General features: G+C 64.2%; 50 protein-coding genes and 2 riboswitches (2 of these 52 cut by a window edge). Of the genes, 26 read left to right on the forward strand and 24 right to left on the reverse strand.

Features of this window, described 5'->3' with window-relative positions; translation table 11 throughout:
- The 5 genes from WCJ41_RS00300 to WCJ41_RS00320 form a co-directional block, all read left to right on the forward strand.
- Window positions 1-2532 carry the 3' portion of an AAA family ATPase gene (locus WCJ41_RS00300; protein WP_336903810.1) on the forward strand. It extends 933 nt beyond the left edge of the window, so only the last 2532 of its 3465 coding nucleotides appear in the window; its start codon lies beyond the left edge, outside the window; it ends in the stop codon at window positions 2530-2532.
- A 9-nt stretch (window positions 2533-2541) separates the two neighbouring features.
- Window positions 2542-3138 (forward strand): HAD family phosphatase, encoded by a 597-nt coding sequence (locus WCJ41_RS00305; RefSeq protein WP_336903811.1) that lies wholly within the window; start codon window positions 2542-2544, stop codon window positions 3136-3138.
- A 233-nt stretch (window positions 3139-3371) separates the two neighbouring features.
- Entirely contained in the window at window positions 3372-4193 is an 822-nt protein-coding gene (locus tag WCJ41_RS00310; protein ID WP_336903812.1) for a hypothetical protein, read from the forward strand.
- Window positions 4193-5170 (forward strand): TAXI family TRAP transporter solute-binding subunit, encoded by a 978-nt coding sequence (locus WCJ41_RS00315; protein WP_336903813.1) that lies wholly within the window; start codon window positions 4193-4195, stop codon window positions 5168-5170. Before WCJ41_RS00310 ends, WCJ41_RS00315 begins: the two co-directional genes overlap by 1 nt.
- A 13-nt stretch (window positions 5171-5183) precedes the next feature.
- A complete protein-coding gene (locus tag WCJ41_RS00320; RefSeq protein ID WP_336903814.1) occupies window positions 5184-5993 on the forward strand; it encodes an AIM24 family protein in 810 nt (269 codons plus the stop codon).
- 8 nt (window positions 5994-6001) lie between these two features.
- Here the strand turns inward: WCJ41_RS00320 and WCJ41_RS00325 are convergent, their stop codons facing one another.
- A complete protein-coding gene (locus tag WCJ41_RS00325) occupies window positions 6002-6520 on the reverse strand; it encodes a tetratricopeptide repeat protein (RefSeq protein WP_336903815.1) in 519 nt (172 codons plus the stop codon).
- A 375-nt stretch (window positions 6521-6895) separates the two neighbouring features.
- On the opposite strand from WCJ41_RS00325, the gene WCJ41_RS00330 reads away from it, so the two are divergent.
- The 5 genes from WCJ41_RS00330 to WCJ41_RS00350 all read left to right on the forward strand — a co-directional run bounded on the left by WCJ41_RS00330 (window position 6896) and on the right by WCJ41_RS00350 (window position 9522).
- Entirely contained in the window at window positions 6896-7306 is a 411-nt protein-coding gene (locus tag WCJ41_RS00330; RefSeq protein WP_336903816.1) for an AtpZ/AtpI family protein, read from the forward strand.
- A 2-nt stretch (window positions 7307-7308) separates the two neighbouring features.
- Entirely contained in the window at window positions 7309-8067 is a 759-nt protein-coding gene (locus WCJ41_RS00335; RefSeq protein ID WP_336903817.1) for a F0F1 ATP synthase subunit A, read from the forward strand.
- A gap of 42 nt (window positions 8068-8109) precedes the next feature.
- Window positions 8110-8337: a F0F1 ATP synthase subunit C gene (locus WCJ41_RS00340; protein ID WP_336903818.1), complete on the forward strand. Its 228-nt coding sequence runs from the start codon at window positions 8110-8112 to the stop codon at window positions 8335-8337.
- Window positions 8338-8412: 75 nt separating this feature from the next.
- The gene (locus WCJ41_RS00345) at window positions 8413-9024 is read left to right on the forward strand and encodes a F0F1 ATP synthase subunit B (RefSeq protein ID WP_336903819.1); all 612 of its coding nucleotides are present in this window, start codon (window positions 8413-8415) and stop codon (window positions 9022-9024) included.
- Window positions 9025-9036: 12 nt separating this feature from the next.
- Entirely contained in the window at window positions 9037-9522 is a 486-nt protein-coding gene (locus WCJ41_RS00350) for an ATP F0F1 synthase subunit B (RefSeq protein WP_336903820.1), read from the forward strand.
- A 193-nt stretch (window positions 9523-9715) separates the two neighbouring features.
- Here WCJ41_RS00350 and WCJ41_RS00355 read toward each other — a convergent pair whose 3' ends face one another.
- The 6 genes from WCJ41_RS00355 to WCJ41_RS00380 form a co-directional block, all read right to left on the reverse strand.
- Entirely contained in the window at window positions 9716-10618 is a 903-nt protein-coding gene (locus WCJ41_RS00355; RefSeq protein WP_336903821.1) for a DUF1186 domain-containing protein, read from the reverse strand.
- Window positions 10619-10794: 176 nt separating this feature from the next.
- A complete protein-coding gene (gcvP, locus tag WCJ41_RS00360) occupies window positions 10795-13698 on the reverse strand; it encodes an aminomethyl-transferring glycine dehydrogenase (protein ID WP_336903822.1) in 2904 nt (967 codons plus the stop codon).
- Window positions 13699-13702: 4 nt separating this feature from the next.
- Window positions 13703-14071 (reverse strand): glycine cleavage system protein GcvH, encoded by a 369-nt coding sequence (gene gcvH / locus WCJ41_RS00365; protein ID WP_336903823.1) that lies wholly within the window; start codon window positions 14069-14071, stop codon window positions 13703-13705.
- Window positions 14072-14083: 12 nt separating this feature from the next.
- Window positions 14084-15202, reverse strand: coding sequence for a glycine cleavage system aminomethyltransferase GcvT (gene gcvT / locus WCJ41_RS00370; RefSeq protein ID WP_336903824.1), 1119 nt, complete (start codon window positions 15200-15202; stop codon window positions 14084-14086).
- 48 nt (window positions 15203-15250) lie between these two features.
- A riboswitch (glycine riboswitch) is annotated at window positions 15251-15359 on the reverse strand.
- Window positions 15360-15448, reverse strand: a riboswitch (glycine riboswitch).
- A 55-nt stretch (window positions 15449-15503) separates the two neighbouring features.
- On the reverse strand, window positions 15504-16616 hold the full coding sequence (locus WCJ41_RS00375) for a cupin domain-containing protein (protein ID WP_336903825.1): 1113 nt from the start codon (window positions 16614-16616) through the stop codon (window positions 15504-15506).
- Window positions 16616-17251, reverse strand: a complete 636-nt coding sequence (locus tag WCJ41_RS00380) for a GPP34 family phosphoprotein (protein ID WP_336903826.1) — start codon at window positions 17249-17251, stop codon at window positions 16616-16618. The genes WCJ41_RS00375 and WCJ41_RS00380 overlap by 1 nt, the downstream gene beginning before the upstream one ends.
- 131 nt (window positions 17252-17382) lie before the next feature.
- On the opposite strand from WCJ41_RS00380, the gene ispH reads away from it, so the two are divergent.
- Complete coding sequence (gene ispH, locus WCJ41_RS00385; protein ID WP_336903827.1) at window positions 17383-18345, forward strand: 4-hydroxy-3-methylbut-2-enyl diphosphate reductase; 963 nt, start codon at window positions 17383-17385, stop codon at window positions 18343-18345.
- 2 nt (window positions 18346-18347) lie between these two features.
- Window positions 18348-18788, forward strand: a complete 441-nt coding sequence (gene rnhA, locus WCJ41_RS00390; protein WP_336903908.1) for a ribonuclease HI — start codon at window positions 18348-18350, stop codon at window positions 18786-18788.
- 169 nt (window positions 18789-18957) lie between these two features.
- Here the strand turns inward: rnhA and speB are convergent, their stop codons facing one another.
- Window positions 18958-19920, reverse strand: coding sequence for an agmatinase (gene speB, locus WCJ41_RS00395; protein WP_336903828.1), 963 nt, complete (start codon window positions 19918-19920; stop codon window positions 18958-18960).
- 105 nt (window positions 19921-20025) lie between these two features.
- On the opposite strand from speB, the gene WCJ41_RS00400 reads away from it, so the two are divergent.
- Window positions 20026-21120 (forward strand): FAD-binding oxidoreductase, encoded by a 1095-nt coding sequence (locus WCJ41_RS00400; protein WP_336903829.1) that lies wholly within the window; start codon window positions 20026-20028, stop codon window positions 21118-21120.
- 91 nt (window positions 21121-21211) lie between these two features.
- On the opposite strand, the gene WCJ41_RS00405 is transcribed toward WCJ41_RS00400, so the two are convergent.
- Window positions 21212-22012, reverse strand: a complete 801-nt coding sequence (locus WCJ41_RS00405; RefSeq protein ID WP_336903830.1) for a phytanoyl-CoA dioxygenase family protein — start codon at window positions 22010-22012, stop codon at window positions 21212-21214.
- A 152-nt stretch (window positions 22013-22164) separates the two neighbouring features.
- Here WCJ41_RS00405 and WCJ41_RS00410 point away from each other — a divergent pair, with 152 nt between their 5' ends.
- The 6 genes from WCJ41_RS00410 (at window position 22165) to WCJ41_RS00435 (ending at window position 29331) form a co-directional block, all read left to right on the forward strand.
- A complete protein-coding gene (locus tag WCJ41_RS00410; protein WP_336903831.1) occupies window positions 22165-23769 on the forward strand; it encodes an ABC transporter substrate-binding protein in 1605 nt (534 codons plus the stop codon).
- Window positions 23770-23853: 84 nt separating this feature from the next.
- Window positions 23854-24867: an ABC transporter permease subunit gene (locus WCJ41_RS00415; protein WP_336903832.1), complete on the forward strand. Its 1014-nt coding sequence runs from the start codon at window positions 23854-23856 to the stop codon at window positions 24865-24867.
- Window positions 24857-25765, forward strand: coding sequence for an ABC transporter permease subunit (locus WCJ41_RS00420; RefSeq protein WP_336903833.1), 909 nt, complete (start codon window positions 24857-24859; stop codon window positions 25763-25765). Before WCJ41_RS00415 ends, WCJ41_RS00420 begins: the two co-directional genes overlap by 11 nt.
- A 2-nt stretch (window positions 25766-25767) precedes the next feature.
- Window positions 25768-26769, forward strand: a complete 1002-nt coding sequence (locus WCJ41_RS00425; protein ID WP_336903834.1) for an ABC transporter ATP-binding protein — start codon at window positions 25768-25770, stop codon at window positions 26767-26769.
- On the forward strand, window positions 26766-27752 hold the full coding sequence (locus tag WCJ41_RS00430) for a peptide ABC transporter ATP-binding protein (protein ID WP_336903835.1): 987 nt from the start codon (window positions 26766-26768) through the stop codon (window positions 27750-27752). Before WCJ41_RS00425 ends, WCJ41_RS00430 begins: the two co-directional genes overlap by 4 nt.
- A gap of 1 nt (window position 27753) precedes the next feature.
- Window positions 27754-29331: a 5-guanidino-2-oxopentanoate decarboxylase gene (locus WCJ41_RS00435; protein WP_336903836.1), complete on the forward strand. Its 1578-nt coding sequence runs from the start codon at window positions 27754-27756 to the stop codon at window positions 29329-29331.
- A gap of 359 nt (window positions 29332-29690) precedes the next feature.
- Here WCJ41_RS00435 and WCJ41_RS00440 read toward each other — a convergent pair whose 3' ends face one another.
- Window positions 29691-30179, reverse strand: coding sequence for a fasciclin domain-containing protein (locus WCJ41_RS00440; protein WP_336903837.1), 489 nt, complete (start codon window positions 30177-30179; stop codon window positions 29691-29693).
- Window positions 30180-30341: 162 nt separating this feature from the next.
- Here WCJ41_RS00440 and WCJ41_RS00445 point away from each other — a divergent pair, with 162 nt between their 5' ends.
- Genes WCJ41_RS00445 through WCJ41_RS00455 form a run of 3 tightly spaced genes read left to right on the forward strand, consistent with a single transcriptional unit; the run spans window position 30342 to window position 35457 of the window.
- Complete coding sequence (locus tag WCJ41_RS00445) at window positions 30342-33788, forward strand: acyl-[ACP]--phospholipid O-acyltransferase (protein ID WP_336903838.1); 3447 nt, start codon at window positions 30342-30344, stop codon at window positions 33786-33788.
- An 8-nt stretch (window positions 33789-33796) separates the two neighbouring features.
- A complete protein-coding gene (locus WCJ41_RS00450; protein ID WP_336903909.1) occupies window positions 33797-35050 on the forward strand; it encodes an aconitase X catalytic domain-containing protein in 1254 nt (417 codons plus the stop codon).
- Window positions 35047-35457, forward strand: a complete 411-nt coding sequence (locus WCJ41_RS00455; RefSeq protein WP_336903839.1) for a DUF126 domain-containing protein — start codon at window positions 35047-35049, stop codon at window positions 35455-35457. Before WCJ41_RS00450 ends, WCJ41_RS00455 begins: the two co-directional genes overlap by 4 nt.
- A 166-nt stretch (window positions 35458-35623) precedes the next feature.
- Here the strand turns inward: WCJ41_RS00455 and mdoH are convergent, their stop codons facing one another.
- Window positions 35624-37504, reverse strand: coding sequence for a glucans biosynthesis glucosyltransferase MdoH (gene mdoH / locus WCJ41_RS00460; RefSeq protein WP_336903840.1), 1881 nt, complete (start codon window positions 37502-37504; stop codon window positions 35624-35626).
- Window positions 37477-39042, reverse strand: coding sequence for a glucan biosynthesis protein G (locus WCJ41_RS00465; protein ID WP_336903841.1), 1566 nt, complete (start codon window positions 39040-39042; stop codon window positions 37477-37479). Before WCJ41_RS00465 ends, mdoH begins: the two co-directional genes overlap by 28 nt.
- Before the next feature lie 139 nt (window positions 39043-39181).
- On the opposite strand from WCJ41_RS00465, the gene WCJ41_RS00470 reads away from it, so the two are divergent.
- Window positions 39182-40354, forward strand: coding sequence for a pyridoxal phosphate-dependent aminotransferase (locus WCJ41_RS00470; protein ID WP_336903842.1), 1173 nt, complete (start codon window positions 39182-39184; stop codon window positions 40352-40354).
- A gap of 138 nt (window positions 40355-40492) precedes the next feature.
- On the opposite strand, the gene WCJ41_RS00475 is transcribed toward WCJ41_RS00470, so the two are convergent.
- Genes WCJ41_RS00475 through WCJ41_RS00490 form a run of 4 tightly spaced genes read right to left on the reverse strand, consistent with a single transcriptional unit; the run spans window position 40493 to window position 45517 of the window.
- Window positions 40493-41044 carry a sarcosine oxidase subunit gamma family protein gene (locus WCJ41_RS00475; RefSeq protein ID WP_336903843.1) on the reverse strand — a complete coding sequence of 184 codons (552 nt, stop codon included), beginning with the start codon at window positions 41042-41044 and terminating at the stop codon, window positions 40493-40495.
- Between the two features lie 10 nt (window positions 41045-41054).
- Window positions 41055-43973, reverse strand: a complete 2919-nt coding sequence (locus WCJ41_RS00480; protein ID WP_336903844.1) for a sarcosine oxidase subunit alpha family protein — start codon at window positions 43971-43973, stop codon at window positions 41055-41057.
- The gene (locus WCJ41_RS00485) at window positions 43970-44254 is read right to left on the reverse strand and encodes a sarcosine oxidase subunit delta (protein ID WP_336903845.1); all 285 of its coding nucleotides are present in this window, start codon (window positions 44252-44254) and stop codon (window positions 43970-43972) included. Before WCJ41_RS00485 ends, WCJ41_RS00480 begins: the two co-directional genes overlap by 4 nt.
- Window positions 44255-44266: 12 nt before the next feature.
- The gene (locus WCJ41_RS00490) at window positions 44267-45517 is read right to left on the reverse strand and encodes a sarcosine oxidase subunit beta family protein (RefSeq protein WP_336903846.1); all 1251 of its coding nucleotides are present in this window, start codon (window positions 45515-45517) and stop codon (window positions 44267-44269) included.
- 90 nt (window positions 45518-45607) lie between these two features.
- Here WCJ41_RS00490 and WCJ41_RS00495 point away from each other — a divergent pair, with 90 nt between their 5' ends.
- Entirely contained in the window at window positions 45608-46588 is a 981-nt protein-coding gene (locus WCJ41_RS00495) for a GlxA family transcriptional regulator (protein WP_336903847.1), read from the forward strand.
- A 35-nt stretch (window positions 46589-46623) separates the two neighbouring features.
- Here the strand turns inward: WCJ41_RS00495 and glnT are convergent, their stop codons facing one another.
- From glnT to WCJ41_RS00525, 6 genes are all read right to left on the reverse strand, one after another.
- A complete protein-coding gene (gene glnT, locus WCJ41_RS00500; RefSeq protein WP_336903848.1) occupies window positions 46624-47928 on the reverse strand; it encodes a type III glutamate--ammonia ligase in 1305 nt (434 codons plus the stop codon).
- A gap of 94 nt (window positions 47929-48022) precedes the next feature.
- A complete protein-coding gene (locus tag WCJ41_RS00505) occupies window positions 48023-49351 on the reverse strand; it encodes an FMN-binding glutamate synthase family protein (RefSeq protein ID WP_336903849.1) in 1329 nt (442 codons plus the stop codon).
- Between the two features lie 13 nt (window positions 49352-49364).
- Complete coding sequence (locus WCJ41_RS00510; RefSeq protein ID WP_336903850.1) at window positions 49365-50048, reverse strand: protein GlxC; 684 nt, start codon at window positions 50046-50048, stop codon at window positions 49365-49367.
- Window positions 50049-50170: 122 nt separating this feature from the next.
- Complete coding sequence (locus WCJ41_RS00515) at window positions 50171-51073, reverse strand: glutamine amidotransferase family protein (protein ID WP_336903851.1); 903 nt, start codon at window positions 51071-51073, stop codon at window positions 50171-50173.
- A gap of 107 nt (window positions 51074-51180) precedes the next feature.
- Window positions 51181-52176: a ribonuclease gene (locus tag WCJ41_RS00520; RefSeq protein WP_336903852.1), complete on the reverse strand. Its 996-nt coding sequence runs from the start codon at window positions 52174-52176 to the stop codon at window positions 51181-51183.
- Window positions 52177-52178: 2 nt separating this feature from the next.
- Window positions 52179-52790 (reverse strand): XRE family transcriptional regulator, encoded by a 612-nt coding sequence (locus WCJ41_RS00525; RefSeq protein WP_336903853.1) that lies wholly within the window; start codon window positions 52788-52790, stop codon window positions 52179-52181.
- Between the two features lie 405 nt (window positions 52791-53195).
- Between WCJ41_RS00525 and cysD the strand changes: the two genes are divergently transcribed.
- Both cysD and cysN read left to right on the forward strand, forming a co-directional pair.
- Entirely contained in the window at window positions 53196-54152 is a 957-nt protein-coding gene (cysD, locus tag WCJ41_RS00530; protein WP_336903910.1) for a sulfate adenylyltransferase subunit CysD, read from the forward strand.
- Window positions 54152-56056 (forward strand): sulfate adenylyltransferase subunit CysN, encoded by a 1905-nt coding sequence (gene cysN, locus WCJ41_RS00535; protein WP_336903854.1) that lies wholly within the window; start codon window positions 54152-54154, stop codon window positions 56054-56056. Before cysD ends, cysN begins: the two co-directional genes overlap by 1 nt.
- A 122-nt stretch (window positions 56057-56178) precedes the next feature.
- Here cysN and WCJ41_RS00540 read toward each other — a convergent pair whose 3' ends face one another.
- Together WCJ41_RS00540 and WCJ41_RS00545 are read right to left on the reverse strand one after the other, a co-directional pair.
- Entirely contained in the window at window positions 56179-57270 is a 1092-nt protein-coding gene (locus WCJ41_RS00540) for an HPP family protein (protein ID WP_336903855.1), read from the reverse strand.
- A 6-nt stretch (window positions 57271-57276) separates the two neighbouring features.
- Window positions 57277-57419, reverse strand: partial view of a 2-hydroxychromene-2-carboxylate isomerase gene (locus tag WCJ41_RS00545; RefSeq protein ID WP_336903856.1) — the 3' portion only. It continues 463 nt past the right edge of the window; 143 of the gene's 606 nt are visible here — the last part of the coding sequence; its start codon lies beyond the right edge, outside the window; its stop codon occupies window positions 57277-57279.

Here is a 57419-nt window from a genome sequence, read left to right on the forward strand (position 1 = left end):
GAGCGCCGCAAGGAGTTGGACCAGCGCATTGCGCAGATCAATTCGGATTTGCAGCGCGAACAGGAACTGCTGAACGACACCGACCGCGTGCTGGGCCGCCTTGCCGAGGAAGGCGAGACGCTGAAGGCTGGCCAGGGCTCGGATGACGACATCCGCGCCGAGGCCGCCGTGGCGCTGCAGACCGCAGCGGATGCGCTGGCGCGCGCGCAGGAAGCCGCCGATGAAGCCGCCGCCCGCCTGTCCGAGCTTTCTGCCCGCCGTAACGCCATCCTGCGCGCCATCGACGAGCACAAGAACAGGGTTGCCCGCCTCGATCGCGAACTCGCCGAAACCACCGCCAAGCGCAATGACTTGCTGGCCCGCTACAACGTTGAAGGCGATGGCGACAAGCTGACCGGTGCCGTCGAGCACGCGGTCGAGCAGGCAGCCGGGTTCGAGGCGCATGTGTCGGAGGCCGAGGCCGCCGTGCGCGCCGCCCGCGGTGCCGAAAGCGATGCCCGCGCCACCCATGACGATGCCCGCCGCAAGGCCGACCGGCTGCAGACGGAAGTCCGCACGCTGACGAATTTGCTGAAAGCCGGCGGCGGCGACCTGTGGCCGTCGCTCATCGACCAGATCAGCGTCGAGACCGGATTTGAAACGGCGCTGGGTGCGGCGCTGGGCGACGACCTCGACGCTTCCGGAGACGAAGGTGCGCCGGTTCACTGGCGCGGGCTTCCGCCGCTCGCCGACACCGCGACCCTGCCCGATGGTGCCGAGCCGCTGATCAATTTCGTGCTGGCTCCGCCGGCGCTGCAGCGCCGCCTCAGCCACATCGGCGTTGTTTCGAAGGCCCTTGGCCAGGCGCTGCAGCCGCAACTGAAGCCCGGCCAGCGTCTCGTCAGCCGCGAGGGCGACGTGTGGCGCTGGGACGGCTTCACCGCCGCCGCCGATGCGCCGAGTGCTGCTGCCAAGCGTCTTGCCGAAAAGAACCGCCTTGCCTCGCTCGAGGTCGAGATGGAACAGGCCATTGCCGCTTCGGAAGAAGCACAGGGCCATTTCGAGGCGGCCCGCGCCGCCATCGAGACCGCCACGCGCTTCGAGCGCGAGAAGCGCGAAGGCCACCGCGCCGCCGTGTCCGCCGTCGACTTCGCGCGCCGCGCCCTGACCCAGCATGAGCGCCAGGTATCGGAACGCCTTGCCCAGACGAGTGCGCTCGACGAGGCCCAGCGCCGCATCGAGGAAGCCCTCGAGGAAGCGCGCGCCCGGCTCGAGGAAGCCACCGCCGAGGCCGAAGAGCTGCCCGTGCTCGACGACCTTCAGGTTGCGCTCAACGCGCTGCGCAACACGGTCAACGCCGAGCGCGCCGCCTATGCCGAGGCCCGGGCCACCCATGACGGCCTGGAGCGCGAAGCCCGCGCCCGCACCGACCGCATTCGCGCCATCGAGGCGGAAATCGCCCAGTGGACCTCGCGTGCGTCGCGCGCCAACGAACAGATCGAGCAGCTGACCGCGCGCGCAGAGGAAACCCGCGCCGCCATCCTCGAGCTTTCCGAGCTGCCGCAGCTTCTGGCGGACCGTCGCCTGAAGCTGATGAACACGCTGGCCGAAGCCGAGCAGGAGAAGAAGGTCGCCTCCGACTCTCTGCAGACGGCAGAGAACGACGTGCGCCAGGCCGACCAGGACCTGCGTGCCGTGCAGGAGCTGCTGTCCGCCGCGCGCGAGGAGCACGCCCGCCTCGGCGCGCGCCTCGAAAGCAGCACGGAACGGCTTGCCGAATGCGAGCTGCGCATCACGGAAGCGCTCAACTGCGCGCCTGACGAGGTGATCTCCACCACCGGCCTCGACCTTGAGCAGCTGATGGAGTGGCATGACATCGAGCGCAAGCTGCAGGGCCTGCGCGAGGACCGCGAGCGCCTTGGCGGCGTCAACCTGCGCGCCGACGAAGAGGCCGAGGAAGTTGCCAAGCAGCTCGACGGCCTCGTCAAGGAACGCGATGACCTGATCCAGGCGATCAACAAGCTGCGTGGCGGCATTTCGAGCCTCAACCGCGAAGGCCGCCAGCGCCTGCTCGACGCCTTCGGTATCGTGAACCAGAAGTTCGGCGAGCTCTTCACCACGCTGTTCGGCGGTGGCAAGGCCGAGCTGCAGCTGATTGAGTCGGATGACCCGCTGGAAGCCGGCCTCGAGCTGATCGCCAATCCGCCCGGAAAGAAGCCGACCACGCTGTCGCTGCTGTCGGGCGGCGAGCAGACGCTCACGGCCATGGCGCTGATCTTCGCGGTGTTCCTCACCAATCCCTCGCCGATCTGCGTGCTCGACGAAGTCGATGCACCGCTCGACGACCACAACGTGGAACGCTTCTGCAACCTGCTCGACGCGATGCTGGAGCGCACCGAGACGCGCTTCCTGATCATCACCCACCACGCGCTCACCATGGCTCGCATGCACCGCCTGTTCGGCGTGACCATGCTGGAACGCGGCGTCTCTCAGCTGGTGTCGGTGAACCTCGCGGAGGCCGAAACGCTGGTGGACGAGAAGTCGGCGGCCTGAGTGCCGCAGATGAACGTCGTCTTCGACATAGGCAATGTGCTGGTCCACTGGGAACCGCGCGCCCTCTATCGCAAGATATTTGCGACGGAAGGCGAGGTCGAGTGGTTCATTGGCAATGTCTGCACCCAAGACTGGAACCTCGAGCAGGACCTCGGGCGCAGCTTCGCCGATGGCGTGAAGGCGCTGAGCGCGCGCTACCCCGAGCATGCCGAGGCCATTACCGCCTATGACCTGCGCTGGCATGAGACGGTGCTGGGCGCGATCGATGGCAGCGTGCAGATACTCGAGGAACTCAGCGCGCGTGGCACGCCGCTTTACGCCATCACCAACTTCAACCAGGACAAGTTCAAGGAAACGCTGAAACGTTTTCCATTCCTGAACGTGTTCCGTGACACCGTGGTTTCAGGCGACGAACGCGTGATCAAGCCGGACCCGGCGATCTACCGCCTGCTGCTGCAGCGCAACGGCCTCGCCGCCGTGTCCTGCGTGTTCATCGACGACAGCCTGAAAAACGTCAAGGGCGCGGAAGCTGTGGGGATGAAGGCCATCCACTTCACCGGACCTGAGGCGCTCAGGGTGCAGTTGACCGGAATGGGGCTGCTTTAGGGGCGTTTTCTGCCCGCCTCGTCTTCACCTTCGCCCGGCTTGACCGGGCGATGCTTTGCTTGGTCTCGAAGATGGTGCCCGGTCAGGCCGGGCAAGGTTGATCTGCATTTGGCGGATTGCATTCTCGGGTACAATTTCGACGAGAGGTTCCGTCTATGGCTTGCTCTGACGTGGCGGACGCGCGAAAATGGTGCGCGGAGGCATGGCGCATGCAAAGGGGAGACCGGAGCTCGTTGTATCAGGGGTTTGATCCGCAAGGTTTCCTCGGTTGGGTGGACACGCTGTCGCCCACGCGGCTTGCCTTATTTTGCTCGCTGGCCATGGTGGGGGTCACCTGGTTCGGCATCATCTTCTTCAAGCCGTTCATCCGCCGCTGGCTGCGCAAGCAGCCAGGGTCGAATGACCTCGTCAATTATGCCAGCGCCGGCTTCAGCCTGTTCTATGGCCTGCTGCTCGGCCTGCTGTCAGTCACCGCCTTCAGCAATGCCTCCAGCGTGGAGGCCAGCGTCTACCGCGAGGCTTCCAGCATCGCCTCGCTCTACCGCACGGTTGCCGCCTACCCAGAACCGCTGCGTGGCGAGGTGCAATATCTGCTGCGCGACTACACCCAATATGTGATCAAGAAGGACTGGCCCGCCCACAACAGGGGCGAAGTGTGGAACGGCGGTAACCTGCGCCTTCAGGTGATCCAGCAGAAGCTCATTTCGCTGCAACCCATCGATCACACGCAGAGCCTGCTGCAGGAACAGAGCATGAAATATTTCGGCGAGTTGAACGATGCGCGCCAGCAGCGGCTGACCGGCGTCAGCACCGCAATCCCCGGGGTGCTCTGGTACGTGATGATCATCGGCGCGCTGATCAACATCCTGCTGATCTGGCTGCTCGACATGCGGCTTACGCTGCACATGATCCTGGGTGGCATCATCTCGTTCTTCCTCGGCGTGATGATCTTCCTGATCGCGGCAATGGACCGGCCGCTGCAGGGCACGGTGAGCGTCGCCCCCGATGCCTACAAGCAGATGTATGACCACGTCATGCAATGGGATGAATCGTGATGGCGCGCGCTGACATCTCCATCCGCTGCGCCCTCATCGTGACGGCATTCCTCGCCGCTCTCTCCTGGCCGGTGGCAGCGCTGGCGGAACAGCAGTATGTTTCGCTCGGCACCGGCCCGGTATCAGGCATCTACTACCCAACCGGCCAGACGATCTGTGATGTGCTGAACAAGGAGGGCAGCTCAGCCCCCCTGCGCTGCTCGATCGAGGCAACGCCGGGTTCCGTCTACAACATCGAGTCGGTGCGTTCTGGCGAGGAGGAATTCGCGCTGGTGCAGTCCGACGTGCAATTCTTCGCCAGCGCGGGCGAAGGCCGCTGGAAGGGCCAGCCGGTCAAAAAGCTGCGCGCGGTGATGTCGCTCTACCCAGAGCTGCTGACACTGATTGCCCGCCCTGACGCGCGCATTGCCTCGGCGGAGGACCTGGCCGGCAAGCGGGTCAACATTGGCGCACCCGGATCAGGAACACGCGCCACATGGGATGTGCTGAAGGAAGCACTCGGCATCACCGAGAAGGACCTCGCCGAATCATCCGAGAAGAAGCCTGAAGCCGCCGCCGGGCGCATGTGCGCCAACACGCTCGACGCCAGCCTGCTGATCCTCGGCCACCCGTCGAAACTCGTCGATTCCGAGATCAAGTCCTGCCGACTGACATTGGTGCCGATCGGCGGCGCGAAGATTGACGCACTGGTGGCCGCCAAGCCCTATTACGTGAAGGGCGTGATCCAAGGTGCGGACTACGGTCTTCCTGCCGATACGCCGACATTTGGCGGCCTGACCACGCTTGTGACATCCGCTGATGTGCCGGACGATATTGTCTATGCGCTCACCATGGCGATCATGAAGAATCTTGACAAGCTGCGCCAACAGCCGGCGCTTGCCGGGCTCGACCCGCAGAAGATGGCGACGCAGTCGCTCACAGCACCCCTGCACCCCGGAGCCGAGCGCGCCTTCCGCGAACTCGGCCTGCTGAAGTAGAGGGCCGCGGGCGATGGCAACATTCGAAATCCAGACGAGCCAGATGCAGCGCTGGGTGAAGATCACCATCGCCGGCGAGGCGGTGCGGGCCGAGGCGGGTGCGCTCAGCTACATGCGCGGCGACGTGCAGGTGGATACGCCGCTCCCATCAATCGGCAGCATGATCAAGTGCTCGATTTCCGACGAGCCGCTGATCCGGCCGCGCTATGTTGGCACCGGCGAGATCTACCTTGCCTCGAGCTTCGGCGGCTACCACAGCTTCGAGCTCGATGGCGTGCCGTGGATCCTCGAAAACGGCGCCTACTGGGCATCCGACAATTCCGTGAGGCTGGGGCTGCACCGCGAGCGCATGATGACGTCCTACTGGGCGGGCGAGGGCTTCATCGACTTCCAGACCAAGGTGAGTGGCGAGGGCCGCGTGGTCGTCAATGCCGACGGACCTGTCGAGGAGATCGACCTTGGCCGCGAGACGATTTCTGTCGAAGGCAAACTGGTGATCGCACGATCGGCGGACGTCAGCTACAGGGTGGTCCGGCCCACCCGCTCACTCGTGAGCCACTGGCTGTCCGGCGAGGACTATCTCCGCCAGTACCGTGGACCGGGCAAGGTGTTGCTGGTGTCGACGCCCTATGCGAAACGCCCGGACCCGAGCGACCTCGCTTACGCGATGCCGCTGCCGGACGGCAGAACACGCCCCGAGGACACGGCTCCGCCGGAACAGGCACCGTTGGCCGACGCGGCACAAAAGGCCGGCACCGACCTGGCGGAGGCAGTTCAGTCAGTGGCCGGTGATGTGGCGGATGAGGCCATCCATAAGCTTTGAGCGAGGGGCTACTGCCCCAGCTTCTGCTTCACTTCGGCGATCTTCTTCTGCACCGACTTGTTGTTGGGGGCGAGCTTGGCGGCTTCCTCGTAGCCGGCGAGCGCCTGCTTGAGGTCGCCCTTGGCTTCAAAAACGCGGGCGCGACCGTAATAGGCCTTGGCATAGTCAGGGGTCAGCGCGATGACGCGCGTGTAGTCCGCGATGGCGCTGTCATAATCCTTTATGCCCTCATAGGAGAAGGCGCGGTTGAAGTAGCTGTCGGCATAATCCGGCTTCAGCTTGATCGATGCGGTGTAATCCTCGACCGCGCGATCATGGTCGCCATGGTCGTCATAGGCATTGCCGCGGTTGAAGTAGGCAATGGCCAGCGCGTCGCTGTTCGTCTTGCCGCCGTCGATGAGCTGGCTGCAGCCCTTGATGATGATCATCGGCTCGTCGCTGTTGCAGTCGGCGACGGGGTCGGCAAAGCCCTGCGCGGGAAGGACCAGGAGGCTGGCGAGGGCAAGGGCAAGCGTGGTGACGCGCATCAATTCGAATCCTTTGTCGTGGGGCCGGTCAAGTCCGGCGGCTTATATCGCTTTCGCGGGAATGCCTTGCAATAATTCCAAGACCGGAAAATGGCAAAATACGGATTCGCGGCACTTGATCCCTGATCGCCCTGCCCGGAGGGCTCCCTGCCGCAGTGCGGAATTGGGCCCGCCAACGTGCGTTTCCACGGCGTTTGCGGGCCACTTGCGGCGCAAATCGACGCAGTCCGGTCCAGGGACAAATTTCTTATTTTTATCAATCACTTAAAAGCAAAATCCATTTCTTGACACATTTTGGGCCCGCAACTATGGTGCGCCCGCTTTGGAAGGGTAGAATTTCCGAGCGCGCCTGCCGTTTGTCTGGAGGTCTGTCACATGACGAAATCTGGCAAAAAGGGGCCGCAACAGGGTTCTTCCGATCCCGAGCTGGGCGACCTCTCGGCGCGACTCAAGGAGCTTTCCGGCCGCATCGCGGCAGAACGTTCGGAGCGGGCCGAAAGCGCGAAGCCGCCGACGAGCATGCAGAGCACCTCGGACTATGCGAGGGGCTACAAGCTGGTCAGCGAATTCGCCGCCGGAACACTGGTCGGCGGCCTGATCGGCTATGGCATCGACTGGTTGTTCGGCACGTTGCCCTTCGGCCTGATCATTTTCCTGCTCCTGGGATTTGGAGCCGGCTTCCTGAACCTGGCCCGCGCGGCCAACAGGGTGCCCCCTCCCCAGGAACGGCTGAATACGAACCCGCCGCCCAAAGCGGCCTTTGATGACGACGACGAAGAGGACTGACCTTGGCCAACCCCATCGATCCGATCCATCAGTTCCAGCTGCATGACCTTGCCGGTCCTTGGAACATTGCGGGCCATGAGATCAGCTTCACCAATTCGGCGCTGTTCATGGGCATCATCGTCGCATTCATCACGCTGTTCCTGCTGATCTCGGCCGCCCGCGGCGCGTTGGTGCCGGGCCGCCTCCAGTCGATCGGCGAGCTGTGGTACGAGTTCATCCACAACATGGTGAAGAGCGTGCTGGGGAACGAGGGCAAGGCCTTCTTCCCGCTGGTCTTCAGCCTGTTCTCCTTCGTGCTCGTGGCCAACATGCTCGGCATGTTCCCGTATTTCTTCACCGTGACGAGCCACGTGGTGGTGACAGCCACGCTCGCCGTGTTCGTGATCCTGCTGGTGATCGTCGTCGGCATCGCCAAGCACGGGCTCGGCTGGTTCAAGCTCTTCGTGCCGTCGGGCGTTCCCATGGTGATCCTGCCCTTCATCTCGGTGATCGAGGTGATCTCGTTCCTGTCGCGCCCGGTCAGCCTTGGCCTTCGTCTGTTCGGCAACATGCTGGCGGGCCACATCGTGCTGAAGGTGTTCGCGGGCTTCGTGGTGCTGCTGGCATCGATGGGCATCGGCGGCATCATCGGGTCCATCGCACCGCTCGGCATGGCGGTGGCGCTCACCGCTCTCGAATTCCTTGTCGCGTTCCTGCAGGCCTTCGTGTTTGCGATCCTGACCTGCGTCTACCTCAACGACGCACTGCATACCCATCACTAAGCCTTCACCATCAACATCCATACAAAACTCAAGGAGAGACCAATGGATCCGATCGCAGCTAAGTACATCGGCGCCGGCATTGCCTGCATCGGCATGGGTGGCGCCGGCATCGGCGTGGGCCACATCTTCGGCAACTTCCTGTCGGGTGCGCTCCGCAACCCCGCCGCTGCCGCTGCCCAGTTCACCAACGCGCTGATCGGCGCCGCTCTGGCCGAAGGCCTCGGCATCTTCTCGCTCGTCGTGGCGCTTCTCCTCCTGTTCGCCGTCTAATCACTTCACGGCTAACGATCGGAAGCCTAGCGGGCCTCAACATCCGCACAGGCTTCCCCTATTGAGGCTCAAGACATGTCGCAATCGACACTCGTCATCGCCCAGGCCACCACCACCGAAGCCCCTGCCCCGGCAGCGGCGGAGGAAGGTGCGGCCACGGCCACCACAGAGGGCACGGGGGCTGAAGGCGGCCACCACGGCGGCTTCCCGCCGATGGACGCGCATTCCTTCCCCTCCCAGATCTTCTGGCTGGTGATCTTCTTCGCGCTGCTCTACCTGCTGATGAGCAAGGTGGCGCTGCCGCGCATGGAAGCGGTGCTGAAGAACCGCCACAAGGCCATCGAGAGCGACCTCTCCAAGGCCTCGGCGCTGAAGCACGAGACCGAGGCGGCGATCCAGCACTACGAAAAGTCGCTGGCCGATGCCCGCGCCAATGCGCAGGGCATCGCCACCGAGACGCGCGCGAAGATCGCGGCCGAAATCGAGACCGAACGTTCGGCCCTCGAAAAGACCCTGTCGGTGAAGCTCGCCGAGGCTGACTCCCGCATCTCCGCCACCAAGGCGAAGGCGATGCAGGACGTGCATGAGGTTGCCGCCGAAACCGCCGCAGAGATCGTCTCGGCGCTGACGGGTGCACCCGTGAGCAAAGAACAGGCCGCCAAGGCCATTGCCGGTCTCAAGGGCTAAGGGAGAAGAACGATGCACTTTGACGCAACATTCTTCGCCCTGGTGGCGCTGATCATCTTCCTCGCGATCGCTGCCTATGCCGGCGCGTTCAAGAAGCTGGGTGCGGGTCTCGACAGCCGTGCGGACAGGATCCGCAAGGAACTCGAGCTCGCAACGCAGCTCCGCAAGGATGCTGAAGCGCTTCTCGCCGAATACAAGCAGAAGCGCCTCGACGCCGAGAAGGAGGCTGCCTCCATCATCTCCGCCGCCAAGTCGGATGCCGAGGAGTTCGCCACCGAGACGCGCCGCAAGCTGACCGAGTCGCTGGAGCGCCGCTCCCGCCAAGCCGAGCAGAAGATCGCCCAGGCCGAAGCCGCCGCGATCAAGGACGTGCGCAACGTCGCAACCGACCTCGCCATCGCCGCATCCCACCACCTTGCCGCGGAAGCGGCCAGGGGCTCCAAAGGCGCGGAGCTCATCTCGCAGTCGATCGGCGCGGTGAAGAACCGGCTGAATTGAGGGTTTCTCAGAACGGATCGAAGAGCCCGGCCGAGAGCCCGGGCTTTTTTATTTGTCGTCCGCCCCCACTCTCACCCGTCACCCCGGCGAAAGCCGGGGCCCAGTTTTGGGCATCGGCCACGCGGACAGCTGGTTCCCGGCCTTCGCCGGGAGGACGGCAATGCGGGGTGGGAAAGCGGCGGCGGAACTCACCTCAGGCGAGGCAGCACTTCTTGAATTTCTTGCCGGAACCGCAGGGGCACGGATCGTTTCGTCCCACGTGGCGGTTGGGGTTATAGGCGATGTCCGCCAAGTCCCACGGAAAGGCTGAGCCGCCGGCGCCGGACGCTTTGGCGCTGTTCTCTCTGATGTAGGCTTCCGAATAGCGATACCAGCGCGAGACGTCTTCGATGGCGTCGATCCGATGCGGATGGATGAAGCACCTGCCATACCAGCCGTCATCCGAGAGATCTCTTGGCCGGCCCTGATCGATGGCGTCGAAATCGTCCAGCGCGTAAATCGCTTCACGGCGCGGGACCGCGGCAATCACCGCGCGGGCTTCCGGCAGCCAATCGCCAACGCCCAGCATGGCGACGGCGGCGGCCCACTCGTTCGTCACCACCATGTGTGCGCCGGGTTCGAGCTGCGGCTTAATGCTGCCAATGAGGGCGATGGCGTCCTGCCGCTGTTCCGGCCGGTCAATGCCGATGCGCACGACGGCGGAGATCGCCTGGCTGCGCGCGAAGCTATAGGCTTTGGGATCGAGAATGATGTCGCGCAGCGGCGTCAGGTCGCTGTCCGCCACGTTTGTCAGCACGCGGTTTCCGATCTCCGTCAGGCAATCGCCCAGCAGCCCTTCCAAAACCTCCTCATCGAGGCGCAGAAATGCCGCGATCGGGCGGTAGCTGCGCGAGTCGCCCCACTGACCGAGAATCTCTAGCATCAGGCCATAGGCGTCGCGATAGGGCAGGCCCTCATAAGGCGTCTGCGCGGCCTGTTTGAATGCCTGCAGAAACACCGGCAACATCGCTTCCCGGTCGGCAAGCGCCGCCTGAATGGCTGCAAGCGGCGCGGTCCTGCTTGTTTGAAGGTCTTCCAGGACTTGGTTCGGCGTCATGGCCCCCGAATCCTTATCGGAGAAAGAGATTAGCGCAAACACTTCCGCGCAGAAACGGGTTTGCGTTCGGCGTCAACACCTCCTTCTGTCACCCCCGTGAAGGCTCGGCCCCGCTTCAGGCCTCCGCCAATCGGAAAGCGGGGTCCCGGCTTTCGCCGGGATGCCGGGCCTTTGCGCTACTCCGCCGCCTCCATGTAATTCGCCATGGGCGGGCAGGTGCAGACGAGGTTGCGGTCGCCGAACACGTTGTCGACGCGGGCCACCGGCGGCCAGTACTTGTCGTTGGGATAGCCCTTCAGCGGGAAGAAGGCCTTCTCCTTCGAGTAGGGGTGCTTCCAATCGCCCAGCAGCAGGCGGTGGGTGTGGGGCGCGTTCTTCAGCACGTTGTCGAGCCTGTCGGCTCTTCCCTCCTCCACCTCGGCGATCTCCTTCCTGATCTCGATCATCGCGTCGCAGAACCGGTCGAGCTCACGCTTGGATTCCGATTCCGTCGGCTCGATCATCAACGTGTCGGGGACGGGGAAGGACATGGTGGGCGCGTGGAAGCCATAGTCGACGAGGCGCTTGGCCACGTCTTCAACCGAAAGCCCCGTGCGCTCCTTCAGCCAGCGCAGGTCGATGATGCACTCATGCGCCACGAAGCCGCCGGGCCCCTTGTAGAGCACCGGGAAATGTGGATCGAGGCGCTTGGCCATGTAGTTGGCGTTGAGGATGGCCATCATCGTCGCCTTCTTCAGTCCCTCGCCGCCCATCATGGCGATATAGGTCCATGAGATCGGCAGGATCGAGGCCGAGCCCCAGGGGGCGGCCGAGACGGCACCCTGGCTCTGGTCCTTGCCCGCTGCGGGGTTCACACCCGTGACGACGCCATGGCCCGGCAGGAAGGGCGCCAGATGCGCCTTGACGCCGATCGGGCCAACGCCCGGCCCGCCGCCGCCATGCGGGATGCAGAAGGTCTTGTGCAGGTTCATGTGGCAGACGTCCGCGCCCAATTCAGCTGGCCTGACGAGGCCCACCTGCGCATTGAGGTTGGCGCCGTCGAGATAGACCTGCCCGCCATTGGCGTGCACCGTGTCGCAGATCTCCTTGATCGCCGTCTCGAACACGCCATGCGTGGACGGATAGGTGATCATGAGGGCCGCCAGATGGTCCTTGTGCTCGGTCGCCTTCTTCTTGAGGTCAGCCACGTCGACGTTGCCATGCTCGTCGCAGGCCACGACCACCACCTTCATGCCCGCCATGACGGCGGAAGCCGGATTGGTGCCATGCGCCGAGACGGGGATCAGGCACACGTCGCGCTGCGTATCACCCGCTGAGTCATGATAGCCGCGAATGGCGAGGAGGCCCGCATATTCGCCCTGGCTGCCGGCATTGGGCTGCAGCGACACGGCATCGAAGCCGGTGATCTCCGCCAGCATCTCCTCCAGCTCCTCGAAGAGCTGCTGGTAGCCCTGCGCCTGTTCCAGCGGTGCAAAGGGATGCAGCATCGAGAAGCTGCGCCAGGTGACGGGGATCATCTCCGTCGTGGCGTTGAGCTTCATGGTGCAGGAGCCGAGCGGAATCATCGCCTGGTCCAGCGCCACGTCCTTCACCTGCAGATGCCGCAGATAGCGCAGCATTTCGGTTTCCGAATGATACATCGAGAAAACGGGATGCGTGAGATAGCTCGAGGTGCGGCGCAGCGCCTCCGGGATCGTCTCCTTCACCCTGGCGTCGACCTCGTCGATCGAGATGCGCTCAAGCGCGTCGGTCTTGAATACGGTCAGGAGGCGTTCGAGTTCCTGCCGGCGGATCGACTGGTCGAACGAGATGCCGAGATGATCGGCATCGACGAAGCGCAGGTTGATGCGCTGTTCCTTGGCCTTGGCCCACAGCGCGTGGGCGCGGCCCGGCGCGTGGATCGTCACCGTGTCGAAGAAGCTCTTCGTCGTCACCTCATAGCCGAAGCCCGTCACCGCGGCGGCGAAAATCTCCGCCATGCGGTGGGTGCGTTCGGCCATTTTCCTTATGCCCTTGGGCCCGTTATAGACGGCGAACATGGCGGCGATGACCGCCAGCAGCACCTGCGCGGTGCAGATGTTGCTGGTCGCCTTCTCGCGGCGGATATGCTGCTCGCGCGTCTGCAGCGCCATGCGCAGCGCGCGGTGGCCCTCGGCATCGACCGAGACGCCGATGACGCGGCCCGGCATGGCGCGCTTGTATTCATCCTTGGTGGCGAAGAAGGCGGCATGTGGGCCGCCATAGCCCATGGGCACGCCGAAGCGCTGGGCGGAGCCGATGGCGATGTCCGCCCCAAGCTCGCCCGGCGGCGTGAGCAGCGCCAGCGCCAGCAGGTCGGTGGCCATGATGGCCAGCGCGCCGGCACCATGGAGCTTCGAGATCACGCCGCGCCAGTCGCGCACCTCGCCGGAGGAACCCGGATAGGAGAGCAGTGCCGCGAAGACTGTCTCCGGCTTCAGGTCCTTCATCGGGTCACCGATGATGACGTCATAGCCGAAGGCGCGCGCGCGGGTCTCGATCACGCCGATGGTCTGCGGGTGCGTGTCATGATCTATGAAGAAGGCATTGGCGGTGGTCTTCACCGCGCGCTTGGCCATGCTCATGGCCTCTGCCGCGGCGGTGCTCTCATCCAAGAGCGAGGCATTGGCGATCTCGAGGCCGGTCATGTCGATGATCATCTGCTGGAAGTTCAACAGTGCTTCGAGGCGGCCCTGGCTCACCTCCGCCTGGTAGGGCGTATAGGCGGTGTACCAGCCGGGGTTCTCCAGCACGTTGCGCAGGATGACCTTGGGCGTGACGGTGCCGTAGTAGCCCATGCCGATCATCGAGACGAAGACGTCGTTCCGCTCCGCCATGGCACGGAGATAGGACAGCGCCGTGCGCTCCGGCATGGCCTTCTTGAGTTCGAGGGGCCGCTTGGTGCGGATATTCTCCGGCACCACCTGGGCGATGAAGTCATCGAGCGATGTGGCGCCGAGGCTCTTCAGCATCTCGGCGGTGTCGGTGGAGTCGGGCCCGATGTGGCGGGCAATGAAGTTCGCGCCGGGTTCAAGCTCGGCGAATGTGGGGCGGGTGGCCATGATCTTATCCGTTCACCAGCTTGTCATAGGCGGGTTTGTCCATCAGCTCGTCGAGTTCGGCCGGGTTCGAGAGCTTCACCTTCATGAACCATGCGCCGCTCTCGGCATCGCGGTTGACGAGCGCCGGATCGCCTTCGAGTTCCTTGTTCACTTCGACGACCTCGCCCGAGACGGGCACATAGACCTCGCTCGCGGCCTTGACGCTTTCGACGACGGCGGCCTGCTCATGTGCGGCGACCTTCTTGCCGATCGCCGGAAGCTCGATGAAGACCACGTCACCCAGCTGCTCCTGGGCGTGGTTGGTGATGCCGATGGTGGCGATGCCGTTCTCGACGATCACCCACTCATGGTCCTTGCTGTACTTGGCAGTCATGTGGAGAGGCTCCTAGCGTTTGAAGCGGTTGGGAATGAAGGGAAGGGTGACGATTTCGGCGGGCAAGGGTTGCCCGCGCACGATGAGATTGATTTTCGTACCCGGTGCGGCGCTTGCGGTGTCGACATAGCCCATGGCAACGGGGCCGCCGACTGAGGGACCGAAGCCGCCGGAGGTGATCTTTCCGATCTCGCGGCCGGCAGCATCGGTGACAACCGTGCCATCACGCGCCGGAGCGCGGCCCTCGGGCTTGATGCCGACGCGCTTTCGCGCCGCGCCTTCAGCGAGTTCCTTCTGCACGCGGGCTGCACCGATGAAGCCGCCTTCGGTTCTCCGGCGCTTCTGGATCGACCACACGAGATCGGCCTCGACCGGCGAGATCGCCTCGTCGAGCTCATGGCCATAAAGGCAGAGCCCGCCTTCGAGGCGCAGCGAATCGCGCGCGCCCAGCCCCACCGGCTTCACCAGCGGGTCTGACAGCAGAAGATCCCACAGCTTCGAAGCATCGGCGCTGGACACCGAGATTTCGAAGCCGTCCTCGCCGGTGTAGCCCGAGCGCGAGACCCGGGCACTGATGCCGCCGATCTCGACGTCAGCGTAATGCATGAAGGCAATGTCCTTCACCGCGGGCGCCAGCTTCGCCAGCGCCTCCTCGCCCTTGGGGCCCTGCAGCGCGACAAGCGAGAGATCGTCACGCCGTGTGAGCTTCACGCCCTCGGCCAAATGCTTCTGCATCCAGCCGTAGTCATGTTCCTTGCGGCCGGCATTGACGACCACGTAGAGCGTTCCGTCCTTCACGTGGCGGGTGATCATCAGGTCATCCAGCGTGCCGCCCTCTTCGTTGAGGAACTGCGAATAGCGCTGCTGGTGGGGCTTCAGGCTCAGCACATCGGCGGGGACGAGCGCCTCCATGGCTTTTGCCACCGTCTCGAAGTCAGCGCCTTCAAGAAGGCACTGGCCCATGTGGGAGACATCGAAGAGGCCTGCGCTCTGGCGCGTCCAGTTGTGCTCGGCGATGATGCCTGCGGGGTATTGCACCGGCATGTCATAGCCTGCGAAGGGCACCATGCGGGCGCCCAGCTTCACGTGGTTCTCGTAAAGGGAAGTTCGGTGGGGAGCGCTGTCGCTCATCTCAATCGCGTCTCCGGACAAAGCGTGGCCAGACCCGGCGAAGCCGGATCTGCCCCCTCTGTACGAGACCTGAGAGATTTCACATCCGGGATGCGGATGCTTGCTCCTTCGGTGAGCGGGAACTGTCACAGACCCGCTACTCTCCAGAGTTCGACCTTACGCCCTGCCGGTCCTTTTGCCTGAGAGTTTCCGGGGCGGTTGCTCCTTCGGCGCCGGTTTGACCCGGTCTCTTCCGCACAGGGCGCTGTGCTGAACGGGGCGAGAGTAGGCCGATGGTCATTCAAGTCAAGCGCGCCTGACGTCAGAGCTGCTCTGTGGAAAATACACCGGGGAGCGATACTTCCAGCAGTTCAAGATCACCCGAGGCTGCGGAATAGCGGGTCTTGAACCCGGGCGGGATAGCGAAGGCATCACCCGTCGACAGTGTAAACGGTTCCATGCCCTCGCCCTCCAGAACCATGGTGCCCTTCATCACGAAGGTGAACAGGATGTCACCGTGGTGCACCGTCCAGCGCTTTTCCTGACCATCGGGCTTGGCCACCATGACGGAGGCCACCCCCTTGGTGTTGGCGTTGATGGTCGTATCCCGCGCCACGAAGCCGGGCAAGCGGAAGGGGCGGAATTCGCCCGTCGTGCCGACATTGTGGACGAAGCGCTGGCCCTGCCATTCGCGCTCTGGCCTGAGCTGTGACGTCGGCAGTGTGAGGACGTGGTCGATCTCGGTCACATGCTCGGCGGGAACGCCGATCTCGATCACCTCGATGCCGTCGCTGGCCTCGAGCACGCGGTGGCGGATTTCAGGGGGCTGGATGAAGCAGTCACCGGCATGCAGCCGGATCGGACCGCCCTGGTCTTCGTAGAGCACATCGACCCAGCCCTTGATGCAGAAGATGAGCTGGAAGCCCACCTTGTGGAAATGCACCATGTCCGGCACCGGGCCACCGTCGGGAATGCGGATGTGTGAGGCAATCATCGCGCCACCAAGGCGGGAGGGCACGAGGTCGCGGTAGAGCATCCCCGCCCGGCCGATGACCCAGGGTGCCTGGTCGGCGAGCCGCCGCACCACGAAGGCGTGCTCGGTTATGGGCAGCACCAGCGGCGGGTTCAGTTCGTCGATCTCCACCCTTGAGCCGTTGGGCGCGGTGAGGATGCGCTGGCCGCCGGCGAATCCGTCCGGGTCCTCGGTGAGAATCCGGATGGTGCCGGGGGGTTCGGCGGCGCCCTTCTCGATCCGCAGCCTGAGGCCATGGCCTGACAGCACGGCGACTTCCGGGTTGTCGGCCGGGTAAATCATGTCCAGCCGCATCTTCAGGACCTTGGTGAAGAAGGCCAGGTCGTCGCGGAGTTCCTGGGTGGGCAGGCGGATTTCGGCGCGGGTCTCGGTCATCTTGTCAGGCAGGAGCACGGCGGCCATCACGACCGCGCGATGTCACGCTCATAGAGATAGAGATAGCGCCGCACCGTCTGGCCGATCAGCTCCGTCTTGGAGAAGGCCTCGAGCCGGTCCAGCGCCTTGCGCGAATCCTCGGGCGGGATGACGCGGTCCATCATGTCGCAGGTCTTGGCCAGCGTCATGATGCAGACATCGCGCGGTTCCGGCATCGCCGTGCCGAGCAGCACCGCGCCGAGCGCCTCCTTCAGCCCCGCGAGGCTCGCGCGGTCCTGCAGGGCGAATGACGTCTGCGGTTTGCGGAACAGCGACTTGCGCTCGGATTGTTCCAGCACGCCGCGGGCCACGAGGCCATTGAGCGCGGCCTCGCGCACCTGTGCCCCCATCGGCACGAGCTTCTCGACGAAGCGCTCGACGTTCGAGGGGGCTCCCGCCGCCGACATGGCGCTCAGCACGGGGTCGAGTGCGGCATCGCCGGTCACCGCAGGGTCGACCACCCAGACGCGGTCAAGGTCACTGTCGATGCGCCCGGCCAACGCCAATTCCATGAGGGCTGCCCCCGCAAAGGCGGCGCTGTTATAGGCCTCCGGAAGCTTGAGAAACTCCCCGGTTTCCGTGTCGAGCGTGAGGAGCAGGAACTGCTCCGGTACCGTCATCATCTGTGCTTGCCCTGCCCCGCAGTCATGATGACGTTCTATACCGCGATCCTGACCACGGGCAACAGGTCGCGACACCGCAAATCCGTGGCCCTGGGTTGACAACGCGCGGCTCCCCCCGCATCTCTTGGGCCATGAGCAAGCCGCCTCTCAAAATCCTTCTTGCCGCCCCCCGCGGATTCTGCGCCGGGGTGGTGCGGGCGATCGACATCGTGGAGCGGGCGCTGGCCATCTATGGGGCCCCCGTCTATGTCCGCCACGAGATCGTGCACAACAAGTTCGTGGTCGATGACCTGAAGGCCAAGGGCGCCATCTTCGTGGACGAGCTGGATGACATCCCCGATGACGACCGGCCGGTGGTGTTCTCCGCCCATGGCGTGCCCAAGTCGGTACCCGCCGCGGCAACCGCGCGCCACATGTTCCAGCTCGACGCCACCTGTCCCCTCGTCACCAAGGTGCACATGGAGGCGCAGCGGCATCATGCGGAAGGCTTCGAGATCATCCTCATCGGCCACAAGGGCCACCCGGAGGTGATCGGCACCATGGGGCAGCTGCCGCAAGGTGCCGTGGTCCTCATCGAGACGCCGGAAGACGTGGGCCAGCTCACGGTGAAGGACCCCGCGAAGCTCGCCTATATCACCCAGACCACGCTGTCGGTGGACGACACCAGGGACGTGATCGCGGCACTGCAGGCACGGTTCCCGTCGATCAAGGGGCCCTACAAGGAGGACATCTGCTACGCCACCACCAACCGGCAGGAGGCGGTGAAAGTGATCGCACCTCAGGTGGAGCTGCTCCTCGTGGTGGGTGCTCCCAACTCGTCGAACTCGCGCCGTCTCGTGGAAGTTGGCGAGCGCAACGGCACGCCGCGCTCCATGCTGGTGCAGCGCGCCGCCGAGCTCGACTGGTCGACACTCAAAGGACTGTCCACGGTGGGCATCACGGCGGGCGCCTCGGCGCCTGAGCTGCTGGTGAACGAGATCATCGATGCCTTCCGCGCGCATTATGAGGTGAGCGTGGAGCAGGTGACGCTCCGGGAGGAGAACGTCTCCTTCAAGCTGCCGCGTGAGCTGCGCGAGGTTCCGGCCACTCCATGACGATGAACAAGGTGATCGTGCATACGGACGGGGCCTGCTCCGGCAATCCGGGCCCCGGCGGCTGGGGCGCCATTCTCGACTACAATGGCACGCGCAAGGAGCTTTCGGGCGGCGAGGCCGATACCACCAACAACCGCATGGAGCTGATGGGTTCGATCTCGGCGCTGGAAGCGCTGAAGCGGCCCTGCGAGGTGGAGATGCATGTCGATTCCAGCTACGTGAAGGACGGCATCACCAAGTGGATCCACGGCTGGAAGAAGAACGGCTGGAAGACCGCCGACAAGAAGCCCGTCAAGAACGCCGAGTTGTGGCAGCGACTGGACGATGCGCTGAAGCTGCACAAGGTGTCATGGCACTGGGTGAAGGGCCACGCCGGCCATGACGACAACGAACGCGCCGATGAGCTCGCCCGCGAGGGCATGGCGCCGTTCAAGAGACGGTAATTCTTGTCCTCTCCCGCAAGGCGGGAGAGGAAGGGGACCCAACGAAGTTGGGGAAGGTGAGGGGCAGCGGGCTCAGAACCACGTGCAACGCGAGAGTTCCCTCATCTCCCCGTTGCGCACCGCAACGGGTCCCTTCTTCTCCCGCTGGAGAAGCGGGAGAAGACGCTTCCTACGTCCTGCACTTCGCCACATCCTCCGCCATCGGGCAGAGGATTTCGAACATCATGGTCACACCGGCATGCGCGGTGACGCCTGACGGGTCGAAGGGCGGTGACACTTCGACGACGTCGCCGCCGACGATGTGCAGGCCCCTCATCTCGCGCAGCATCTGCTGGGCCTGGAAGGTGGTGAAGCCGCCGATTTCCGGCGTGCCGGTGCCGGGCGCATAGGCCGGGTCGAGGCAGTCGATATCGAAGCTCACATAGGTGGGGCCGTCGCCGACGATGCGGCGGGCCTCTTCCATCACCGCCTTGGGGCCCTTCTCCATCGCCTCCTCGATGCGGATGAAACGCACGCCCATCTTCTCGCCCCACTCGAAATCATCGAGGTCATACATCGAGCCGCGCAGCCCGATCTGGATGGTGCGCTTGGGGTCCAGCACGCCTTCCTCGATGGCGCGGCGGAAGGGCGTGCCGTGGGTGTATTTGAAGCCGCCGAAATAGCCGTCATAGAGATCGGTGTGAGCATCGAAATGGATCATTCCGACGGGCTGCGTCTCGCCCACCGCGCGCAGCACGGGCAGCGAGCAGAGATGGTCGCCACCCGCCGACAGCGGGCGGATGCCCTTGGCGACGAGCTTCTTGAAATAGGTCTCCACCCGCTTCAACCCGTCCATCACGTCCGCCGGGTTCACCGGGCAATCGCCGAGGTCGGCGATATTTGCGAGCTTCGAGGGCACCACATGCGAGATCTGGTGCATGGGGCGCACCATGGACGACATGTCGCGCATCTGGCGGGGGCCATGGCGCGGGCCCGGGCGGTTCGTCGTGCCGCCATCCCATGGGATGCCCACGAGGCCGATGTCGATGCCCCTGGCATCTTCCAGCAACACATGTGGCATGCGCATGAAGGTGGCGATTGCACCGAAGCGCGGGGTGACCAGCCCGGACAGGGGCTTGTTGAATTCATCCATGGTGATTGACCTCAATATCCGATTGGCACGGCTTTTATCATGGCTGGCATGATGGAACGGCGGGGCATTCTTGCGCAAGGGCCAGAGCCCCGCTTAAGTGGGTCCATGAGCAAGGATTTCGACATCATCGTCATTGGCGCCGGCATTGCCGGCGCTTCCGTTGCGGCCCACCTCGCCGCGAACCGCCGCGTCGCCATCTGCGAGATGGAGGACCGGCCCGGCTACCACACCACCGGCCGCTCGGCTGCCATGTATGAGCCGAACTATGGTTCGCCCCCGATGCTGGCGCTGACGCGCGCCGCAGGTGCAGAATTCTGGGCAGGCGGCTTCCTCGAGAAGCGCGACACCATGTTCTTCGCACCGCCCGAACAGGGGGAACAGTTCCAGCACCTCATGGGCTTCCAGAAGGGCATGCGCGAGATTTCCGTGGCGGAGGCCCGGCAACGCTTTCCGTTCTTGCGTGACGGTTACGCCGCGCATGCGGTGCTGGACGAGGGCACGGCCGACATCGACGTCGATGCTTTGCACCAGCATTACCTGAAGCTGTTCCGCCAGCGTGGTGGTGAAGTGCACTGCGACCACGCGGTGCAGGGGCTGGAGAAGAACGGGCAGTGGACCGTGCGCACCAGGGGCGAAACATTCCGTGCACCGATCATCGTCGATGCGGCCGGCGCCTGGGGCGACGTGGTGGCGCAGATGGCGGGGCGCAAGCCCATCGGCCTGCAGCCCAAGCGCCGCTCCATGGCCGTGGTGCCCGGCCCCGAGGGCGAGGACTTCATGAAATGGCCGATGGTCGGCGACGTGGGAGAGACCTGGTACTGCAAGCCGCAGTCCGGCAAGCTTCTCATTTCACCCGCCGAGGCGACCCCCGTCGACCCGCATGATGCCTATGCCGACGACATGACGCTGGCCGAAGGCATCGCGCGCTTCAGCGAGGCGGTGAACTACGAGGTCACCCGCGTCGAACGCACGTGGGGCGGGCTCCGCTCCTTCGCGCCGGATGGCTGCCCGGTGGTGGGCTATGACGCACAGGACGACGGCTTCTTCTGGCTGATCGGCCAGGGCGGCTATGGGATCCAGTCCTCCCCTGCCCTGTCACGCCTTGCCGCAGCGCTGGTGCGCGGAGATGCTCCGCCCACGGACATCATGGACGAGGGCCTGGTACTGGCGGAGATTTCGCCGCGACGGTTTGCCCAATAATTCCGTCACCCCGGCGAAGGCCGGGGCCCCGCTTTGCCTCAGCATGTGTTGAAAGAAAGCGGTGTCCCGGCCTTCGCCGGGATGACGTGGGTCAGGATGCCAGCAGCGGGAACTCCGGCGCGTCCATCACCGCACCATGGGCGAGCGTCACGCCCCTGAAGGGCGGCGAGGTGTTGATGCCCTCGCGGCGCGCAAAGCGCACATTGTCGCCCATCAGGCGCAGCGAGAAGGCGCGGCGCTGCTCGACCTTGCTGTTGTTGGCGGGCGCACCATGCAGTGTCAGGTAGTTGAAGGCCACCGCATCGCCCGGCTCCAGCGCCCAGCCGAGCACGTTGAACGTGTCACGATTGCCGTCGATGTCCGGCACCGGCTCCAGACCGTCGTTCTCGTTCAGCGCCGTCTTGTTGAAGCGCTCGGGGCGGTAGTACTTTCCGGACTTGTGCGAGCCCGCGACGAATTCCAGCGTGCGCTCGCGCGGAACGCTGTCGAGCGGGATCCACAGTGACACGGTGTCGGTGCCGTCGACGCAGTAATAGGGCTGGTCCTGGTGCCAGGGGGTGGGAACGTCGGCACCCGGCTCCTTCACCAGCACATGCTCGTGGAACAGGCGCACCGTGCTGGTGCCCATCAGCTCGCGGCCCACTGCGGCGGCCTTCGAATTGAAGATGAAGTCCCGGTATTCAGGGATCCGGTCCCAGTTGCAGTAGTCGCCGACGAAGCGGCCCGCCCCATCCTTGCCCTGGTAAATCTTCACATCCGCCGAGGGCTCGGCCAGGTTGCGATCAACGCCTTTCCGCAACGTCTCCACCCAGGGTGTGAAGACCCCGCGCAGCACGCAGGCGCCGTCACGGCGGAAGGCTTCGATGGTTTCGGGGGAAACGCGGCTCGGCATGGCGGAACTCCTTGGGATCAGGGCATTCTGCCAGCCCGGACGGGCGGCGTAAACCGTTCCGCAATTTGCCTCTTTTGATCGAGGCCATTTTTCGTGCTTAAGTGCAAATACGCCCCCCGGAGGGCGGGTAAAAAGACGACAGGGAGTTATACATGAAATTCCACAAACTGCTGGGCGCAGCCCTGCTCGCGTCGAGCATGCTGGTGGCCGGTGCCGCCAATGCGAAGACGCTGGTTTACTGCTCGGAAGGTTCGCCCGAGAACTTCACCCCCTCGATCAACACCACCGGCACCACCTTCGATGCCGCCCGCCCCGTCTATAACCGCCTTGTGCAGTTCACGCCCGGCACCACGCAGGTGGAACCAGCCCTGGCCGAAAGCTGGACCGTCTCGCCCGACGGCCTGACCATCACCTTCAAGCTGCGCCCCGGCATCAAGTTCCATTCGGGCGTGAACGGCTTCACCCCCACCCGCGACCTCAACGCCGAGGACGTGATCTGGTCCTTCGACCGCCAGTGGAAGCCGGACCATCCCTATGCCAAGGTCTCGGCCGGCTCCTATGATTACTTCAACGACATGGGCATGCCCGACCTGCTGGAGTCGATCACCAAGGGTGACGACGACCTGACGGTTGTGATCAAGCTCAAGAAGCCGAATGCCCCGATCATCGCCAACCTGGCGATGGACTTCGCGGCCATTCACTCGGCCGAATACGCCAAGTTCCTGATGGACAAGGGCACGCCGGAACAGTTCGACCAGATCCCGGTCGGCACCGGTTCGTTCTCCTTCGTCGACTACCAGAAGGACGCGGTCATCCGCTTCAAGGCCTTCGCCGACGGCTGGGCCGGCAAGCCCAAGATCGACGATCTCGTCTACGCCATCACCCCCGATGCGACGGCTCGCTATGCCAAGCTGAAGGCCGGCGAATGCCAGGTCATGATCGCGCCGAACCCGGCCGACCTTCCTGACATGAAGGCCAACGCGGACATCAACGTCCTCGAGCAGGCTGGCCTCAACATCGGCTACTACGCGATGAACAACATGAAGCCGCCCTTCGACAAGAAGGAAGTGCGCGAAGCCTTCGCCATGGCGATCGACCGCGATGCGATCATCAAGGAGGTCTATCAGGGTGCCGGCCAGAAGGCCAAGAACCTGATCCCGCCGACCATGTGGTCGTATGACGACTCCACCAAGGACGTCGAATACAACCCCGAAAAGGCCAAGAAGATGCTGGAAGACGCCGGCGTCAAGGACCTGAAGATCGACATCTGGTGGATGCCGGTGCAGCGCCCCTACAACCCCAACGCCAAGCGCATGGCGGAAATGATCCAGGCCGACCTCGCGAAGATCGGCGTGGAATCGACCCTCGTGTCCTATGAGTGGGGCGAGTACCGCAAGCGCATGCAGGCCGGTGAACACATGACCGGCATGCTCGGCTGGACGGGTGACAATGGCGATCCGGACAACTTCTTTGCCGTTCTCCTCGGCTGCAACGCCGAAGGCAAGCCCAACGGCAACAACATTCCGAAGTGGTGCAACGCCAAGTTCAAGGAAGTGGTGGACAAGGCTGCGGAGATTACCGATCAGGCCGAGCGCACCAAGCTCTACCAGGAAGCGCAGAAGATCCAGGCGGAGGAAATGCCGCAGGTGAACATTGCGCATTCCACGGTGTTCGAGCCGATCAGCAAGAAGGTGACGGGCTACAAGGTGAGCCCGCTCGGCAGCCACGAATTCCAGAACGTGGACATCGCCGAGTAAGCTGACACACCCGCCCTTCTCCCGGCCAGACCGGGGGAAGGGCTTTTTCGATCCGGCGGCAGCCTGCCGCCTTCACGGGTTCACATGATCCGGTTTTTCCTCAAGCGCCTGGCGCTGACCATCCCGACCTTCATCGCACTCATGTTCATCACCTTCGTGATGCTTCGGCTGGTGCCGGGAGACCCCATCGAGGTGCGCCGCGGCGAACGCGGCATCTCGCCCGAACGGCTGGCGCAGCTGCGCCATGACATGGGCCTCGACCAGCCGCTGTGGAAGCAGTTCCTCGATTATGCGAACGCGCTGCTGCATGGCGATTTCGGCACCTCCATCGTGTCCAAGTCGCCTGTGCTCCATGAATTCCTGACGCTGTTTCCGGCCACGCTGGAACTCACCATCACCGCCATGATCTTCGCCATCGTGCTGGGGATACCCGCCGGTGTCATCGCCGCCTCGCGCCGCGGCGGCGTCTATGACCAGACGCTGATGGGCCTTGCACTCACCGGTTATTCCATGCCGATCTTCTGGTGGGGCCTGATCCTGGTGCTCGTCATGTCCAACACGCTGCACCTGACGCCCGTGTCGGGCCGCGTCGACCTCATCAAGTTCTATTACCAGCCGGTGACCGGCTTCATGCTGATCGACTCGATCCTGTCAGGCCAGAAGGGCGCCTTCATGGATGCGGTGCGCCACCTCATCCTGCCGATGATCGTGCTGGGCACCGTGCCGCTCGCCGTCATCGCGCGCATGACGCGTTCGTCCATGCTGGAAGTGCTGGAAGAGGATTACGTGCGCACGGCCCGCGCCAAGGGCCTGTCCTGGACGCGCATCGTGGGCGTTCATGCGCTGCGCAATGCACTGATCCCCGTTGTCACCGTTATCGGGTTGCAGGTGGGCGGATTGCTGGCCGGCGCGGTGCTGACAGAAACCATCTTCTCGTGGCCGGGCGTCGGCAAGTGGCTGATCGAGTCGATCAACCGCCGCGACTATCCGGCCCTGCAAGGCGGCATCATGCTGATCGCCACCATCGTCATTCTCGTCAACCTGTTCATCGACATGCTCTATGGCCTCATCAACCCGAGGATCCGCCATGCCAAGTGACGCGAGCCTTGCCCCCACCGCAACAGCACCGGCCCCGCCCGGACCCTTGCGCGCCTTCTGGCGCGCCTTCCGCGAGAACCGGGGCGCGGTGCTGGGGCTTGCGGTGGTCAGCTTCATCCTGTTCGTCGCCATCTTCGCCAATGTGCTGGCGCCCTACAGCCCCATCGAGCAGTTCCGCGGCTTCTCCAAGCTGCCGCCCTTCTGGGTGGAGGGGAGCGACCCGAAGTTCCTGCTCGGCACCGATGCCGTGGGCCGCGACATGCTCTCGCGCCTCATGTATGGCGCGCGCGTCTCGCTGTTCATCGGCCTCTCCGTCATGGTCGTGTCGATGGTGGTGGGCGTGGCGCTGGGCCTTGCCGCCGCCTTCTTCGGCGGCATCGTCGACGTGATCATCATCCGCGTGATGGACCTGATCATGGCCATCCCCTCGCTGGTGCTGGCCATTCTCATCATCGCCATCATCGGACCCAACCTCACCAACACCATCGTGGCGGTCACCATCGTGGGCCTGCCGCGCTATGTGCGCCTCGTGCGCGCCTCGGCCTTGACCGAACTCACCAAGGACTATGTGACGGCGGCCAAGGTTTCGGGCGTCGGCAAGTTCCGGCTGATGACGAAGACGGTGCTGCCGAACTGCCTGGCACCCCTCATCGTGCAGGCCGCACTCGGCCTGTCGGATGCCATCCTCGAAGCGGCGGGCCTCGGCTTCTTAGGCCTCGGCGCGCAGCCGCCCACGCCGGAATGGGGCTCCATGCTGGCCGACACGCGCGACCTGATGCTGTCGCACCCCTGGGTCATGGCCTTCCCGGGCCTTGCCATTCTCGTCACCGTGCTGGCCATCAACCTCATGGGCGATGGCCTGCGCGACGCGCTCGACCCGCGGCTGAGGAGGAGCTGAGCATGTCGGGTAAGAATGGGGCGCTGCTCGAAATCGAGAACCTCACGGTCGAGTTCAAGACCGGCTCCGGCTACTTTCGCGCCGTCGATGGCGTGACCATCAAAGTCGACAAGGGCGAGGTGCTGGCCATCGTCGGCGAGTCCGGCTCCGGCAAGTCCGTGTCCATGCTGGCCGTCATGGGCCTGCTGCCGTGGACCGCGAAGGTAACGGCCGACAAGATGCTCTTCGAGGGAATCGATATTCTGGGGATGTCCGCCAATGAGCGGCGCAGGATCATCGGCAAGGATATTGCCATGATCTTCCAGGAGCCGATGTCGAGCCTCAACCCCTGCTTCACCGTAGGCTTCCAGATCATGGAGGCGCTGAAGGAGCACCTCGACCTCGACAAGGCGCAGCGCAAGGCGCGCGCCATCGAACTCCTGGGCCTCGTCGGCATCCCGTCTCCCGAACAGCGGCTGAAGGCCTATCCGCACCAGCTGTCGGGCGGCATGAGCCAGCGCGTGATGATCGCCATGGCGATTGCCTGCAGCCCCAAGCTCCTCATTGCGGACGAACCCACCACCGCACTCGACGTCACCATCCAGGCGCAGATCCTCGAGTTGCTCGTCAGGCTGCAGCGGGAGACGGGCATGGGCCTCGTGCTCATCACCCATTCCATGGGCGTGGTGGCGGAAACCGCCGAGCGCGTGTCGGTGCAATATGCCGGACAGAAGGTGGAGGAGCAGGTGGTGAAGAACCTGTTCCGCGATCCGCACCACCCCTACACCGCCGCCTTGCTCTCGGCCCTGCCCGAGCGCGCCAGGGGACGCAAGCTGCCCTCGATCCCCGGCGTGGTGCCCGGCCAGTTCGACCGGCCCGCCGGCTGCCTGTTCGCGCCGCGCTGCCAGCTTGCCACCGAGCTGTGCCGCACCACAAAGCCGCCGCGGATCGATGGCGCGCTGTGCCACTATCCGCTGCATGACGGCGTTCCGCAGAACCACCCCGGAAAGGAGAAGGCGGCATGAGCATCGTCGTCACCGCCCGCGACCTCGCCCGCTACTACTCCGTTTCGCGTGGTGCCTTTTCCGGCCAGGCCACGCTGAAGGCGCTTGATGGCGCGAGCTTCACCATCGCGCGCGGCAAGACGCTGGCCGTGGTTGGAGAATCCGGCTGCGGCAAGTCAACCCTCGCCCGTCTCATCACCATGATCGAATTGCCCACCTCGGGTTCGCTGAACATCGGCGGGCAGGAAATCGTTGGCGCAACGCCGGCCCAGCTGAAGGCGCTGCGCGCCCGCGTGCAGATCGTGTTCCAGAACCCCTATGGCTCGCTCAATCCGCGCCAGAAGATCGGCCACGCGCTGGAGGAGCCCCTCCTCGTCAACACCTCCATGGCATCGAAGGAGCGCACCGAAAAGGCGCGCGAGATGATGGCCAGCGTTGGCCTCAGGCCGGAACACTATGACCGCTACCCGCACATGTTTTCGGGTGGCCAGCGCCAGCGCATTGCCATCGCGCGCGCACTGATGCTGGACCCCGAACTCCTCGTGCTCGACGAGCCTGTCTCGGCACTCGACGTTTCCATCCAGGCGCAGGTGCTGAACCTGCTGGCCGACCTGCAGGACCGGCACAACCTCGCCTACCTGTTCATCAGCCATGACCTGTCGGTGGTGCGCCACATCGCGGATGACGTGATGGTGATGTACCTCGGCCGCGCAGTGGAACAGGGCACACGCGACGCGATCTTCAACGCACCCCAGCACCCCTATACCAAGGCGCTCCTCTCAGCCACGCCGCAGCCAGACCCCGAGCGCAAGCGTGAGCGCATCGTGCTGACGGGTGAGCTACCGTCGCCACTGAGCCCGCCATCGGGCTGCACCTTCCACCCGCGCTGCCCGTGGAACTTCGAACCCTGCGCCCGCGTCAATCCCCACCTGCTTGCGCATGACGGAAGCCTTGTGGCATGCCATGCGGTGAACCCACCCGAGCCTTCAACGAAAGCAGCCTGACATGTCGAAACGCGCAGAACTCTCGACCGGCGAAGCCCTCGTCGGCCTCCTCGAAGCCTATGGCGTCGATACCATTTTCGGTATTCCGGGCGTCCATAACGTCGAGATGTATCGCGCGCTGCCGCGTTCCAAGATCAAGCATGTGCTGGTCCGCCACGAACAGGGTGCTGGCTTCATGGCGGACGGCTATGCGCGGGCCACGGGAAAGCCCGGCGTGTGCTTCACCATCACCGGGCCGGGCCTCACCAACATTCTCACACCGCTGGGCCAGGCGTGGTCCGACTCGAGCAACGTGCTGGTCATTTCCTCGGCACTCGACATCCGCGATTCGGCGCAGGGGCGCGGGCGCCTGCATGAGATGATCGATCAGCGCGGCGCTGCCGCGGCGGTGACGGCGCTCAACTTCCGCTGCTATACGCCGAAGGACGTGCGCGATGCGGTGGCCTCCGCCTTCGCGCATTTTGCCAGTGCGCGGCCACGGCCCGTCTACATCGAAGTGCCGCTCGACCTGCTGAAGGAACCCGCTGGTGACGGCTGGAGCCCGCGTGCCGTGCCGCAACGCCCCTCCCCCAATGCCGGGCAGATCGCTGCCGCTATCGCCAAGCTCAATGACGCAAAGAAGCCGCTGATCGTGCTGGGCGGCGGCGCGCTTGGGGCAGGCAAGGCCGCCGTCAAGATTGCCGAGAAGCTGAAGGCGCCGATCATCACCACGACGGCCGGCAAGGGTGCTGTTCCCACCAACCACCCGCTGTGCCTTGGCCAGATCCTCGCCCGCGAGGGCTTCTGGACGCTGGTGGCGGAGTCTGATGCCATCCTGTGCGTCGGATCGGAGCTTTCCGAGACCGACCACTGGAACGACTCCATGGCGATCGAGAAGAACCTGATCCGCATCGACCTCGACCCCGCCGTGATGGCGCGCCCGCACACCGCCGAAATCGCCATCCTCGGCGACGCGCGCGAGGCGCTGGAACTGATCGCCACGGGCGTGACGGAGAAGAAAGGCAAGGCCGAGGCTAGCTTCGACATGGGCGAGCCCGATGCGCTGCGCGCCATGCTCACCGAAGTGCTGGAGGTGATCCGCAAGGAACTGCCGGAAGGCACCGTCATCGCCTCCGACATGACGCAGATCGCCTATGCCGCGAACGAGGTGTTTCCCGTCAGCATGCCGCGCACGTGGCTGCACCCCGTTGGCTTCGGCACGCTGGGCTTCGGCCTGCCTGTCGGCATCGGCGCCAAGTTCGGCGTGGGTGACCGGCCCGTTGCCGTGCTGATCGGCGATTATGGCATCCAGTATACCATCAACGAGTTGGGCACGGCGGCAGAGCACAAGCTGCCCATCGTGATTCTGATGTGGAACAACAATGCGCTGGGCGAGATCCGCGACGACATGGTGAGGAAGGGCATCCAGCCCAACGCCGTGACGCTGATGAACCCGGATTACCAGATGCTCGCCAAGGCCTATGGCCTCAATGCCGAACAGCCGAAGGACCTGAAGGCGCTGGCCGCAGCCATTCGCACCGCGCTCAAAGCCGAGGGCCCGACGCTGATCGAGATGACGCCGCGCATGGTGGCGGGATAGGTCAATCCTAGTTGAAGAAATTAGTCCTTGACAGCGCGCGCTCGATGTGCTAGAAAGGTGCATACTCCAGATTTGGGTCTTGCGACCCTCCAGCTTCCATCATGCCCGGGCTTGTCCCGGGCATCCTTTTCGGCGGACGGCAAAAAAGATCATCGGGATAAGCCCGGTGATGATGAGCGGTGGGAAGTGAGTGCCGGTGAACGAGAGAGCGTGGAGACACTCGGGCAAAATTCACGCATTGCCGGGACAGACCCGGCAACGGGACGTTGGGGAATGGGACTGCAATTGGAATTTTACGCGAACACAACACACAAGAGAGCGAGGCGGCGCCGGGGGAGTGGCGCCGCCCCGCGCAGGCCTTACATCTTCGGCATGATCACCGCGTCGATCACATGGATCACGCCGTTGTCAGTCACGATGTCGGCCTTGATGACCTTGGCATTGTCGACCATGACGCCGTCCTTGCCGTTGACGTCGATCTCGGAACCCTGGACGCTCTTGACCATGATCTCCTTGCCGGCGACATCAGCCGCCATCACCTTGCCCGGCACCACGTGGTAGGTGAGGATGGCGACGAGCTTGTCCTTGTTTTCGGGCTTCAGCAGCATCTCGACCGTGCCGGCCGGCAGCTTGGCAAAGGCTTCATCGGTGGGGGCGAAGACGGTGAAGGGGCCAGCGCCCTTCAGCGTGTCGACGAGGCCCGCGGCCTGCACGGCGGCGACCAGCGTCTTGAAGTTGCCGGCGGCGACGGCGGTATCCACCACGTCGGCGGCGAAGGCCTGTGCGGACATGGCAAAGCTGGATACGGCAATGGCAGCGGCGGCGGCAAGGTTGCGAAGGCGCTTCATTCAGTAATCTCCCTGTGTCTGAATTGACATGGCTCGTTACGGGCCCCTGCCGGCCCCGGTTCGCCCACGGGAGATCACGATATTGTTTTCGGCGTTTGATGATCCGTCACGGGTCTGACATAGTCTCCGGCAGTGAATGCAACCAACGGATTTGACATTTCGATGAGCGGCGAGACGACCGAGACAAAGAGCCAGTTTGCGATCCTGACATCGCGGAGCTTCCTGCCCCTCTTCGTGACGCAGGCGATCAGCGCCTTCAACGACAATGCGGTGCGCAACGGCATCGCCATCCTCATCACCTACGACCTGGCCGTGCGCTTCGGCTTCGACGCGGCGCTGTTCGTGCAGGCGGGGCTTGCCCTGTTCATGCTGCCCTACTTCCTGTTCTCCGCCATCGCGGGGCAGCTTGCCGACAAATACGACAAGGCCACGGTGGCGCGCTGGGTGAAGCTGTTCGACCTTGCCGCCATGGTGTTCGGCGGCCTGAGCCTCTATCTCGAAAACCCATACATGCACCTCACGGTGCTGTTCCTCGCCGGCACCACGGCGGCCTTCTTCGGGCCGCTCAAATATGGCGTGCTGCCGCAATACCTGAAGCGCGATGAGCTGATCGCCGGCAATGCGCTGATCGAGCTCGGCACCTTCGTGACCATCCTGCTCGGTACGCTGTTCGGCGGCTTCCTGGTGCTGCAGGGCGTGGGGCGTGACATCCTGGCGATTTCCATCATCGTGCTTGCCGTCATTGCCTATGGTTGCGCCTTCCTGATGCCGTCCGCACCCGGCGATCCCTCGCTCAAATTCGACTGGAACATCCCACGCGCCACCCTGAAGCTGCTCTCCTATGCGCGTGAGCGCGAGGACGTGTTCTGGTCGGTGATCGGGGCTTCGTGGTTCTGGTTCCTGGGCGCCGCCATCATGGCGCAGCTCCCCGTCTTCACGCGTGACGTGCTGCTGGCCGACGACACGGTGGCCAACGCCTTCATCGGCCTTTTCACCATCGGTATCGGCGCGGGCTCGCTGCTGACCAACTGGCTGCTCAAGGGCGAAGTCTCGCCGCGCTACGTGCCCATCGCCTCGATCATGATGACGGTGTTCCTGCTCGACCTCTATTTTTCGGCAGGCGATGCCCATGCCGTCATGGCGGGCGCGAGCAATGCAGGTGTCGTGGCCTTCTTCAGCCACTGGCAGGGCTGGCGCGTCGGCGCCGACCTGTTCTTCGTGGCCTTCTTCGGCGGACTTTATGCCGTGCCGCTCAACGCCATCATGCAGCACCGCTCGGTGCCCTCGCGGCGCAGCCAGGTGATCGCCGCAAACAACGTGATGAACGCGATCTTCATGATCTTCTCGGCGCTTGCCGGGGCGGTGCTGCTGAAATTCATGTCGGCGCAGGCCTTCTTCCTGCTGCTGGGCCTGTGCAACGCGGTGGCGTCGGTGTTTGTGGCGCATCTCCTCACTCAGGAGCTGACCGCCTCCATCGCGCGCTTCCTGTTCCGGATCTTCTACCGTGTCGAGGTGAAGGGGCTGGAGAACTACAAGGCGGCGGGACGCAAGGCGGTGATCGTGGCCAACCACACGTCGTTCCTCGACGGGCCACTGCTGTCCTCCTTCCTGCCGGAGCGGGCGAGCTTCGCGATCGACACCCATGTGTCGCAGAAATGGTGGGCGAGACCCGCCTTCATGCTGTTCAAGATGATCCCCATCGACCCGACCAACCCGATGGCGCTGCGCGTGCTGGTGGATGAGTTGAAGCGCGGCCGCAAGGTGGTGATCTTCCCGGAAGGGCGCCTCACCGTGACCGGCGCGCTGATGAAGGTCTATGAAGGGCCGGGCGCCATCGCCCAGATGGCAGGCGCGCGCGTGCTGCCGGTGCGCATCGATGGCGCGCTCTACACGCCCTTCTCGCGCATGCGCGGCAAGCTGCGGCTGCGCTGGTTCCCCAAGATCACCATCACCTTTCTGCCGCCCGTCAAGTTCGCCGCGCCAGACGGCTTCAAGGGTGCGGCGCTGCGCCAGCAGCAGGCCAACAAGCTCTATGACGTGATGACCGACATGGTCTTCCGCACCTCGCAGATCGACAAGACGCTGTTCCAGTCGCTTCTCGACGCGCGCCACATCCACGGCGGCGGGCACAAGGTGGTGGAGGACATTGCGCGCAACCCGACGAGCTTCGGTAAGCTCGTGATGGGCAGCTTCATCCTGGGCCGCCGCATGGCGGAGATGACGCCAGACCAGAAGAACATTGCCGTGCTGCTGCCCAATTCCATCGGCTGCCTGCTCACCCTGTTCGGGCTGCATGCGTTCGGGCGGGTGCCGGCGATGCTGAACTTCTCGACGGGTGCGGTCAACATGGCGGCGGCCTGCAGGGCGGCACAGGCCACCACCATCGTCACCTCGAAGCGCTTCATCGAGGCGGGCAGCATGGAGGCGGACCTCGCCCTGCTGGCGGAAGGCCGCAAGGTGATTTTCCTCGAGGAGCTGCGCGAGCAGCTGACCTTCAAGGACAAGCTCTATGGCCTGTTCGCGCGTGTCTTCTCCAAGACGGCGCTGCGCATGGCGGGTGCCTCGTCCGACCCCAACGCGCCGGCCATCATCCTCTTCACCTCGGGCTCAGAGGGTCTGCCGAAGGGTGTCGTCCTCTCCCACCGCAACCTGCAGGCCAACCGCTATCAGGTGGCGGCACGCATTGCCTTCACCGCTTCCGACGTCGTGTTCAACGCGCTTCCCATGTTCCATGCCTTCGGGCTGAGCGGCGGCGCGCTGCTGCCGGTTCTGGCGGGCGTCAGGACCTTCCTCTATCCTTCGCCGCTCCACTACAAGGTGGTGCCGGAGCTCTGCTACGAGACCAATGCCACGGTGCTGTTCGGCACCGACACGTTCCTGATGGGCTATGCCCGAAGCGCCCACCCCTATGACTTCTTCAACGTGCGCCTTGTCGTTGCCGGCGCGGAGCGGGTGAAGCCCGAGACGCGCGAGGCCTGGATGGAGAAGTTCGGCTTGCGCATTCTCGAAGGCTATGGCGCCACCGAATGCGCGCCCGTCGTTGCCGTCAACACGCCGATGCATTTCCGCACCGGCACGGTGGGCCGCATGCTGGACCAGATCCAGTATCGCCTCGAGCCGGTGCCGGGAATCGAAGAGGGTGGCAGGCTCTATGTGAAAGGCCCTAACATCATGCTCGGCTACCTGCGCACCGAGAACCCCGGCGTCATCGAGGCGCCGGAGGATGGCTGGTATGACACGGGCGACATCGTGAAGGTGGATGAGGATGGCTTCGTCAGCATTCTCGGCCGCGCCAAGCGCTTCGCCAAGATCGCGGGCGAGATGGTGTCACTGGGGCTTGTCGAGCAGAGGCTGGCGACAGCCTTCCCCGAGGCACAGCACGCCGTGGTGGCGGTGCCCGACCTCAGGAAAGGCGAGCAGCTGGTGATGTTCACCACCGATGCCGCGATCGACGTCAAGGCGGCACAGGACAAGCTGAAAGAAGCCAATGCAACGGCGCTGATGATGCCGCGAAACGTGATCGTGCTGACGGAGCTGCCGCTGCTCGGCTCTGGCAAGACGGACTACCAGTCGCTGAACCGCATGGCGCTCGAGCAGGTGAAGCCCTGAACCTCGACCTGCCCGATCACACCCGCGCACAGCTTGCCGGAGACCATGGCAAGGCCATGCAGCTTGCGGCGCGGCTCGTCGTGAAATCGGCTGAGATCATGGGGGCGGAGCGGCTGATCCCCATCTCCTTTGCGCATCTCGATGCGTGTTTCTACACGGGGCAGGCGCATGTGGATTTCGTGCGCTTCCTGATCGAGAACGGCGCGTCGCTGGCGGTCGAGACCTGGACCAACAATGGCGTTGTCAGTCTCGCCGATCCCGGCTTGCGGCCACGCGTTGAAGATCCGGAGATGGTCGAGGGTGCAGCCACGCTGATGCATCTCTACGAGCGGCTGGGAACGCGACCCACATGGACCTGCGCGCCCTATCAATTACCGGGCGGGCCGAAACTGGGCGACCACATTGCCGTGGGCGAGTCCAATGCCGTATCCTATTACAACTCGGTGGTGGGCGCGCGGACCAACAAATATGGCGACTACCTCGATGTGGCCTGCGCATTGACGGGGCTGGCGCCTGACGCCGGGCTGCACCGCGACGAGGGCCGCCACGCGGAGCTTCACATTGATACCACTGCGCTGCCGGAGCAATGGCGGCGCGAGGACATCTTCGCGCATCTGATCGGGCATCATGCCGGCAGGCTTTCCGGGCGGCGCGTGCCGGTGATCTCGGGCCTCTTTCCGGATACGCCGTCCTTTGCACTGAAGGCGATCAGTTCGGCCGCCGCCTCCTCAGGCGGGGTGGAGCTGTGGCACGCCGTGGGCGTGACACCGGAAGCACCTGAGCTTGCTTCGGTGTTCGACACGGGCGACATGCACCGCGTCAGCGCCGAGGATCTGGCCCGCGCGCATCGCGATCTTTCCACGGCGGCGGACGGGCCACTCGATGCGGTGGCGCTCGGCACGCCGCATTTCGGTTTGGTTGAGTTCGAGGCACTGGTGCGGCTGTTCGACGGGCGCAAGGTTAAGGCAGGGCTGCCGATGCTGGTGTCCACCAGCCGCGGCGTGCGCGAGATGGCCCGCGCCAGGGGCTGGATCGAGAGGTTGCAGGCCTCGGGCGTCGAGGTGCCCGTCGATGTGTGCACCTACCATTCGCCGCGCGTGCGCGGGCTCACGGGCCGCGTGATGACCAATGCGGCGAAGTGGGCCTATTACGCGCCGGGCATGCTGGGCGTGGAGGTGGCCTTCGGCTCGCTGAAGGAATGCGTGGAGAGCGCCATCCGCGGCGAGGTGTGGCGCGACCCTGCCCTGTGGACTAACGCATGATGCGGGCGCGGATGCTCACAGCCGGTTCGGCGGAAGGCCCTGTCCTGTCACTCGACGAGCCGCTGAGCTTCTGGGGCGCTTTCGAGCCCCGGACGGGCAAGATCATTGACGTGCACCATCCGCAGCGCGGGGCTTGCGTCAAGGACACGGTGCTGGTGATGACGGAAACGCGCGGATCGGGCTCCGCTCCGGGAGCCATTGCCGAGGCCATCCGGCTGGGGACAGCACCGGTGGCGATCATCCTTGCAGAGGCCGACATCAACCTTGCGGTGGGTGCCGAGGTGGCGGCGACGCTCTACGGCCGGCATTGCGTGATGGCATGCGTGACGGCGGAAGAATTGGAGAGCCTGCGGGGGGCAAGGTGGATCAGCATTGCGTCGGATGGCGTTGTGACGCCTGCGGGGTGATGATCCCGTGTCTTCTCCCGCTTCTTCAGCGGGAGAAGAAGGGACCCGTTGCGGAACGCAATGGGGAAATGAGGGGACACATCACAGTCGGGGGACACGTCCCCTCACCTACCCCAACTTCGTTGGGGCCCCCTCCTCTCCCGCTTCGCGGGAGAGGACGATGTAACTATTGCGCGGCTTCGAGCAGCGGCTCGACCGGCACGGCTTCGGCAACCATTTCATCAGCCTTGCGCGGGGCTTCCTCCGGGATGCGGAAGACGTTCCAGTGCCACAGCTTGCGGCCGAAGACGGGAAGGCCCGTCGACCATGACACGAGCGGCGAGAGCATGAGCGCGCCGGCAATGGGCGCCAGCCACAGGAAGGTGGACCAGGAGATGTGGAAGGCCAGCACGCCGAAGGCGATGCCTGCCACCACATGCAAGGCATGGACGCGGGCGCAGGCCTTGAAGGGCATGGCCTGGTCATCGCGGTTCTGGGCGTTCCAGCCGGAGTCACGGCCGATCATCACATCTGCCACCACGCGTGACTGGATGAGCATCATGATGGGCGAGAGCAGCATGGAGACGAAGGTTTCCGCCAGCACGCTCTTGAACAGGCCGATGGTGCCGCCGCAGCCCTTGCGCAGTTCCGTATCCTTCAATGCGAGGATGAGGGCGAGCAGCTTGGGCAGATAGAGCACGGCGAAGGTGATGGCGAAGAGCCTGAGCGCCAGTTCCGGGTCGAACACCGGCCAGACGGGGAACAGCGAGAAGCTGTCGGGGAAATAATTGGGCGTGGTGTGGCGCGCCACAGTGGCGAGCAGCAGGCCCGCCAGCAGCAGCATGAGCCACAGCGGCGAGGCGAGGTAGGACATGATGCCCTGGATCAGGTGCACGCGGCTGACCCAGTGGAGGCCCTTGGCGCCGACGATCTTCATGTGCTGCAGATTGCCCTGGGCCCAGCGCCGGTCACGCGTGGCGAGATCGATCAGGCAGGGCGGCGTTTCCTCGTAGGAGCCAGTGAGCGAGGGCAGCATGTAAACGGCCCAGCCGGCACGGCGCATGAGGGCGGCCTCGACGAAGTCATGGCTCAAGACATGGCCGCCAAAGGGTTTGCGGCCCTTGAGCTCAGGCAAGCCGCAGGCCTCGGCAAAGGCCCTGGTGCGGATGATGGCGTTGTGGCCCCAGTAGTTGCCGTCACGGCCGTGCCAGGCGGAGAGGCCCGCAGCGACGAGCGGACCATAGACGCGGCCGGCGAACTGCGTCATGCGGGCGAAGGGCGTCCAACGGTTCTGCAAGAGCGGCAGCGACTGGATGATGCCGGACCTGGGGTCTGCCGCCATGGCGCGGGCCAGCGTGATCATGGCGCCAGCCGACATGTCGCTGTCGGCATCGAGCACGATCATGTGGTCGTAGGCGGCACCCCAGCGGGTGACGAAGTCGGCGATGTTGCCGGCCTTGCGGTGGTGGTTGTTGTCGCGGCGGCGGTAATAGACCTTGATGGCGGGCGCCAGCTGGCGCTTCAGCCATTGATAGGCATCCACCTCGGCGGCGGCGATGTGCTCCTTGCGCGTATCCGACAGCACGAAGATGTCGAAGTGGCGGGCAACGCCCTCGCGGCGCAGCGCCTGACCCATGCGCGACAGCGCGGCGTAGACGCGCTCCGGATCTTCGTTGTAGACCGGCATGAGGAGCGCCGTGCGGCCCATCTCGGAGGTTTCGGCGAGCTTCGGCAGGGCCGCCTTGCCACGCAGCAGCACCACGAAGCCCAGGATGGCGCTGGCGCAGGAGAAGGCGATCCATGCGAAGGTGAGCGCGAAGAAGGTGGCGAAGAGAACCTGCAGCATGGTGGCGTTCACCGGGCTGATGACCTGGTACATTTTCCAGGTGCCGAAACCGGTGATGAGGATGGAGGCGCCGAAAACGAAGAGGCGGGCCAGCGTGACGCTGGGCGGATTGCCGGCGGACACGGGCTTGCCCGCCCAGGCGCGCAGGTTCTGCACGGGCATGGCGAGCGGCGCTTCGGCCGGTATCGCGCCGGTCAGCTTCTGGTCCACCGGAACAGCCATGTTTCGCTTGGCTTCTTGTCGCCGCGCTTCAGCACGGCGCGCAATTCCGCCACATCTGCCCCATTGACGTTGTGCTCGAAGGAGAGCCGCGTGGTCTTGGCCACGTCGTTCTTGGCTGCATGCACGTTGGAGATGACCCCGGCGGAGGCCGTCACATCCGCCACGATGTCCCCTTCAAGGTCACCGCCAGAGAATTCAAGGATGTAAAGCCTGAGATCTGGGTCATAAGATGGCGGATCGGCCGTAAAATTCGGGTCGGTTCCGCTGCCTGAGAACACCGTGCGGGCCACGGCCGCGTCACCCGGCCAGTCCAGGCACCAGTGCAGGCGATAGACGTAGGAATAGCTCTGGCCCTGCTTCAGCCCGTCCTTGGGCTGCCAGAAGGCCACGATGTTGTCATTCGTCTCGAGCTGGGTGGGGATTTCATAGAGTTCCACGTCGCCCGGCCCCCAGTCGCCGATGGGTTCCGCCCACAGGCTGGGGCGCTTTTCGTAGCGCGCCTCGAGGTCCATGAAATCGCGGTAGTCGCGCTTGCGTTGCATCAAGCCGAAGCCGCGGGGGCTCTGGTCGATGAAGGCCGAGACCTGCAGCCTCTTGGGGTTGGACAGTGGGCGCCACAGCCATTCCCCGGCGCCGGTCTGCATCATCAGCCCGTCCGAGTCGTGAACCGCCGGGCGGAAATCGTCGACCGGCTTGTTGAGCGGATCGAGCAGGAACATCGACGTCATCGGCGCGATGCCGACATGCGCGATGTCGCGGCGGGGGTAGAGGGTGAGCTCGACGTCCATCTGGGTGTCGTCACCCGGCTTGATCGAGAACTTGTAGGCACCGGTGACGGAAGGGCTGTCGAGCAGCGCCTCGACCACGATCGTGGTGGCGGCGGCGTCCGGCTTCCTGACCCAGAAGGCGCGGAAGGCCGGAAATTCCTCGCCCTTGGGCTGGCCGGTATCAACCGCGAGGCCGCGGGCCGAGAGCCCATAGACCATGCCCTTGCCCACGGCGCGGAAATAGGATGCACCCTGGAACACCGCGAATTCGTCGTTGTAGTCCGGGGAATTGATGGGGTAGCGCAGCCGCAGGCCGGAATAGTGCAGGTCGGTCTTGCCGTCCGTCTTGGGCGCCAGAGGGCCGAAAGTGAACAGGTCCGGGCTGTAATTGATGCGGGCCATCTCGCCACTGTCGACGACGTAGACATCGACAGGTGCTGTGAACAGGAAGCCCGAATGGAACAGGTCAAACGAGAAGCGATGCGGCTCGCCCTTCCAGAACGAGCGATCCGGGTTGAACCGGATATCGCGGTACTGGTCGTAGGTGAACTTGTCCCAGCCTGGCGGCATGGCGATCTTGCGATCTTCCCAAGGCTTCTGGGCCAGCGCCTCGGCCAGCTTGCGGACGTGGTCCTCGGCGAAGGGCGCCTGCTCGATGAACAGGTTGGCAGGTGCGTCCGCGAAGGACGGGATCGCACCCGTGCGCAGCGACGCGATGGTCGTGCCAAGCAAGGCCGCAGACCCCAGGACCTGACGCCGTGAGAAATTCATGCTCGGGAAATCCGGAAATATAGTGCAGCGCACAAAATAGCGTAACCTCCAGAAATGTAAAGCCCCCGCTGACACATAAGGGCTACTCGACCGCGCTGATGCCATGCACTAAAAGCGCGGCGAAACAAGGGTGCACAAGATGAAATTTGCGAAAGTGACGGAGAGGCTGGACGGTCTCGGCTCGGAAAAATGGGCCGTTCACATCGAGGGCAAGCGTCGCGCAAGCCTGGGCGAAGCGATGATCTTCCTGTCGATCGGGGAGCCTGATGCGCCCCCTCCCGTTGCCATCCTCGACGAGGCCAACCGCCAGATGCGGGCGGGGCGCTTACGCTATGCCGAGGGCCGGGGCGAGGCCAACACCCGCCGGGCGCTGTCGCGCCTCTATACCCGCCAGACAGGCCGGTCCATCAGCGAGGACCAGTTCATCTTCCTGCCCGGCACCCAGACCGCCCTCTATGCCGCCATGATGTCAGTCGTCGAGGTGGGCGACGAGGTGCTGATGGCCGACCCCTATTACGCCACCTATGAAGGCGTGATCGCGGCAGCGGGCGGCATTCCCGTGCCGATCAAGGTCGACCCCGACCATGGTTTCCACCTCAAGGCGGCGGACCTCGAGAAGCACATCACGCCCAGGACCCGCGCGCTGCTGATGAACACGCCGTCCAATCCGACGGGTGCGGTGTTCACCCGCTCCGAGATCGAGAAGATCGGCAAGGTATGCGAGAAGCATAACCTGTGGATCATCTCGGACGAGGTCTATGCCACGATGACCTATGGCAACACGGTGTTCTCCTCGCCCTTCGACGTGCCGGAGCTGGAGAAGCGCACGATCGTCGTTTCATCGATTTCCAAGTCGCATGCGCTGCCGGGCTTCCGCTGCGGCTGGATCGCCGCTTCGAAGGAATTCTGCGACCGTTGCGCACCGGTGACGGAGACCATGTTGTTCGGCTCGCAGCAGTTCCTTGAAGATGCCATGGCCTTCGCGCTCGACAACCACTTCCCCGAAGTGGATGCGATGAAGAAGAACTACGAGGCTCGCGCCCGGGCGCTGGTGAAGGCGCTGGAACATTCCAAGAAGGTGTCCGCGCGCATGCCCGAAGGTGGCATGTTCGTGATGGTGGACGTGCGGAAGACCGGGCTCTCGGGCGAGGACTTCGCACGCCGCCTGCTGGCGGAAGAGAATGTGGTGACCATGCCGGGAGAGAGCTTCGGCGCAGGCGGTGCGGGGCACCTGCGCGTGGCGCTCACCGTGAGCGTCGAGGACATCACGGAAGCCTGCAAGCGCATCGTGCGGCTGGCGGAGCGGATTTAGGGTTTGTCGCGACTCACGCCGCGCTCACCACACCTCACACGTCATCTTGCGCGGGCTTGACCCGCGCATCATTTTTGGTGGCGGAATAAAGGATGGCCGGGTCAAGCCCGGCCATGATGAACATTCAGCAGTGACTCTTCAGATTACCTGATAGCCGAACTCTTCCGCCTGCTCCGTGATCCATTCCCAGAAGCTTTCCGAGAAGCCGCGGAACACCGAGACGTCGTAAGTGTCCGCACCGACGCGCGTGAGGTGCACGCCGACATGGGCCATTTGCGTGAGTGCTGACTTGCCAACCGGGAAGGCATCCGGATGAAGATCGACCGGCGTGCCCTTGGCCAGCACGGCGCGGGCCCTGGGGCCGACAAGACGAATGATGACGCGACCGTGGCTCTGGTCGCTCACCGAGGCGAGGCCTGCAAGCTTCGCCTTGAGTTCACGATAGAGCGCGCCCTCGCCGCGGCCTTCGGCCAAGACGAAATACTGGTCGGGGCCGGCCCATTGCGCGTCATAACCCTTGAGGGCTGCAGCGGTGGCAGCGCCCTGCCCGGCCCGCGCGATCACCGTGACGATCGACATGGGGTGGCGGACGGTGAAGCTGACGCCGACGGCACCCTTGTCGGCGCCGAAGCGGCCTTGCAGGGCGACGTCCTGCAGGGGGGACACGCGGTTGAATGTGCGTTCGGTCATGTGTGCTGCCTCAGGCATGGAGTCTCTTGTTCTCCTTGTCGAAATGCATCGGGTCGCAGATCTCGGCCATCACGCGGTGACCGCGCAAACCGTCCCAGACCTGCACGATCTCGCCATGGCGCGCGCGGCCGTTGGCGAAGAGCGCCAGGCCCACCCACATGTCGAGCATGGGTGACCATGCAACACCTGTCACATAGCCCTGATCGTTCTTCATCGAGGGCGTGTCGTCCTGCTTCAGCAGATGCGCGCCCGCTCGGATGCGGTCCGCCTGGTTCACCGGGCGGATGCCGACGACCTGCTGGCGGTTCGGGTCAACGAGGCCCGGACGCTGCGCCATCATGCGGCCGATGAAGTCCTTCTTGGTGGACACCATCTTGCCCATGCCGAGGTCACCCGCCGTGGTCGTGCCGTTCAATTCGCCGCCGGCCACGTGGCCCTTCTCGATGCGCATTATGGAAAGCGCCTCGACGCCATAGGGCGTGATGCCGAATTCATCGCCGGCCTGCATCACCGCGCGGGCGACCATGGAGCCATAATCCGCCGGAACCGCCAGCTCATAGGCGTGCTCGCCCGAGAAGGAGAGGCGGAACAGGCGGGCCGGGATGCCGCCCATGATGGAGACCTCGAGCGCCGCCATGTAGGGCACGCTCTCATCCGTCATCACGAGGCCGTCCACCAGCTTCTGCAGCGTGGCGCGCGACTTCGGCCCCGCCACCGCCATCTGCGCCCACTGCTCGGTGACCGAGACATAGGTGACGTCGAGATCGGGGAACAATGCCTGGTGGGCGAATTCCATCTGCGCCATCACCTTCGCGGCGTTCGCCGTGGTGGTGGTCATCACGTAATGGTCTTCGGCGAGGCGCGAGGTGGTGCCGTCATCATAGACGATGCCGTCCTCGCGCAACATGAGGCCGTAGCGCGCCTTGCCCACTGCGAGCGTCGAGAAGGTGTTGCAGTAGAGCTTGTCGAGGAAGGCGCCTGCGTCCTTGCCCTGCACGTCGATCTTGCCGAGCGTCGAGACATCGCAGATGCCGACGGAGCCACGCGTGTTGAGCACCTCGCGCGAGGCGGAGGCCAGCCAGTCTTCACCCTCACGCGGGAACCACGAGGAGCGCATCCACAATCCGGTTTCGACGAAGACCGCGCCCTGCTCTTCCGCCCAGTCATGCAGCGGCGTCTTGCGGACGGGCTGGAAGTGGTGGCCGGTGAAGGGACCGGTGAAGGCGCCGAAGGAAACGGGCGTGTAGAAGGGACGGAAGGTGGTGGTGCCCACCTCGTCCATCGTCCGGCCCGTCGCCTCCGCCAGGATCGCAATGGCGTTGATGTTGCCGAGCTTGCCCTGGTCGGTGGCCATGCCTGTGGTGGTGTAGCGCTTGGCGAGCTCGACATCCGAATAGCCCTCGCGCGCGGCGAGCGGCAGGTCCTTGGCGGTCGAGTCATTCTGGTAGTCGATGAAGGCCTTGCCGTGGGATTCCTTCACCCACCAAAGCGGTGCAATGGCGAAAGCCTCATCACGCGACGTGGGGATATCGATCGGCTTGCCGTCCACCGCACCTTTGGCCGCGCCATCGGCGAGGCATTCGGAGAGCAGCATCTTGCCGGCGGCGGAACCCGCCACCGTGAAGGCCGGGCCATTGTCGGGCGGCAGGAAGGCCAGGAGCTTCGCGTCCCACACCGGCTTCTTGCCGCGGTGGCAGGCGAGGTTGACGATGGGGCTCCAGCCGCCGGACATGGCAACCGCCTCGCAGTTGATGTGCGTGCCGTCAGCGAGGTGCACGGATTTTACCGCCTTGCCGCCGACCGCATCGGCGACGAGAGCGCCCCGCAGCACGGGAACGCCCGCTGCATCGGCCTTCGAATCCTTGCGGCTGTCGACGATGGCCTCGACATGGATGCCGTGGGACTTGAGGTCGCGCGCAGTGCGGTAGATCGAGTCATTGCCGCCGAAGACGACGACGGAACGGCCCGCCGCCGCCGCATAGCGGTTAGCATAGGTGCGCATTGCGGTCGCCGTCATGACGCCCGGCATGTCGTTGCCGCCGAAGGCCACCGGGCGCTCTTCCGCGCCCGCTGCGAGCACGGCGCGCTTGGCGTGGATCTTCCAGTAGCGTTGGCGCGGCTCATAAGGGTCCGGCACGCGCAGATGATCGCTGACGCGCTCCACCGCACCGAAGATGTTGCCGTCGAACCAGCCCATGATGGTGGTGCGCGGCAGCAGCGTGACGTTGGGCATGCTGCTGAGTTCAGCGATGACGCCCCTGGTGAAATCGAGGCCGGACTGTCCGCCGATTTCTTCCTGTTCGTTGAGCAGCGAGCCACCAAGCGCCGAACCTTCATCGGCAAGGATGACACGCTTGCCCGAGCGGGCGGCGGCGAGTGCCGCCATCAGGCCGGTCGGGCCGGAGCCGATCACCAGCACGTCGCAATGGGCATAGGACTTCTCGTACTTGTCGGGATCGGGAAGTTTCGACGCGGTGCCGAGGCCTGCGGCGCGGCGGATGATGGGCTCGTAGATCTTCTCCCAGAAGCTCTTCGGCCACATGAAGGTCTTGTAGTAGAAGCCCGCGACGAAGACCGACGAGGCGAGCGAGGTGATGGCGCCCACGTCGAAGTCGAGCGAGGGCCAGTTGTTCTGGCTCTTGGAGACGAGCCCGTCATAGAGCTCCACCATGGTGGCGCGCGTGTTGGCTTCCTTGCGGCCGCCCTCGCGCAGTTCGACCAGCGCATTGGGCTCGGCCGCACCTGCGGTGATCACGCTGCGCGGACGGTGATACTTGAACGAGCGGCCCATGAGGGTGACGCCGTTTGCCAGCAGGGCGGAGGCCAGCGTGTCGCCCTGGTGGCCGACGTGCAGGGCACCGTCGAAGGTGAAGCGCAGTGCCGACGAACGGTCGATGAGGCCGCCCTTGTCGAGACGATAGGAGGTCATGCCTTCGCGTCCTTCGCCTTGGAGAAGTCACGCGCCGTCACCGCACCGAAGACTTCATGCGTTTCGGTGTTGCGCGACACGACGAGCCATGAGCGACAGCCGCCGGAATGGTGCGCATATTCCTCGATGGCACCGCGCGGGTTGTTGCGCAGATAGACGTATTCGTACCACGCTTCCATCGATGAAGGATCGTTGGTGGTGGGGCGGGTGGGCGCGGCGTCACCGAGGAAGGTAAACTCCTCGACTGGCCTCGTTCCGCAATGGGGGCATGGGATGAGCATGTGCGTGATCCGTCAGTGCAGGTTCGGTGTGGCGCCCTGGCCCTTTTCGTCAAGCATGTGGCCGGTCTTGAACCGGTCGAGACGATAGGCGGCGTTGAGCTTGTGGGGTTCGTCCTTGGCGATGGTGTAGGCGAAGCACCAGCCGGAGGCCGGCGTGGCCTTGAAGCCGCCATAGCACCAGCCGGCGTTGAGGTAGAGCCCCTCGATGTGGGTCTTGTCGATGATCGGCGAGCCATCCATCGACATGTCCATGATGCCGCCCCAGGAGCGCAGCACGCGCACGCGCGACAGCGACGGGATCATGGCGACACCGGCCTCGATCACATGCTCCACCATCGGCAGGTTGCCGCGGCGGGCGTAGGAGTTGTAGCCGTCGATGTCGCCACCGAAGACCAGGCCGCCCTTGTCGGACTGGGACACATAGAAGTGGCCCGCACCGAAGGTGACGACGCCGTCAATGTAGGGCTTCAAGCCCTCGGAAACGAAGGCCTGCAGAACGTGGCTTTCCATCGGCAGGCGCATGCCCACCATCTTCGCGGTTTCAGACGAGTTGCCGGCGGTGGCAAGGCCGAGCTTCTTGCACTTGATGAAGCCCCTGTTGGTGTCAACTCCGACGACCTTGCCGTTCTCGACCTTGATGCCCTTCACCTCGCAATGCTGGATGATGTCCACGCCGCGGCTGTCAGCACCACGGGCATAGCCCCAGGCCACGCCATCATGGCGCACCGTGCCGCCGCGCTTCTGCAGGAGGCCACCCTTGATGGGGAAGCGGGCATTCTCGTAATCAAAGAAGGGATACATCTCCCTGACCGCCTCGCGGTCGAGGAGTTCCGCATCCACGCCGGCGATGCGCATGGCATTGCCACGCCTGGCAAAGGCGTCGCGCTGGGCGTCGGTGTGGCAGAGGTTCAAGACGCCGCGCTGCGAGACCATGGCGTTGAAGTTGAAGTCCTGCTCGAGGTTCTCCCACAGCTTCATCGACCATTCATAGAACGGGTTGTTGCCGGGCAGCATGTAATTGGAGCGGATGATCGTGGTGTTGCGCCCGATGTTGCCGGAGCCGAGCCAGCCCTTTTCAAGAACCGCGATGTTCTTGAGGCCGTGTTCCTTGGCGAGGTAATAGGCCGTCGCCAGCCCGTGGCCGCCGCCGCCGACGATGATGATGTCATATTCCTTCTGGGGCACGGGATCGCGCCAGGCGGGCTCCCAGTTCTTGTGGCCGGAGAAGGAATTCTTGATGAGCGAGAATACGTTGTAGCGCATGCGCTGGTCCTGAATCTTGGATGTTTCCTTATACGCCCGGGGACCGCCAGAGTCTTGCAGTCAAGAGCCGTTTCCTGATAGATTTGCGCCATGCCAGAAACGCCACAGACAGTGGGCCTGCTGCTCATCCCCGGCTTCGCGCTGATGTCCTATGCCTCGGTGGTGGAGCCCTTACGCGCCGCCAATTTGCTGGCGGGGCGGGAGCTTTACCGCTGGGTTTACATCACGCCGGGCCCGGCCATCGTGACGGCGTCCTGCGGGGCGACCGTGCCCTGCCCGGTGAAGGCGGGCGACACCGTGAAGCTCGATTTCCTGTTCGTCTGCGCGGGCGGCAACCCGACGGCCTTCAAGGACCGCACCACGCTGCAATGGCTGAGGACTCTCGCCGCGCGGGGGCTGCGTATCGGGGGCGTGTCGGGCGGGCCGGTAATCCTGGCGCGCGCCGGCATCATGGACGGCTATCACATGACGGTGCACTGGGAGCATGCTCCGGCTGTGTCCGAGGGCTTTCCCAACATCATGCTGACGCGCTCGATCTACATCGTCGACAGGAACCGCCTCACCTGTGCCGGTGGCACCGCACCCCTTGACATGATGCATGCGCTGATTGCCGAGGCGCATGGGCCGGAGCTTGCACGCAAGGTATCCGACTGGTTCATGCACACTGACATCCGCCCGGCGCAATCGGCCCAGCGCGCCTCGCTGACGGAGCGCTACGGCGTGCATGATGATCGCCTCACCGCCGCGATGGAGCTGATGGAGAGCCACCCAGGTGAACCGCTGAAGCGCAGCGAAACGGCACGGCGCATTGGGCTTTCCACGCGCCAGTTGGACCGGCTGTTCGCCGAGAAGCTGGGTGCCAGCTATGCCGAGCACTATCGCCAGACGAGGCTGGAACGCGCCCGCGACCTGTTGCGCCAGTCCGCCGTGCCGATCACCGAAATTGCGCTCGGCTGCGGATTCTCGAGCGCCAGCCACTTCAGCCGGGCATACCGCGAGGCGTTTGGAGGGACGCCGGCTTCGGAACGCAAGGAGCCCGCTCAAAAGGAAAAGCCCGGCGCAATTTCCTGAGCCGGGCTTTTCGTTCGCTTGGATCGCCCGAGGGATCAGCAGTCGAGCGTTGTGTCGCGCTCCCACTGCGTCAGGTGACGGCAGTAGTTGTTCCACTCATTGTGCTTGAGCTTGAGATAGCCCTGCGACACTTCCTTGCCGAGCATCTCCTGCAGGTAGCTGTCCTGCTCGAAGTTCCTGAGCGCGTCGAGAAGGTTGAGCGGCAGCTTCTTGGCGTTCTTGACGGTGTGGCCCTCGGCATACATGTCGATGTCGAGGCGCTTGCCCGGATCCATCTGCTTTTCCACGCCATGCATGCCGGCGACGAGGATGGAGGCCAGCAGCAGGTAGGGGTTGGCAGCACAGTCCGGCAGGCGATATTCCGCGCGGCCCGAGTCCGGGATGCGGACCATGTGGGTGCGGTTATTGCCGCCATAGGTGATCGACGAAGGCGACCAGGTGGCGCCCGAGATGGTGCGCGGCGCGTTGATGCGCTTGTAGCTGTTCACCGTGGGGTTGGTGATGGCGCACATCGCGGCGGCGTGCTGCATGAGTCCGCCGAGGAAGTGATAGCCGAGCTTGGAGACGCCGAGCTCGCCCTTCAGATCCTCGAACAGGTTCTTCTTGCCGTCCTTCGTCCACACCGAGAGGTGAACGTGGCAGCCGTTGCCGGTGAGGTTGATGAAGGGCTTCGGCATGAAGGTGGCGCGCAGGCCATGCTTCTCGGCGATCGACTTCACCATGAACTTGAAGAAGGCCACCTGGTCGGCGGTGGTAAGTGCATCCGAGAAGTTCCAGTTGATTTCGAACTGGCCGTTCGCATCTTCATGGTCGTTCTGGTAGGGGCCCCAGCCGAGCTGCGTCATGGTCGTGCAGATCTCGGCGATGACATCGAGGCGGCGCATAATGGCGGCCTGATCGTAGCAGGGCTTTTCGGCAGTATCGCGATTGTCCGAGACGGCCGAGCCATCGGCGTTGATCAGGTGGAACTCAGGCTCGACGCCGGCCATGAGCTTCATGTTCTTCTTGGCATAATGCTCAGAGAGCTTGCGCAGCACGACGCGCGGCGCCTGGGCAAGCGGCTCGCCATTCATCCACGGCTCGCCCGCGACCCACGCCACTTCGGGGCGCCACGGCAGCGGGATGATGGAGTTCACGTCGGGCATCACAAGAATATCGGGGTGGGCTGGCGTCTGGTCGAGCCACGTCGCGAAGCCCGCAAAGCCCGCACCGGCCTTCTGCATCCTGGCCGCGGCTTCCGCCGGAACGAGCTTGGCGCGCTGCACGCCGAACAGATCGGTGAAATTGAAGAGGAAAAATTTGATGCCGTTTTTCTTGGCATAAGCGGCCAGTTCGCTCATGGTTCGGTTCACTCCCGTGTCGTTTTTGTTGGTCTTGTTTATGTAACCCCGGCTTCCTTACTGAGGAAACCGGGGAATGTCATCAGGCACGATACTAGTATCCGCCGCGGCCGGGAATCCAGCTTGTTCCTGCAATGGGGACCTGCGCCATTGCCGCAGCTTCCACCGTCAACGCACACAGATCTTCAGGCTCGAGATTGTGCAGATGGCTCTTGCCGCAGGCGCGTGCGACCGTCTGGGCCTCGAGCGTCATGACCTTGAGGTAGTTGGAAAGCCTGCGCCCTGCCTTGACGGGATCGAGCCTGGCGGCCAGCACCGGATCCTGCGTGGTGATGCCAGCGGGATCGCGGCCTTCGTGCCAGTCGTCATAGGCGCCGGCCGTGGTGCCCAGCGCGCGGTATTCCTCTTCGAGGTGCGGGTCATTGTCGCCCAGCGCCACGAGTGCTGCCGTGCCGATGGCAACTGCATCAGCACCCAGCGCCAGCGCCTTGGCCACATCAGCACCTGAACGGATGCCACCCGACACGATGAGTTGTACCTTGCGATGCATCCCCAAGTCCTGCAGCGCCTTCACCGCGGGGCGGATGCAGGCAAGGATGGGCAGGCCCACATGCTCGATGAAGACTTCTTGCGTGGCGGCGGTGCCGCCCTGCATGCCGTCCAGCACCACGACGTCAGCACCGGCCTTCACCGCGAGTGCAACGTCGTAATAGGGGCGCGTGCCACCGACCTTCACGTAGATCGGCTTTTCCCACGAGGTGATTTCGCGCAGCTCGTGAATCTTGATCTCGAGATCGTCCGGGCCCGTCCAATCCGGATGGCGGCAGGCGGAGCGCTGGTCGATGCCCTTGGGCAGGCAACGCATGGCGGCGACGCGATCGGAAATCTTCTGGCCCAAAAGCATGCCGCCGCCGCCAGGCTTGGCACCCTGACCGACGACGACTTCGATCGCATCGGCCTTGCGCAAATCGTCCGGGTTCATGCCATAGCGCGAGGGCAGGTATTGGTAGACGAGGTACTTGGACTGGCCACGCTCTTCCGGCGTCATGCCGCCATCGCCCGTCGTCGTCGAGGTGCCGGCCATCGAGGCGCCGCGACCCAAGGCTTCCTTGGCCTGGGCTGAGAGGGAACCAAAGCTCATGCCGGCGATGGTGATCGGGATCTTCAGTTCGATGGGCTTCTTGGCGAAGCGCGTGCCAAGCACCACATCGGTGCCGCACTTCTCGCGGTAGCCTTCCAGCGGATAGCGCGAGATCGAGGCGCCAAGGAACAACAGATCGTCGAAGTGCGGCAGCTTGCGCTTGGTGCCGGCACCACGGATGTCATAGATGCCGGTGGTGGCGGCGCGGCGGATTTCCGCCATCGTGAAGTCGTCAAAGGTTGCAGACTTGCGCGGCGGGGTGCGTGGAACGTTGGCGTCCATGTGTTTTCGTTCCTCAGTAAGCGTCGGCGTGATCGACGTTGAAGTTATAGAGCTTGCGGGCGGAGCCGTATCGGCGGAAGGACTCAGGCTTGTGCTTCAGCTTGGCGCGCTCGAGAAGCTTGGCGAGATCTTCGAGATGTTCCTGCCGCATTTCCTTCTCGATGCAGTCGGATCCGAGGTTGTCGGCGCGGCCACGCACATAGAGGCGGGCCTCGTAGATCGAGTCGCCCAGCGCCTCGCCCGCATCACCGCAGACCACAAGGTTGCCGCGCTGCGCCATGAAGGCCGACATGTGGCCGACGGAGCCGCCCACCACGATGTCGGTGCCCTTCATCGAGATGCCGCAGCGAGATGAGGCATCACCCTCGATGACGAGCAAGCCGCCGTTGCCGGTGGCGCCGGCGGACTCGGAAGCATTGCCCTTCACCCACACGATGCCCGACATCATGTTCTCGGCGACGCCGACGCCGGCATGGCCGTGAATGGTGATCTCGGCCTCCTTGTTCATGCCGCCGCAGTAGAAGCCGACATGACCCATGATGTCGATCATCAGCGGCCCATCGACACCACAGGCAATGGCGTGCTGGCCCATCGGTTTCTTGATCACCCAGTGGCGCTCGTTCGAGTCCTTCGGAACATGATAGAGTTTCTGGTTGATGGCGGTGACGCCCAGCGCCTTCAAGTCAAGTTCTTGCATGCTTGCATTCCGTCCCATGGTGGCCTCGTCCCCTGTGGTTGCTGTCGGCGGGAGCGAGGAAGGTGAAGGAACGCCGGAGCCTCACGGAGGAGAAGAAGGCCCCGGCGAAGTTCATCGTCTGGTCAGGCGTGGCCGCCCCAGGTGTAAATGGTTGCGGGCTCGGGTTCCCAGACGCGTGCCGTGTCCGCACCCGGCAAGTGCGCGATGGCGCGCCACTCGGTGGCCATGGCCACCCAGTCATCCGTCTCGGCCATCACAGCGTGCTTGCAGGCGATGGGATCACGCACCACCGCAAAACCATCAGCCGTGCCGACGAGGAAGGTGTAGAAGCCATCAAGGTCCTTGAGGCCGCCCTCGAGGGCTTCCTTGAGGGTGGCGCCGCCACGCAGCTTCCACGTCATGTAGGCGGCCGCGACCTCCGAGTCGTTCTCGGTCTGGAATTCCATGCCCTCGCGCTTCAGGTTCTCGCGCAGGCGATTGTGGTTCGACAGCGAGCCATTGTGCACGAGGCAGAGGTCAGCACCGGTGGCGAAGGGATGCGAGCCCGCGGTTGTCACCGCACTCTCGGTGGCCATGCGGGTGTGGCCGATGATGTGGGTGCCGGAGGCGGAGGCGAGATCGAAGCGGTCATAGACTTTCTCCGGCAGGCCCGTTTCCTTGAAGATCTCGACCGTGTGGCCGGAACCAACGACGCGCACGCCGGGCGCATTGGCCTTCAGCCACTTCACCACGTCCTCTTCCTTGCCATCGGTGACGAGGATGCAGTGGGTGCCGATCTGGTGGATCGCGGCTTCGCAGTTGAGCGCCTCCTCGAGGCCGCCCTCGACATGGCGCCAGTTGAAGGCCTTGTCGTCGTGGGCGAGCGAGAACTTCACCTCGTTGTCCTTCACCGGGTTGCGATACACCGCAACCCCGGCGGAATCCGGTCCGCGGGCAGTCATCTCGATCAACATGGGCTTGAACATCGCGCCCAGCTGGGATTGCAGCTTGGGGTTCTTGAGATAGAGTCCGACAATGCCACACATGGCCCGCTCTCCTTCAGCAACGATGCCTCAGAGGCTAGCAGGCTTTTGGCGACGCATCAACCAAGAGGAAATTTTATTTCATGCGAGGAATGCACCCCCGCATGTTTCTACTGCGGGCCTACCGGGTCAACGATCCCGGCCGGGCAGCCCGGGTCGGTTGGCCTCGCCGCCAGCATCAGGTCGGACAGGCTTGTTCCCGCTGGGATATCACCCTTGAGGCCGATGCTGAGCTCGGCGATCAGCCGGCGGCCACCATCATCCCGGCAGGCGACCCGCACCCGGTTGCCGGCACCCGCGCCGAAGGCCTGGTCGAAGGCAGCGCGGATATTCGCCGTGGTCACCGTCCGCCCGATGTTGCGCATGAAGATGTCGGCGACGGGCGAAGTGTTGATTTCCTTCATGAGCCGGAAGGAATCGCTGAAATAGGCATCGGCACTTCCGGGGTAGCAACTGCCATGCTTGGCCCATTCATGACGGTCCAGCATGGATCTCGAACTCGGCATCATGGTTTCAAGGTCGGCGCGGGTGGCGAGACTCAGGTCCAGCGGCGGAATGTCCTTCCAGCGGCCGCCTTCGGCAGCGGCGCGCGCTGCGCCCGGCACGTTGCAGTATTCAATGCTGGAGGGCTGCGGCCACAGCCCGTGGAGCGACAGGTAGTTGGCGTCATAGCGGTTGCCGGTCTGCCAGCGGCACTCCGGCCGCTTCTGGCTCGCCTCACAGAATGCGGGCTGCCAGCTCAACGCCAGCACGTAAGGCAGATCAGTGGCTTTCGGTTTGGTCGGCGCCGGTGGGGGTGCGACTTTCGTCGCCGCAGCGGGCACCACCTTGCCGCACTCGGCCGCCACCCAACGCTCCGGCGGGTTGGCATCGGGAATCTCGACCCGGTAGTAAGTGGCCTGCTTCTGATTGCGGGCGAGCAGTTGGTAGCTGACGCCGGGACCGGTAATCACCTGGCCGGGGTTGGTGTCCTTGCGGATCGACAAAAGCGCCTGGCAGGAACGGCTGGCGAGAAAGCGTCCCTCCATCGGCTCGTCGGCATGCGCGGTGAGGACCGCCGTCAGCAAGGCAAAACCGGCGACGGCGAGAGGGGCGGCAAAACGCAAGACTAGTCCTCGCGGCGATAGCTGATGACGGAAAGATAGCGGATTGGCAGCTTCCTCAGCTCCTCCGGTCCGTGCGGTGCCTCGGCATCGAAGAACAGCGCATCGCCCGGGTGCATGTCATATGTCTTCTCGCCGTGGCGGTACACGACATTGCCTTCCAGCATGTAGAGGAATTCGAGGCCGGCATGCTGGAATGTCGGGAACACGTCCGACTCATGCGTGAGCGTGATGAGGTAGGGCTCCACCATCACAGAGCCATGTGGGCTGTGGCCGAGGAGTTCATACTGGTGGCCGGCGCGCGTGCCGCGTCGCTCGATGGTCAACCCCTTGCCTGCCTTCACGAAGGTGGCGTCGCGGATTTCCTCGTAGGACTTGAAGAAGGCCGTTACCGGCACCTGTAGCGCCCTGCCCAGCGACTGCAGCGAGGCGAGCGAGGGCGAGGTGGCGCCATTCTCGATCTTGGACAGCATGCCAGCGGACATCTCCGCTGCCTTGGCGAGCTCGGCGATGGTGAGGCCCAGCTTTTCACGAAATTCCTTCACTGCCCGGCCGATGGCCTGTTCCAGCAGCTTGCCCTGCGCCTCGCCATGCCCATGCGGGTTCTGGAAGGGCATGCCGGACCTTTTGGCCGTCTTTCGTGCGTTGCCTTTGTCCACTTCGTTTCCTCCCAGGAAAAACTCTATAGCGGACCTCAAGTGACCTCAAGGCCCTGTCCGCGGATCAAAAATCGGGAAGATCCTATCAAACCATGCGATCAGTTCGTCAAATCACAGAAAATTTCCTATCCAGGCAATGCCAATTCCGCTAAACGGCACCACAATCGCCTCGTGCAAAGGTAAAAACCTATCATGGACAGTGTTGCCCAGTCTTTCCTATCGGAAATTGAGCGCTTCCTTTCGTCTGCAGGAATTGACCCCTCCGCCCTCGGCAAGCAGGCCCTCGGCGACCCGAATTTCGTTTTCGACCTCAGGAAGGGCCGGTCGCCTTCCACCCGGACCATCGAAAAGGTGCGCGGCTGGATCGCCCAGCAGGCAGCCCCCGCCGGGGCGCCGAAGACCATCCACCGTGACGCAGGCACGACGCTGACACACCTCGAGCGCCTCGAGGCCGAGTCGATCCACATCATGCGCGAGGTGGCGGCCGAATGCGAAAAGCCGGTGATGCTCTATTCGATCGGCAAGGATTCCGCCGTGATGCTGCATCTCGCCATCAAGGCCTTCTACCCCTCGAAGCCGCCCTTCCCGCTGATGCATGTCGATACCGGCTGGAAGTTCCGCGACATGTATGCGCTGCGCGAGGCGACCGCGAAGAAATACGACTGGGAGCTGATCGTTCACAAAAACCCCGAGGGCGTGGCCAAGAACGTCAACCCCTTCGACCACGGCTCCGCCCTCCACACCCAGATCATGAAGACCGATGGCTTGAAGCAGGCGCTGGACCAGCATGGCTTCGATGCCGCCTTCGGCGGCGCGCGCCGTGACGAAGAGAAGTCACGCGCCAAGGAACGCATCTTCTCCTTCCGCGACTCACGCCACCGCTGGGACCCGAAGAACCAGCGCCCCGAGTTGTGGGACCTCTACAACGCGCGCAAGAACAAGGGCGAATCGATCCGCGTCTTCCCGCTGTCGAACTGGACCGAACTCGACATCTGGCAATACATCCACCACGAAAACATCGACATCGTGCCGCTCTACTTCGCCGCCGAGCGGCCCGTGGTGTGGCGCGACGGCCAGATGATCATGGTGGACGACGAGCGCATGCGGCTGAACCCCGGCGAGACGCCGGAGATGCGCAAGGTGCGCTTCCGCACGCTCGGTTGCTATCCGCTCACCGGCGCCATCGACTCCACCGCGACGAACCTTCTCGACATCGTGGAAGAGATGCTGGTCGCCACCTCCTCCGAGCGCCAGGGCCGGGTCATCGACAAGGATGCCTCTGCCTCCATGGAAAAGAAGAAGCAGGAAGGATATTTCTGATGACGCGCTTCATCGAATTCACCGGCGGCGACGTCGAGGCCTATCTCCACGCCCAGGAACAGAAGGACCTGCTGCGCTTCATCACCTGCGGCTCGGTTGACGACGGCAAGTCCACGCTCATCGGGCGCCTGCTCTATGAAGCCAAGATGCTGTTCGAGGACCAGTTGACGGCACTCGAAGCCGACTCGAAGAAGATGGGCACGCAAGGCGGCAACCTCGACTTTGCGCTGCTGGTTGACGGTCTCGCAGCGGAGCGCGAACAGGGCATCACCATCGACGTGGCCTACCGCGCCTTCACCACCGACAAGCGCAAGTTCATCGTCGCCGACACGCCAGGCCATGAGCAGTACACGCGCAACATGGCGACGGGTGCGTCGACCGCTGACCTCGCCATCATCCTGATGGACGCGCGCAAGGGCGTGTTGACGCAGACACGGCGCCACACCTTCATCTGCACGCTCCTGGGCATCAGACATCTGGTCGTCGCGGTCAACAAGATGGACCTGATGGACTTCGACCAGACCGTGTTCAAGCGCATCGAGGAGGATTACCGTGCCTTCGCCAAGTCGATCGGTGCGGACGAGATCACGGTGATCCCGGTCTCGGCCCTCATGGGCGACAACATGATCACGCGCTCCACCAACATGCCGTGGTACCACGGGCCTACGCTGATGGCGCACCTCGAAACCGTGCCGGTAGGCGATGACCTTGCGGAGAAGCCGTTCCGCATGCCGGTGCAGTGGGTGAACCGCCCGAACCAGAATTTCCGCGGCTTTTCCGGCACCATCGTGTCCGGTACGGTGAAGCCGGGCGATGCCATCAAGGCGCTGCCTTCAGGCCGCACGTCGAGTGTCGAGCGCGTTGTCACCTATGACGGCGACCTCGACGAAGGTGTCGCGGGCCAGTCGCTGACCATCACCTTGAAGGACGAGATCGACATCAGCCGCGGCGACGTCATCTGCACGGCCAATGATCCTGTCGAAGTCTCCGACCAGTTCGAGGTCGAGATCCTGTGGATGAGCGACGAGCCGATGCTGCCGGGACGTCCCTATCTCTTCAAGTCCTCCACCAAGACGGTACCGGGCACGCTGGAGCAGGTGAAATACAAGGTCAACGTCAACACCATGGAGCACGTGGCGGCGAAGACGCTGGCGCTTAACGAGATTGGCATCTGCAATCTCGAGCTCGACAGCCAGATCGCCTATACGCCCTATGCCGAGAACCGTAATCTTGGTTCCTTCATCATCATCGACCGCTTTTCCAACAACACGGTGGGTATGGGCCTCATCCGCTTCGCGCTCCGGCGTGCGGCGAACATCCACTGGCAGGCGGTGGATGTGCACAAGGCGGCACGCGCGGCGATTGCCGGGCAGAAGCCTGCAGTCCTCTGGTTCACCGGCCTTTCGGGTGCGGGCAAATCGACCATCGCCAACTTGGTCGAGAAGCAGCTCCATGCTGCGGGCCACATGACCTACCTCTTGGACGGCGACAACGTGCGCCATGGCCTCAACCGCGACCTCGGCTTCTCCGATGCCGATCGCGTGGAGAACATTCGCCGCGTGGGCGAGGTGTCGAAGCTGATGGTGGATGCGGGCCTGATCGTGCTCGTGTCCTTCATCTCGCCCTTCCGCTCCGAGCGCCTGATGGCGCGCGAGCTGCTGGAGGACGGCGAGTTCATCGAGATCTTCGTCAACACGACGCTCGCCGAAGCCGAAAAGCGCGACGTGAAGGGCCTCTACGCCAAGGCGCGCCGCGGCGAGATCAAGCACTTCACCGGTATCTCGTCGCCCTACGAAGCACCCGAGAGCCCCGAACTCCGCGTCGACACCACGAAGGTGACAGCGGAAGGTGCCGCCGACCTGATCGTGCAATACCTGAAGGACAAGGGGCGGCTGACGAAATAAGAGCCCTCATCACGCAGATGCTCATCATGGCCGGGCCTTGCCCGGCCATCCCTTTGGTGGCCGTGCAAAGGGATCGCCGGATCAAGCCCGGCGATGATGGAGCAAGAAAAGAGGCTCGAGGACTACTTCGCAGCCCCCGTCACGGCGAGCCTCGCCAACGCCACGATCATGTCGGTCTGCGTGACGAGCCCCACGAGCTTCCCGGTACCTTCGGTGATCAGCACCGCATGGTGGCGGCCGTCGCTCAGCGGAACGACCAGCCGCAGCAGGCTGTCGTCCGGCAGGGCCGTTGCCGCCTCGCCCATCATTTCGGCAACGGTCTTGAGCGCATGGTCCGCCTCATGCATCTCGACGATGCCGGCGACCCGGCCCAGCTCATCGACGACGGGCAGGATGCGCAGGTCATGCGCGAGCAGCAGGGCATGCGCATCGCGCCGCGGCGCGTCTGCGCGAACCGACAGCACGTCGCGTGACATGATATCGGCGCAGCGCGGCACGTTTGCGGTGCGCTCAAGCGCCGAAAACTCGGCACGTCGGACGATGCGGTTCAGGTCATCGCGTGAAATATCCAGCGCTTCGCCACCCTCCGCCAATGCCGCGTCGATGTCGGACTCCGTCAGGCCTGTGTGCAGCTGCGGCGGCAGTTCCTTCGTGCCGTGGGTCTCTGCAATCACGGGCTTCGGCCGGTGCGGATAGGAATGCCGCGAGAGGCGGTGGAACAGGATGCCGGTGATCACCAGCAGCACCGAATTCAGCGCCACCGGCGCAAACGCAAAGCCGAAACTGTAGGAAGCGGCGGCGGGCCCGCCCAGCACGCCCAGGAGTGATGCGGCACCACCCGGCGGGTGCAGGCAGCGCAGCAACGACATCACCGCAATGGCGGCAGCCACCGCGATGGCGGCAGCGATCGCCTTGTCCGGCACCAGATGTGCCACGGCAATGCCGACCAGCGCCGAGAGGGTGTTGCCGCCAATGATCGCCCAGGGCTGGGCGAGCGGGCTCGCCGGCACCGCGAAAAGCAACACTGCCGAGGCGCCAAGCGGCGCGACCAGCAGCGGCAGGTGCCCCTCATTGCCCACCGCCCAGCCGGAGACCAGCCCGGCGAGGCCAATGCCGATGAGGGCACCCAGACAGGCAATGCTTCGGTCACGAAACGTGGTACCGGCCATGCGGGGCGTGAGGCCGCGCAGGACGCTGAGGAAACTGTTCTGCATGGTGCCTCAGGCTAGTGAGATTTTGCCGCGCGCGATATGATTATCCAGCAGGTACAGCCTGTCGTTGCCGAAGTACAGGCGTGAGCCAGTGTCAACGGTCGGCACGCCGAACACGCCGCGCGCGATGGCTTCGCTGGTATTGGCATCGA

This window comes from Aestuariivirga sp. (assembly GCF_037139295.1).
Taxonomy (GTDB): domain Bacteria; phylum Pseudomonadota; class Alphaproteobacteria; order Rhizobiales; family Aestuariivirgaceae; genus Aestuariivirga.

Coding starts and splice junctions, on each gene's coding strand:
- WCJ41_RS00305 (WP_336903811.1), top strand. CDS start 2,542: ATGAACGTCGTCTTCGACATAGGCAATGTGCTGGTCCACTGGGAACCG.
- WCJ41_RS00315 (WP_336903813.1), top strand. CDS start 4,193: ATGGCGCGCGCTGACATCTCCATCCGCTGCGCCCTCATCGTGACGGCA.
- WCJ41_RS00320 (WP_336903814.1), top strand. CDS start 5,184: ATGGCAACATTCGAAATCCAGACGAGCCAGATGCAGCGCTGGGTGAAG.
- WCJ41_RS00325 (WP_336903815.1), bottom strand. CDS start 6,520: ATGCGCGTCACCACGCTTGCCCTTGCCCTCGCCAGCCTCCTGGTCCTT.
- WCJ41_RS00330 (WP_336903816.1), top strand. CDS start 6,896: ATGACGAAATCTGGCAAAAAGGGGCCGCAACAGGGTTCTTCCGATCCC.
- WCJ41_RS00340 (WP_336903818.1), top strand. CDS start 8,110: ATGGATCCGATCGCAGCTAAGTACATCGGCGCCGGCATTGCCTGCATC.
- WCJ41_RS00345 (WP_336903819.1), top strand. CDS start 8,413: ATGTCGCAATCGACACTCGTCATCGCCCAGGCCACCACCACCGAAGCC.
- WCJ41_RS00350 (WP_336903820.1), top strand. CDS start 9,037: ATGCACTTTGACGCAACATTCTTCGCCCTGGTGGCGCTGATCATCTTC.
- WCJ41_RS00355 (WP_336903821.1), bottom strand. CDS start 10,618: ATGACGCCGAACCAAGTCCTGGAAGACCTTCAAACAAGCAGGACCGCG.
- gcvP (WP_336903822.1), bottom strand. CDS start 13,698: ATGGCCACCCGCCCCACATTCGCCGAGCTTGAACCCGGCGCGAACTTC.
- gcvH (WP_336903823.1), bottom strand. CDS start 14,071: ATGACTGCCAAGTACAGCAAGGACCATGAGTGGGTGATCGTCGAGAAC.
- gcvT (WP_336903824.1), bottom strand. CDS start 15,202: ATGAGCGACAGCGCTCCCCACCGAACTTCCCTTTACGAGAACCACGTG.
- WCJ41_RS00375 (WP_336903825.1), bottom strand. CDS start 16,616: ATGGCCGCCGTGCTCCTGCCTGACAAGATGACCGAGACCCGCGCCGAA.
- WCJ41_RS00380 (WP_336903826.1), bottom strand. CDS start 17,251: ATGATGACGGTACCGGAGCAGTTCCTGCTCCTCACGCTCGACACGGAA.
- ispH (WP_336903827.1), top strand. CDS start 17,383: ATGAGCAAGCCGCCTCTCAAAATCCTTCTTGCCGCCCCCCGCGGATTC.
- rnhA (WP_336903908.1), top strand. CDS start 18,348: ATGAACAAGGTGATCGTGCATACGGACGGGGCCTGCTCCGGCAATCCG.
- speB (WP_336903828.1), bottom strand. CDS start 19,920: ATGGATGAATTCAACAAGCCCCTGTCCGGGCTGGTCACCCCGCGCTTC.
- WCJ41_RS00400 (WP_336903829.1), top strand. CDS start 20,026: ATGAGCAAGGATTTCGACATCATCGTCATTGGCGCCGGCATTGCCGGC.
- WCJ41_RS00405 (WP_336903830.1), bottom strand. CDS start 22,012: ATGCCGAGCCGCGTTTCCCCCGAAACCATCGAAGCCTTCCGCCGTGAC.
- WCJ41_RS00410 (WP_336903831.1), top strand. CDS start 22,165: ATGAAATTCCACAAACTGCTGGGCGCAGCCCTGCTCGCGTCGAGCATG.
- WCJ41_RS00415 (WP_336903832.1), top strand. CDS start 23,854: ATGATCCGGTTTTTCCTCAAGCGCCTGGCGCTGACCATCCCGACCTTC.
- WCJ41_RS00420 (WP_336903833.1), top strand. CDS start 24,857: ATGCCAAGTGACGCGAGCCTTGCCCCCACCGCAACAGCACCGGCCCCG.
- WCJ41_RS00425 (WP_336903834.1), top strand. CDS start 25,768: ATGTCGGGTAAGAATGGGGCGCTGCTCGAAATCGAGAACCTCACGGTC.
- WCJ41_RS00430 (WP_336903835.1), top strand. CDS start 26,766: ATGAGCATCGTCGTCACCGCCCGCGACCTCGCCCGCTACTACTCCGTT.
- WCJ41_RS00435 (WP_336903836.1), top strand. CDS start 27,754: ATGTCGAAACGCGCAGAACTCTCGACCGGCGAAGCCCTCGTCGGCCTC.
- WCJ41_RS00440 (WP_336903837.1), bottom strand. CDS start 30,179: ATGAAGCGCCTTCGCAACCTTGCCGCCGCCGCTGCCATTGCCGTATCC.
- WCJ41_RS00445 (WP_336903838.1), top strand. CDS start 30,342: ATGAGCGGCGAGACGACCGAGACAAAGAGCCAGTTTGCGATCCTGACA.
- WCJ41_RS00455 (WP_336903839.1), top strand. CDS start 35,047: ATGATGCGGGCGCGGATGCTCACAGCCGGTTCGGCGGAAGGCCCTGTC.
- mdoH (WP_336903840.1), bottom strand. CDS start 37,504: ATGGCTGTTCCGGTGGACCAGAAGCTGACCGGCGCGATACCGGCCGAA.
- WCJ41_RS00465 (WP_336903841.1), bottom strand. CDS start 39,042: ATGAATTTCTCACGGCGTCAGGTCCTGGGGTCTGCGGCCTTGCTTGGC.
- WCJ41_RS00470 (WP_336903842.1), top strand. CDS start 39,182: ATGAAATTTGCGAAAGTGACGGAGAGGCTGGACGGTCTCGGCTCGGAA.
- WCJ41_RS00475 (WP_336903843.1), bottom strand. CDS start 41,044: ATGACCGAACGCACATTCAACCGCGTGTCCCCCCTGCAGGACGTCGCC.
- WCJ41_RS00480 (WP_336903844.1), bottom strand. CDS start 43,973: ATGACCTCCTATCGTCTCGACAAGGGCGGCCTCATCGACCGTTCGTCG.
- WCJ41_RS00485 (WP_336903845.1), bottom strand. CDS start 44,254: ATGCTCATCCCATGCCCCCATTGCGGAACGAGGCCAGTCGAGGAGTTT.
- WCJ41_RS00490 (WP_336903846.1), bottom strand. CDS start 45,517: ATGCGCTACAACGTATTCTCGCTCATCAAGAATTCCTTCTCCGGCCAC.
- WCJ41_RS00495 (WP_336903847.1), top strand. CDS start 45,608: ATGCCAGAAACGCCACAGACAGTGGGCCTGCTGCTCATCCCCGGCTTC.
- glnT (WP_336903848.1), bottom strand. CDS start 47,928: ATGAGCGAACTGGCCGCTTATGCCAAGAAAAACGGCATCAAATTTTTC.
- WCJ41_RS00505 (WP_336903849.1), bottom strand. CDS start 49,351: ATGGACGCCAACGTTCCACGCACCCCGCCGCGCAAGTCTGCAACCTTT.
- WCJ41_RS00510 (WP_336903850.1), bottom strand. CDS start 50,048: ATGCAAGAACTTGACTTGAAGGCGCTGGGCGTCACCGCCATCAACCAG.
- WCJ41_RS00515 (WP_336903851.1), bottom strand. CDS start 51,073: ATGTGTGGCATTGTCGGACTCTATCTCAAGAACCCCAAGCTGCAATCC.
- WCJ41_RS00525 (WP_336903853.1), bottom strand. CDS start 52,790: ATGCCCTTCCAGAACCCGCATGGGCATGGCGAGGCGCAGGGCAAGCTG.
- cysN (WP_336903854.1), top strand. CDS start 54,152: ATGACGCGCTTCATCGAATTCACCGGCGGCGACGTCGAGGCCTATCTC.
- WCJ41_RS00540 (WP_336903855.1), bottom strand. CDS start 57,270: ATGCAGAACAGTTTCCTCAGCGTCCTGCGCGGCCTCACGCCCCGCATG.